General features: G+C 40.1%; 50 protein-coding genes (1 of these 50 running past the window's edge). 26 read left to right on the top strand and 24 right to left on the bottom strand.

Going from position 1 to position 57,671, the window contains the following annotated elements; genetic code table 11:
- On the top strand, positions 1-101 hold the final stretch of the coding sequence (locus B5G52_RS15705) for a hypothetical protein (protein WP_087533591.1). The gene continues 1,393 nt to the left of window position 1, outside the view; 101 of the gene's 1,494 nt are visible here — the last part of the coding sequence; its start codon lies off the left edge, out of view; its stop codon occupies positions 99-101.
- A gap of 645 nt (positions 102-746) precedes the next feature.
- Here the strand turns inward: B5G52_RS15705 and B5G52_RS15700 are convergent.
- The 5 genes from B5G52_RS15700 to B5G52_RS15680 all read right to left on the bottom strand — a co-directional run bounded on the left by B5G52_RS15700 (position 747) and on the right by B5G52_RS15680 (position 7,007).
- Positions 747-1,412, bottom strand: coding sequence for a class I SAM-dependent methyltransferase (locus B5G52_RS15700; RefSeq protein ID WP_087533590.1), 666 nt, complete (start codon positions 1,410-1,412; stop codon positions 747-749).
- Between the two features lie 12 nt (positions 1,413-1,424).
- Positions 1,425-5,075, bottom strand: coding sequence for an AAA family ATPase (locus B5G52_RS15695; RefSeq protein WP_087533589.1), 3,651 nt, complete (start codon positions 5,073-5,075; stop codon positions 1,425-1,427).
- Complete coding sequence (locus B5G52_RS15690) at positions 5,072-6,319, bottom strand: exonuclease SbcCD subunit D C-terminal domain-containing protein (RefSeq protein ID WP_087533588.1); 1,248 nt, start codon at positions 6,317-6,319, stop codon at positions 5,072-5,074. The genes B5G52_RS15695 and B5G52_RS15690 overlap by 4 nt, the downstream gene beginning before the upstream one ends.
- Before the next feature lie 75 nt (positions 6,320-6,394).
- On the bottom strand, positions 6,395-6,634 hold the full coding sequence (locus tag B5G52_RS15685) for a hypothetical protein (protein WP_087533587.1): 240 nt from the start codon (positions 6,632-6,634) through the stop codon (positions 6,395-6,397).
- Positions 6,635-6,764: 130 nt separating this feature from the next.
- Positions 6,765-7,007, bottom strand: coding sequence for a hypothetical protein (locus B5G52_RS15680; protein WP_087533586.1), 243 nt, complete (start codon positions 7,005-7,007; stop codon positions 6,765-6,767).
- 202 nt (positions 7,008-7,209) lie between these two features.
- Between B5G52_RS15680 and B5G52_RS15675 the strand changes: the two genes are divergently transcribed.
- The 4 genes from B5G52_RS15675 to B5G52_RS15660 all read left to right on the top strand — a co-directional run bounded on the left by B5G52_RS15675 (position 7,210) and on the right by B5G52_RS15660 (position 11,822).
- Positions 7,210-9,648 carry a M1 family metallopeptidase gene (locus B5G52_RS15675; RefSeq protein WP_087533585.1) on the top strand — a complete coding sequence of 813 codons (2,439 nt, stop codon included), beginning with the start codon at positions 7,210-7,212 and terminating at the stop codon, positions 9,646-9,648.
- Complete coding sequence (locus B5G52_RS15670; protein ID WP_087533584.1) at positions 9,648-10,160, top strand: DUF6702 family protein; 513 nt, start codon at positions 9,648-9,650, stop codon at positions 10,158-10,160. The genes B5G52_RS15675 and B5G52_RS15670 overlap by 1 nt, the downstream gene beginning before the upstream one ends.
- A gap of 152 nt (positions 10,161-10,312) precedes the next feature.
- Positions 10,313-10,936 (top strand): HAD family hydrolase, encoded by a 624-nt coding sequence (locus tag B5G52_RS15665; protein WP_087533583.1) that lies wholly within the window; start codon positions 10,313-10,315, stop codon positions 10,934-10,936.
- 154 nt (positions 10,937-11,090) lie between these two features.
- Entirely contained in the window at positions 11,091-11,822 is a 732-nt protein-coding gene (locus tag B5G52_RS15660) for a YebC/PmpR family DNA-binding transcriptional regulator (protein ID WP_087533582.1), read from the top strand.
- A 302-nt stretch (positions 11,823-12,124) separates the two neighbouring features.
- On the opposite strand, the gene B5G52_RS15655 is transcribed toward B5G52_RS15660, so the two are convergent.
- Positions 12,125-14,311, bottom strand: a complete 2,187-nt coding sequence (locus tag B5G52_RS15655) for a malate synthase G (RefSeq protein ID WP_087533581.1) — start codon at positions 14,309-14,311, stop codon at positions 12,125-12,127.
- A gap of 240 nt (positions 14,312-14,551) precedes the next feature.
- Between B5G52_RS15655 and B5G52_RS15650 the strand changes: the two genes are divergently transcribed.
- On the top strand, positions 14,552-16,153 hold the full coding sequence (locus B5G52_RS15650; RefSeq protein ID WP_087533580.1) for an isocitrate lyase: 1,602 nt from the start codon (positions 14,552-14,554) through the stop codon (positions 16,151-16,153).
- A 751-nt stretch (positions 16,154-16,904) separates the two neighbouring features.
- Here the strand turns inward: B5G52_RS15650 and B5G52_RS15645 are convergent.
- The gene (locus B5G52_RS15645) at positions 16,905-18,929 is read right to left on the bottom strand and encodes a S9 family peptidase (RefSeq protein WP_087533579.1); all 2,025 of its coding nucleotides are present in this window, start codon (positions 18,927-18,929) and stop codon (positions 16,905-16,907) included.
- 541 nt (positions 18,930-19,470) lie between these two features.
- Positions 19,471-20,160 (bottom strand): 4'-phosphopantetheinyl transferase, encoded by a 690-nt coding sequence (locus B5G52_RS15640; RefSeq protein WP_087533578.1) that lies wholly within the window; start codon positions 20,158-20,160, stop codon positions 19,471-19,473.
- A gap of 446 nt (positions 20,161-20,606) precedes the next feature.
- Here B5G52_RS15640 and B5G52_RS15635 point away from each other — a divergent pair, with 446 nt between their 5' ends.
- On the top strand, positions 20,607-21,518 hold the full coding sequence (locus B5G52_RS15635; RefSeq protein ID WP_087533577.1) for a diguanylate cyclase: 912 nt from the start codon (positions 20,607-20,609) through the stop codon (positions 21,516-21,518).
- Positions 21,519-21,730: 212 nt separating this feature from the next.
- Positions 21,731-22,234, top strand: coding sequence for a hypothetical protein (locus tag B5G52_RS15630; RefSeq protein WP_369679933.1), 504 nt, complete (start codon positions 21,731-21,733; stop codon positions 22,232-22,234).
- A 58-nt stretch (positions 22,235-22,292) separates the two neighbouring features.
- On the opposite strand, the gene B5G52_RS15625 is transcribed toward B5G52_RS15630, so the two are convergent.
- From B5G52_RS15625 to B5G52_RS15605, 5 genes are read right to left on the bottom strand one after another with little or no spacing between them, the layout of a single operon-like run.
- Positions 22,293-23,150: an aminotransferase class IV gene (locus tag B5G52_RS15625; protein WP_087533575.1), complete on the bottom strand. Its 858-nt coding sequence runs from the start codon at positions 23,148-23,150 to the stop codon at positions 22,293-22,295.
- Entirely contained in the window at positions 23,147-24,013 is an 867-nt protein-coding gene (locus B5G52_RS15620) for a glutamate cyclase domain-containing protein (protein WP_087533574.1), read from the bottom strand. Before B5G52_RS15620 ends, B5G52_RS15625 begins: the two co-directional genes overlap by 4 nt.
- Complete coding sequence (locus tag B5G52_RS15615) at positions 23,998-24,729, bottom strand: 5-oxoprolinase subunit PxpA (protein WP_087533573.1); 732 nt, start codon at positions 24,727-24,729, stop codon at positions 23,998-24,000. The genes B5G52_RS15620 and B5G52_RS15615 overlap by 16 nt, the downstream gene beginning before the upstream one ends.
- Before the next feature lie 14 nt (positions 24,730-24,743).
- Positions 24,744-25,541, bottom strand: a complete 798-nt coding sequence (locus B5G52_RS15610; protein WP_087533627.1) for a putative hydro-lyase — start codon at positions 25,539-25,541, stop codon at positions 24,744-24,746.
- Between the two features lie 10 nt (positions 25,542-25,551).
- Positions 25,552-27,357: a glycoside hydrolase family 3 protein gene (locus B5G52_RS15605; protein WP_087533626.1), complete on the bottom strand. Its 1,806-nt coding sequence runs from the start codon at positions 27,355-27,357 to the stop codon at positions 25,552-25,554.
- Positions 27,358-27,924: 567 nt separating this feature from the next.
- Here B5G52_RS15605 and B5G52_RS15600 point away from each other — a divergent pair.
- Positions 27,925-29,472 carry a sensor domain-containing diguanylate cyclase gene (locus B5G52_RS15600; protein ID WP_254911228.1) on the top strand — a complete coding sequence of 516 codons (1,548 nt, stop codon included), beginning with the start codon at positions 27,925-27,927 and terminating at the stop codon, positions 29,470-29,472.
- Between the two features lie 56 nt (positions 29,473-29,528).
- Here the strand turns inward: B5G52_RS15600 and B5G52_RS15595 are convergent, their stop codons facing one another.
- The 3 genes from B5G52_RS15595 to B5G52_RS15585 are packed head-to-tail and all read right to left on the bottom strand — an operon-like array spanning position 29,529 to position 32,306.
- Positions 29,529-30,323 (bottom strand): heme ABC transporter ATP-binding protein, encoded by a 795-nt coding sequence (locus B5G52_RS15595; RefSeq protein WP_087533572.1) that lies wholly within the window; start codon positions 30,321-30,323, stop codon positions 29,529-29,531.
- Between the two features lies 1 nt (position 30,324).
- Positions 30,325-31,377, bottom strand: coding sequence for an iron ABC transporter permease (locus B5G52_RS15590; protein WP_087533571.1), 1,053 nt, complete (start codon positions 31,375-31,377; stop codon positions 30,325-30,327).
- Between the two features lie 2 nt (positions 31,378-31,379).
- Entirely contained in the window at positions 31,380-32,306 is a 927-nt protein-coding gene (locus B5G52_RS15585; protein ID WP_087533570.1) for a hemin ABC transporter substrate-binding protein, read from the bottom strand.
- 64 nt (positions 32,307-32,370) lie between these two features.
- On the opposite strand from B5G52_RS15585, the gene B5G52_RS15580 reads away from it, so the two are divergent.
- The 6 genes from B5G52_RS15580 (at position 32,371) to B5G52_RS15555 (ending at position 37,726) form a co-directional block, all read left to right on the top strand.
- A complete protein-coding gene (locus B5G52_RS15580; protein ID WP_140394338.1) occupies positions 32,371-33,102 on the top strand; it encodes an energy transducer TonB in 732 nt (243 codons plus the stop codon).
- A 24-nt stretch (positions 33,103-33,126) separates the two neighbouring features.
- Positions 33,127-33,672: a MotA/TolQ/ExbB proton channel family protein gene (locus tag B5G52_RS15575; RefSeq protein ID WP_087533568.1), complete on the top strand. Its 546-nt coding sequence runs from the start codon at positions 33,127-33,129 to the stop codon at positions 33,670-33,672.
- Positions 33,665-34,081: a biopolymer transporter ExbD gene (locus B5G52_RS15570; protein WP_087533567.1), complete on the top strand. Its 417-nt coding sequence runs from the start codon at positions 33,665-33,667 to the stop codon at positions 34,079-34,081. The genes B5G52_RS15575 and B5G52_RS15570 overlap by 8 nt, the downstream gene beginning before the upstream one ends.
- Before the next feature lie 123 nt (positions 34,082-34,204).
- Complete coding sequence (locus B5G52_RS15565; RefSeq protein ID WP_087533566.1) at positions 34,205-36,304, top strand: TonB-dependent receptor; 2,100 nt, start codon at positions 34,205-34,207, stop codon at positions 36,302-36,304.
- A gap of 287 nt (positions 36,305-36,591) precedes the next feature.
- Positions 36,592-37,290, top strand: coding sequence for a M15 family metallopeptidase (locus B5G52_RS15560; protein ID WP_087533565.1), 699 nt, complete (start codon positions 36,592-36,594; stop codon positions 37,288-37,290).
- 226 nt (positions 37,291-37,516) lie between these two features.
- Entirely contained in the window at positions 37,517-37,726 is a 210-nt protein-coding gene (locus B5G52_RS15555) for a cold-shock protein (protein ID WP_004587186.1), read from the top strand.
- Positions 37,727-37,833: 107 nt separating this feature from the next.
- Here B5G52_RS15555 and B5G52_RS15550 read toward each other — a convergent pair whose 3' ends face one another.
- Positions 37,834-39,990, bottom strand: coding sequence for a M3 family metallopeptidase (locus B5G52_RS15550; protein WP_087533564.1), 2,157 nt, complete (start codon positions 39,988-39,990; stop codon positions 37,834-37,836).
- A gap of 12 nt (positions 39,991-40,002) precedes the next feature.
- On the bottom strand, positions 40,003-40,908 hold the full coding sequence (locus tag B5G52_RS15545; protein WP_087533563.1) for an endonuclease/exonuclease/phosphatase family protein: 906 nt from the start codon (positions 40,906-40,908) through the stop codon (positions 40,003-40,005).
- Between the two features lie 204 nt (positions 40,909-41,112).
- On the opposite strand from B5G52_RS15545, the gene B5G52_RS15540 reads away from it, so the two are divergent.
- Positions 41,113-41,826 carry an ABC transporter substrate-binding protein gene (locus B5G52_RS15540; RefSeq protein ID WP_087533562.1) on the top strand — a complete coding sequence of 238 codons (714 nt, stop codon included), beginning with the start codon at positions 41,113-41,115 and terminating at the stop codon, positions 41,824-41,826.
- A 10-nt stretch (positions 41,827-41,836) separates the two neighbouring features.
- On the opposite strand, the gene B5G52_RS15535 is transcribed toward B5G52_RS15540, so the two are convergent.
- The 3 genes from B5G52_RS15535 to udk all read right to left on the bottom strand — a co-directional run bounded on the left by B5G52_RS15535 (position 41,837) and on the right by udk (position 44,614).
- Entirely contained in the window at positions 41,837-42,556 is a 720-nt protein-coding gene (locus B5G52_RS15535) for an ABC transporter substrate-binding protein (protein ID WP_087533561.1), read from the bottom strand.
- 185 nt (positions 42,557-42,741) lie between these two features.
- Positions 42,742-43,965 carry a NupC/NupG family nucleoside CNT transporter gene (locus tag B5G52_RS15530; RefSeq protein WP_087533560.1) on the bottom strand — a complete coding sequence of 408 codons (1,224 nt, stop codon included), beginning with the start codon at positions 43,963-43,965 and terminating at the stop codon, positions 42,742-42,744.
- A 19-nt stretch (positions 43,966-43,984) separates the two neighbouring features.
- Positions 43,985-44,614, bottom strand: a complete 630-nt coding sequence (udk, locus tag B5G52_RS15525; protein ID WP_087533559.1) for a uridine kinase — start codon at positions 44,612-44,614, stop codon at positions 43,985-43,987.
- A gap of 192 nt (positions 44,615-44,806) precedes the next feature.
- On the opposite strand from udk, the gene B5G52_RS15520 reads away from it, so the two are divergent.
- The 5 genes from B5G52_RS15520 to B5G52_RS15500 all read left to right on the top strand — a co-directional run bounded on the left by B5G52_RS15520 (position 44,807) and on the right by B5G52_RS15500 (position 49,014).
- Complete coding sequence (locus tag B5G52_RS15520) at positions 44,807-46,039, top strand: phosphopentomutase (protein WP_087533558.1); 1,233 nt, start codon at positions 44,807-44,809, stop codon at positions 46,037-46,039.
- A complete protein-coding gene (gene deoD / locus B5G52_RS15515) occupies positions 46,039-46,740 on the top strand; it encodes a purine-nucleoside phosphorylase (protein WP_087533557.1) in 702 nt (233 codons plus the stop codon). Before B5G52_RS15520 ends, deoD begins: the two co-directional genes overlap by 1 nt.
- Positions 46,741-47,099: 359 nt before the next feature.
- A complete protein-coding gene (locus B5G52_RS15510; RefSeq protein WP_087533624.1) occupies positions 47,100-47,840 on the top strand; it encodes a ferredoxin--NADP reductase in 741 nt (246 codons plus the stop codon).
- 80 nt (positions 47,841-47,920) lie between these two features.
- Positions 47,921-48,676, top strand: coding sequence for a nuclear transport factor 2 family protein (locus B5G52_RS15505; protein WP_140394337.1), 756 nt, complete (start codon positions 47,921-47,923; stop codon positions 48,674-48,676).
- A gap of 17 nt (positions 48,677-48,693) precedes the next feature.
- Entirely contained in the window at positions 48,694-49,014 is a 321-nt protein-coding gene (locus B5G52_RS15500; RefSeq protein WP_087533556.1) for a hypothetical protein, read from the top strand.
- Here B5G52_RS15500 and B5G52_RS15495 read toward each other — a convergent pair.
- Positions 49,011-49,898 carry a tetratricopeptide repeat protein gene (locus tag B5G52_RS15495; RefSeq protein WP_087533555.1) on the bottom strand — a complete coding sequence of 296 codons (888 nt, stop codon included), beginning with the start codon at positions 49,896-49,898 and terminating at the stop codon, positions 49,011-49,013. The genes B5G52_RS15500 and B5G52_RS15495 overlap by 4 nt on opposite strands.
- 594 nt (positions 49,899-50,492) lie before the next feature.
- On the opposite strand from B5G52_RS15495, the gene B5G52_RS15490 reads away from it, so the two are divergent.
- The 3 genes from B5G52_RS15490 to B5G52_RS15480 all read left to right on the top strand — a co-directional run bounded on the left by B5G52_RS15490 (position 50,493) and on the right by B5G52_RS15480 (position 54,281).
- Positions 50,493-51,941 carry an NYN domain-containing protein gene (locus B5G52_RS15490; protein ID WP_176372563.1) on the top strand — a complete coding sequence of 483 codons (1,449 nt, stop codon included), beginning with the start codon at positions 50,493-50,495 and terminating at the stop codon, positions 51,939-51,941.
- A gap of 264 nt (positions 51,942-52,205) precedes the next feature.
- A complete protein-coding gene (locus tag B5G52_RS15485) occupies positions 52,206-52,868 on the top strand; it encodes a hypothetical protein (RefSeq protein ID WP_087533553.1) in 663 nt (220 codons plus the stop codon).
- 132 nt (positions 52,869-53,000) lie between these two features.
- Positions 53,001-54,281, top strand: a complete 1,281-nt coding sequence (locus tag B5G52_RS15480; RefSeq protein ID WP_087533552.1) for a lipopolysaccharide assembly protein LapB — start codon at positions 53,001-53,003, stop codon at positions 54,279-54,281.
- An 83-nt stretch (positions 54,282-54,364) separates the two neighbouring features.
- Here B5G52_RS15480 and B5G52_RS15475 read toward each other — a convergent pair whose 3' ends face one another.
- Together B5G52_RS15475 and B5G52_RS15470 are read right to left on the bottom strand one after the other, a co-directional pair.
- Positions 54,365-55,255: a nucleotidyl transferase AbiEii/AbiGii toxin family protein gene (locus tag B5G52_RS15475; RefSeq protein ID WP_087533551.1), complete on the bottom strand. Its 891-nt coding sequence runs from the start codon at positions 55,253-55,255 to the stop codon at positions 54,365-54,367.
- On the bottom strand, positions 55,256-55,780 hold the full coding sequence (locus tag B5G52_RS15470; protein WP_087533550.1) for a type IV toxin-antitoxin system AbiEi family antitoxin: 525 nt from the start codon (positions 55,778-55,780) through the stop codon (positions 55,256-55,258).
- Positions 55,781-56,430: 650 nt separating this feature from the next.
- On the opposite strand from B5G52_RS15470, the gene B5G52_RS15465 reads away from it, so the two are divergent.
- Entirely contained in the window at positions 56,431-56,820 is a 390-nt protein-coding gene (locus tag B5G52_RS15465; protein WP_087533549.1) for a nucleotidyltransferase domain-containing protein, read from the top strand.
- The gene (locus B5G52_RS15460; RefSeq protein ID WP_087533548.1) at positions 56,813-57,232 is read left to right on the top strand and encodes a DUF86 domain-containing protein; all 420 of its coding nucleotides are present in this window, start codon (positions 56,813-56,815) and stop codon (positions 57,230-57,232) included. Before B5G52_RS15465 ends, B5G52_RS15460 begins: the two co-directional genes overlap by 8 nt.
- The last annotated feature ends 439 nt before the right edge of the window (positions 57,233-57,671 follow it).

Genomic DNA, 57,671 nt, shown 5'->3' with positions numbered 1-57,671 from the left:
CAGAAAAACCAAAGATAGAACCCAAAAAGAAAGCACCAAAATCAGCACAGTTAATAGCCGCAGAAGAGCGGGCTAAACAATTAAAAACGGATGATCAGTAATCAAAGTAGATACGCTGGTTAGGCTGTTAGTTTGGCTGAACCAGCAAGGCTTCATCGTTTTAACCTCAATTCTCAATATATTTCATTTGTGTAAACTTGGTTTGTTGCCAGCAAAAGTACACTTGCAATAAGGCAATCAATAATGCCCCCTACAGCTATTATTATAATGGCTCTTTTACTAAGTAATGGATTTGTTTGAGCTCGTAACATTGCTCCATTTAGTACCAGTTGTATAGTGATCTCAAAGACAGAAGATTGCTGTTGGGTTGTTTAGTGAGCTGTAAACAATGAAGGAACGGTGGGTTAGGCTTTGCCTTAACATTTTAAACATAATTATCAATTAGTGACACCACCCGATGAAAAGACCTTAATTGTCGAAGTCGTTATCACGGATATTTGTTTATCGGCACCTGTTGCAAGTAGCCGGTGTAGTTTTCAAGCCAGTGGATTAAGCTGGTAAAGGTATCAGCGAAGGCTGCAGGTAGTGGACAAACGAAGGACAAATGGAATGAAAAACTAAAATCTTTAATGTTTGTGAGGGATGTTAAAACCATCGCCCTCTAGTTGGGTAAATGGTTTTAAAAATGCTTTAATGCAGACTTAATAAGAGTAATTGATAATGCAATAAGCGACTTTCTATATTGATTAACGCTTATGTGTTACATAACCACTAAACCCAAGTGCTTTAAAATACAGCTTCCCAACACTAAAGCGAGTTTCATCGAGCAAATCAGCCAAGCGGATTCTATCAAGCGGATAAAACTCGTGTTCAAAGTTATGCTTGATACGCTCTACCCCGATGTCTGTTAAGCCCAGTTGTTGACATAAGCTAAATTGTGCATCACGCTCAAAACTGGTTTCTGGGCGCATTAAGTCAGCTAAATATAGGCTACTTTGCGGCTTTAATTGTTTAGCTATCGCCTTGAACATGTCTTTTTTATCGCCATTATCTGGTAAGAAATGCATTACAAACAGGCACAATGCAGCATCCACAGCCTCATTTAACTCAGTAATATCCCCAGCGTGTACATTTACTCTTTCACTAATACCTAAATCAGAAAACCGCTGTTGACCAATATTCAGCATATCGGTTGAAATATCTTGCGCAGTAAAACGCCATGTTGAATTGATTTTAGCAAGCTCAGCAATCTCTTTACCTGTGCCTGAACCTACCACTAAAATATGTGCGTTATCGCCCAAAGTTGCACTTAACTGCGCGGCTGTTGTGCTGTGCAGTAAATCATAACCAGGAATTAACCGAGTGATACGAGAATCGTATTCACTGGCTTCTTCTTGTGTAAATGTTGGCATAGTCTAGTTCCTTTAAATTATAGAAATAGTTGAATACCCGCCAGGTTTTTTTGCTACATGAACCTGGTTTGCAACGCGTTCAGTCATTTGCGATACATGGGATATTACGCCCACTTTTCGCCCTTGTGCTTGTAATGAATCTAGTGCATCCATCGCAATACTGAGTGTTTCACTGTCTAACGTACCAAACCCTTCATCAATAAACAAAGAGTTAATACTAACTTTGTTTGATGACAATGATGCTAGGCCTAATGCTAAAGCAAGCGATACTAAAAATGACTCTCCTCCAGAGAGCGTATTAACAGAGCGTTGTTCATCGGCCATATCACGGTCGATAATTGCAATATCAAGTGTCTGAGATATCGATATTAGTTCGTAGCGTTTATTGAGCGTGGTTAAGTGGCTATTAGCGTAATGCAGCAGTATTTTTAAGGTTTGTATTTGCGCTAAGTTGCGCATTTTTTTACCTTCTTTATCTCCGATTACCTTATTCAATAGATGCCATTGTTCGAGTTGTTTTTGTAACGTATTAAGCTCGTTTTGTTTAGTGTGCAATGCTTTAGCGTTTTGATGGTGTTGCTCAAGCACGGTATTTGTTTCAAGCTGGGTTTTATGCAGTGCAGTTTGTGCTTGTGTGAGGTCAGTTAATTGCGTTAATAGTGCCTGCTCTGTTTGTGCTGGTTTATTGCTATTTTGATGTTGTGTGTTGGTATTTTGTTGCTGTTTTAGCACAGCATTTGCATCTACTAAGGCTTGGGTTAATTGTTCATGTTGTTTTAACTGAGCTTTGATTTCATCGTTACTTATAGTTAGTAAAAATGTGATCTGTTCTTCAGTTGCCTCATTATATTGACGTTTAAAATCAGCAAACCACAGCTTATACCGCTCATCTAGTTTCGTTTGCTCTTGGTTATTCTCAAGTAGGCGTTGCTGGTAATTTTTAACTGTTATTGCTTGTTCATCACGTTGCTTAACGGCGTTATCATGAGCTTGCTGGCTTTGGGTAAGGTGTGCTTGGCATTGTTCGAGTTGCGCGGTCAGGTTTGCTTGGTATTGATCTGCGCTTATTTGTTGATTATTAAATAGTTCAAGGCGCTCTGATTGCACGCTATTGTGTTGTTGTTCTAGTTTAGTTAACTCATCATTTAAGGCTGCTAACGTGCTTTGAGAATGACTAATAAGCGGCGTAAGGTGTTGTATTTTTTGTTCTGTGCTCTCAAGGTGTTTCTGATTTTGCTCAAGCTGCTGTTGGGTTTGTTGGTAATGCTCAACCTGCTGATTTAAATCAGTGAGATCGAGGGATTGGTTTTGCAGTTGTTGCCAAAATTCAGTGTCAGCAAATTGCGTGTTTAAGCTTGCTGTCAGCTCAGTTAATTGTTCACTTAGCTCACTGTGTTTGTGACCAAGCTGACCATGTTGATAGGTTAAATCAGCATGTTTGCTGCGTATCTGTTGTTCGGTTTCTTGCTCTGTTTGAAGTATATTTTGCAACTGCTTTAGCTTTTCTTGCATAGTGCGCTGTTGTTTTTGCAGCTCAAAACTTTGGGCTTTTTGCTCACTTAATTGCTGGTAACGAGTGTCTAATTGCTCACTCGTTAAGTCATTAAGCTCACTGCGCATACCTTGCATGGTGTTTTTTATTTCTTGCTGTTTAGCTTTGGCATTGTCTATAGCTTGCCCCAGCTGCGCGTGCTTAGAGGCTAAAACAGCGTGCTGGGTTTGCTGTTCATGAAGTTGTGTTTGTATTAATTCATAATGTTGTTTTGCATTTGTATAATCGCTTTCAAAGTCGGCTATTAAACTAGTGAACTGAGGATTTTGATCAGCAGCAAAAGGGTGCTCTGTGGCGCCACAAACAAGACAGGGCTCGTTGGGTGCAAGTTGGCTACGTAAGTGCTCTACACTTTCACTTGCGCGAAGTCGTGCTTTATTAAGGGCATCTTCAGTGTGTTTTAATGTTTGCTGTGAATTGAGCAATTGCTGCTTTAGAGCCGCTTCGCTCTGCTCGCTTTCTTTGAGCTTTATTGCGGTATCGCTTTGCTGCTGAGCACTGTGTTTGATTTCAATATTAAATTGCTTGTAGTGCCCACGTTGTTCTCTTAAATAATCAATATTTTTAATTTGCGCGTCACAGTGTGCCTCATTCAATTGGTCTTGCTGCGTATTGAGTTGAGTTAATGTGGAGTGCTCATTTTGCAGTAACTGCTGGCTATCTGCTACTTTGGCCGTTTGTACTGCGAGTTGCTCAGTATAATTTGCCAGTTCTGCAGCTATTTTTCTCTGTTGCTCTTTGCCAGTATTTAATTGCTGGGTAATGCTTATAAACTGTTTAAAATTGTGTTGGTAATATGTCCAGTCACTGGCTAGTGGTTTTAGCTGGTGATGCTGAGTTAACCAGCTCTGCAGTTCTTTTTTAAGCTTTTCAGCATCATTATAACTGGTTTGGCTCTGTTTTAGCTGCTGCTGTGTATCAGTTAATTGGCTTTGTTCTTTGGTTATTTGTTGGCTGGTACTCGTTTTACTTTGGCTAAACATAGCTATTTGATTATCGAGCTCGCGGGCTTTAGCAATGACTGGCTCAGCTGTTTGCTTGTTTTGCTTAGCGTTGTGTAGAGCGTCACTATGTTTTTGTAGCGCCTGGTTTAGGTCAATTATAATCGCAGTGTGATCGGTACTGTTTAAATCACGAATTTTATTTTCCAAGTCATCATTTTGGCTGGTTATATTAGCAACTCGGGTGCGGTTGTCTTTGATCTCTAACGCGCTTTGCGCTTGTTTTGCTTGTTCGCTCTGCTGTGCAATGGCGCTAACTGCATCTCTGGCCTGTTTTTGTTGTTGCACTGCTTGCTGTAAGTTTTGCGCTAAGGTATTCGCCTGTTTAAACCAATTAACGCCTTGCTCAACTAAAGTAAGGTCTTTTTTATTTTGCTCTATTTGTTGATGTATCTCTGCCAATTGCGTGGTTTTATCCGCCAACGCTTCGTCACTGAGCAATGTATAGCTGGCAAGGCTGGCTTTTAATAACTCTAGTTTATCTTTTTGTTCTTTATGGCGCTCAAATATACGCTTACCGATAAGGCTAAATTTATCAGTCCCTGTCAAGCACTCTAGTAGCTGGGCACGTTCATCGCCGGTGGCTTTTAAAAAGGCGGCAAACTCATGTTGAGCTAATAATACGGCACGCGAGAACTGCTCAAAGCTCAGCCCTATTTTTCTTTCTACTTCTTTTATTGCTTGGCTTTTATCTGCAATTAAAGCTTCATCCGGTAAAGTGTATAAACTGTGTTCAGCGGTTTTTAATTTACCTGTTATTTTTTTATGTGCTCGCTGAATGGCATATCGTGCGCGATAAGCCTGTTTATCTTGGCCAATAAAGTCAACTTCAGCAAAACCTTGCCATTTACCTCTGCGCAATAAATTACGTGGGTCATTTAGTTTTATACTGTCGCCATTAAAATCGATTAAATTTCCTTTGTCGCCTCTCAACCTAGCTGTTTTAGTGTAAAGCGCTAAACAAATTGCATCTAAAATTGTACTCTTGCCGGCGCCTGTGTCGCCCGTTATGGCAAACAAGCCTGCGTCTTTTAAAGGTGCTTTTGTAAAGTCTATTTCAGCATCAACAATTGAGGCTAAGTTATTTATGCGTACTGCGGTTATTTTCATAGTTGTTCTTGCTCCGTCAGCTCGCTTATTACTTCGTTTAATAAACTTTTTAGCTCTTCAGGTACGTTTTGACCCGCCATGTCTTTATCGTTTGCAAATGCTTGCTCTAATAAATTAATAGGGTTGAGCATTTCTACTTGATTTAAATCGTCAAAGACTCTCTCATTTGAGTGAGTAGGACTGTTCTCACGCACCCGCTCAATGCCGCAAAAGCGTATATTTTTACCTTCTAGTGCTTGTTCAATTTGTTCTCTAAAGGTGGTATCAGTGTCACTTGATTTAAGCTTTACCCTTAAATAAGGAGCAACGGTATGAGTTGTGGTGTCTAAATCTTTAATTTGCTCACATAGTTGAGCTAATGGTACGCATTCTCCTTTTGGCAAAACGATGACCTCAGCAGAACGTGGAATGTAAAGGGGCTTTACAGTCGTTGAGATAGGTTGCTTTTGTGTATGCGCAAATTCAATGATATTTACTTGGTGAGTGTAATTACGCTCTGAGAAAGACATTGGCATTGGCGTACCACTGTAGCGTATTGCATCAGATTTAGCGACTATTTGTGCTTTGTGCAAATGACCAAGTGCCACGTAATCAGCCTGTTCGCTAAATACCTTTGCTGTAATGGCTTCTTCATCACCTATCACTAAGTTGCGTTCAGAGTCACTTGAAATATCGCCGCCCTTGGCATGCAAGTGCCCCATTACAATCAGAGGCGTGGTATCAGGTTTATCAATTAAGGCAAGCTCAGTGCTAAGTTTATATGCCTGTGCGACGCCTTGAGCGTAACTAGCGCCATCATTTGTGCCACTTAGCGTGCTAACGTCACTGGTGCGTAAAAATGGCATAGCGACAATATGGGCGCAGGTATCTTGATGGTTAATCTTAATCACCACATTTTCAGGTTGCTGCGCATCGAAGCGCCCTACTACATGGGTATCAAATTGTGCCAGCAGTGGCTGCGCCGCTAAAATACGATTAGCTGAGTCATGATTGCCCGCAATCAGCACGACTTGTAATGTTGGGCAGCGTTTTTTTACATCTTTGATGAACTGATAAAGTTGGTTCTCAGCGCTTGCTGCGGGTGTGGCGGTATGATAAATATCACCAGCAACGAGCAATAAATCGATTTTTTCAGTAACGAGCGTGTCAATCAGCCAAGCAAAAAATGCTTGATGTTCGCTGAACCTAGAATGTTCGTAGAATTGTTGGCCAAGGTGCCAATCTGAAGTATGTAAGACTTTCATGTCACGCTCTTAAAAAAGGTTAAGAGCGCCAATATACCCAAGCTAAAACAAGATGCAAGAGCTGGGCTTAAATCTTTATGAGCTTAAACTGTACCAAGCAAAAATAACAATTGGCAGAGCAAGCAAAGCCATCGTTAAAGGCACTTTTAAAGCACGAGTTTGTTTTGCATGAAGTGCTTTTAATGCGTTAGTTTCATTACACGCAGCTACCTTATCAATATAAAAGTAGCCTGAATCTAGGTACTGCTTACAACTTTGTTCGTTCGCTGGTATAGCAATTAGTTCTTGTTGTTTTTTTAGGATATAAAAATCCATACGCCCACCGTGTTTTTTTGCTTCGATTTAGAACACTTTTGAGAGAAATGCAGCGCGTTTGCTGTCTCTCAAATCAAAAAAGTGGGCGATTTTAAATACAAATGACAGTAAAGATCAACTAAAAAATTCACTATTTATCAATTAAAGAGTAAATACTTAAAATTATCGCTAAAAGTAGTAAACTTGTGCATAAAGCACGCCACTTTTTGCTGTTTTTCTGCTTTGTTGGGTGACGATTTAATGCGTCATTTTCGTCTCGCGCAGCAATCACTTCGACAAATTTGAAACCTTTATTTTTATACTCATTCAGGAGTGATTCTTTTGCTGGGATCGCAGCAATGCATTGATCTTTTTTTACGATGTAAAACTTCATGCTCGACTCCTTTTATAAAGCTAACTTTACTTTAGAATATGTTGATGAATTAAGCCTGAACTAGGTTGTAAACCCCCTTTACATTAAGAGCTGACGAATAACATATTCTTTACCTTATAAAATCGGTGCTTGGTCGCTATTTTATTGAATTTAGTCATCTGTTTTGCCAAAGTATTATCACGTAAATCTAACAGGATTAATTATGAAAAAGGCAGTTGTTACTTTAGGTGCTTTATTAGTGCCTTTGGCAATGTCGAGCGCGGTACTTGCTTCTTCGGTAGAGCAAACAAAAGGGTCATTCGTCGATAAGTTTCGCCAACTTGATGAAGCCTTACCAACACCAAATGTGTATCGAAGCGCGGCTGGTGAGCCCGGTGAAAAATATTGGCAGCAGCAAGTAAATTATGAAATTGATGCCAAACTCGATGAAAAAAACCGTCGTCTTAGCGCTAGTCAAATAATTGAATATAAAAATAATTCACCTCACACGTTGAAGTATTTATGGTTACAACTGGATCAAAATATTTTTAAAAGTGATTCAATAGCTGAGCGTACAGCAACATTTAATGCTGGTAAATTACAAGGTCGCCCTGATGCTAAGCCAACCAAGCTTAGTTTAGGACAATTGCGCCGCCAACAATTTATGAGTGATAACGAACTAGGTTTCACTATTGCTAATGTCAAAGACGACAGTGGCGATGAACTCAAAGTTACAATTGTAGATACCTTAATGCGTATCGACTTAAATGACCCTCTTAAACCTGGTCAAGACGTTGAGTTCAGTATGGACTTTGCCTTTAATATTGTTGAAGAAGATGCTGTAGGCGCTCGCTCTGGTTATGAGCATTTTGAAGAAGATGGAAACGATATCTTTTTGCTTGCACAGTGGTTTCCTCGTTTAGCGGCGTATACTGATTATGAAGCATGGACAAATAAAGCCTTTTTAGGCAGTGGTGAGTTTACACTCGAATTTGGTGATTACGATGTTGAATTAACAGTGCCTGCCGATCATATCGTATCGGCGACCGGCAAGCTTGATAACCCACGCTCTGTTCTAACTAGCACTCAGCGCAGTCGTTTAAAGGACGCTGAAAATGCTAAGCGCCCAGTTTTCATTGTGACTGAAGAAGAAGCGCTCGAGAACGAAAAAGAAGGCACGGATAAAACCAAAACATGGCACTTTAAAGCAGAAAATGTGCGTGATTTTGCATGGGCATCATCGCGTAAGTTTATGTGGGATGCAAAAGGTTATAACCAAGGTGGTGATGAGCAGCCATTAGTAATGGCTATGTCATTCTTCCCTAAAGAAGGTGGCGACTTATGGAAAAAATATTCAACTGAATCTGTGGTTCATACCATGGAAGTGTATTCACGTTTTTCATTTGATTACCCATATCCGGTAGCGCAATCAGTTAATGGCCCTGTCGGTGGCATGGAGTACCCGATGATCACGTTTAACGGCCCACGTACTGAGCTACAAGATGACGGAACTCGCACTTACTCGCAAGCTGAAAAGCGCTTTTTGATCGGTGTAGTAATCCATGAAGTAGGGCATATCTACTTCCCTATGATTGTTAACTCTGATGAACGTCAATGGACGTGGATGGATGAAGGTTTAAATAGCTTTTTAGATGGTGTTGCAGGACGCGAATGGGATCACACAATCCCATGGGGCGTTGAGCCACGTGACATTGTCGCTTATATGAAATCAGAAAACCAAGTGCCAGTAATGACCCAATCAGACAGCGTATTACGCTTAGGTCCTAATGCCTACACTAAGCCTGCAGCTGCACTTAATATTCTACGTGAAGTGATTTTAGGGCGTGATTTATTTGATTTTGCATTTAAAGAGTATGCCCAGCGTTGGAAGTATAAACGCCCTACTCCAGCAGACTTTTTCCGTACTATGGAAGAAGCATCAGGTGTTGATTTAGACTGGTTTTGGCGCGGGTGGTTCTACACGACAGACCATGTAGATATCTCATTAGATAAAGTTTATCAATTACAGCTAGATACTAAAAACCCTGATATCGACTTTAACCGTTTACGTGACATTGAAGCGGATAAACCAATGCCACTATTTGTTGAGCGCAACAGAGCTGAAGGTAAAAAGTTATGGGTTGAAGAAAACCCTGACGTCACAGACTTTTATGATGCGAATGATCGCTTTACAGTAACGAACAAAGAGCGTAACTCCTATAATAAGTTCTTAAAAGGCTTAGAGCCATGGGAACGAAAAGTGTTGGATCGTGCTTTAGAAGAAGATAAAAATTACTACGTGCTTGAGTTTTCAAACGTGGGCGGCTTAGTAATGCCTATTTTACTTGAACTGACTTACGAAGATGGCAGCAAAGAAGAGCAATATATTCCTGCTGAAATTTGGCGTCGTAATCATAAGCATGTGCAAAAGCTGATTATTACCGATAAAAATAAGCCTGTTGTGTCTGTATCTGTGGATCCTCGTTGGGAAACAGCAGACGTAGACGTTGAAAATAACAACTACCCTCGTCGTATTATTCCTTCACGTATTGAAGTTTACAAGCGTGAGAAGAGTAAAGCGAAAGTAAGTCGCGATATCATGCAAGATATTAAAACTGAGCTTAAAACAGACGATGATAAAGACGCTAAGGAGCAAAATTAATGCGCTTTTTGCTCATTTTTTTAGCTCTAATAATTGCTGCGCCTACTATGGCGCATCAATTAAAAGCATCGGTTACAACGGTTTTATTTAATAAGCGCACAAATAATATTGAGCTAATGCATAGGTTTTATTTGCACGACACAGAGCATGCGGTTGAGCATTTATTTCCTGGTGGCGCAGATATTATTAGTAATAAACAAGACCAACAACGGTTTGCGAATTACATAGAATCACATGTGGCATTGCAAACCTTAACTGGCGAGCCGCTTACGCTAAGTGAGGTTGGCGCGCAGGTTGATGGTAAGTTTTTTTGGGTTTACCAAGAAGCCCCTATTCCTAAAGGTATACAAGGAATAAGAATGAGTCATGGTGCACTTCGTGATCTTTGGCCTGCACAAGTCAATATGGTGAACGTTGAAGGTAAAGGCAAAGTTAAAACTTTGCACTTTACTCAAGATGACACCTGGCTAGAAGCACGCTTCGAACCAAAACAAGGGCAGGGCGCTCAGTAAGTATTTCTGTTCCCAACCAACGCGTACTGTAATTTTGTGCGCGTTTTTTTACAAAAAAAACATTCGCTGATCCTTTGCATATTTAGGCACGTAAACTATCTTAAAGTAAAGCGGGTGTAGCTATGAAAAAACAATCATATACAAGGAATGGTATGAACAGTCATCATGATAGCATAAAAGGTGTGATCTTTGATTTAGACGGTACTTTAGTTTCGTCTGAATTAGACTTTACCTTGATTAAAGCCCAGTTAGGTTGTCCTGACGAGCAGGATTTACTGAGCCATATTGCAGGATTACCCTCGCCGTACATGCGCGAGGAAGCAATGAATATAGTGCATCAGCATGAGCTAATAGATGCTCAACATGCAAGCTTACTACCTGGTGTAGCTAACACCGTTGCCCATTTAAAAAAGATAGGCATTCCAATGGCAATAGTGACCCGAAATTATGACCGTGCAGCTGCACTTAAGCTTAAAAATAATCCGTTACCCATTCAAACCGTTTTAACTCGCAGCGATGCACCACCAAAACCCGATCCAAGTGCTTTAAATGCAATTGCCACTTTATGGCAGTTAGAGCAGAGCAATTTGCTGTATGTAGGTGATTATCTTTATGATATTCAAGCGGCCCAAAATGCTAACATGCGTTCTTGTTTATATGCGCCGGATAAAGTTCCTGAATATGCAGAGCAAGCTGACTATATTTTGCATCATTTTAATGAACTTGCATTACTCGTTGACGAACTTGTCGACCAGAATACAGTGATACATAATTAGATATAATTATATTATGTTAAATTGGTTGTTTTTTTGTTTTCCACTAATCCTTATCTTATTTACAGTCGTTTTATTATTCTAAGCTAGCTACTAGCTCAACTGTGTTGGAATTGGTAAAATATCACCTATACCGATTTTACAATAGAGGCACAAGATGGGCAGAGCATTTGAAGTCCGCAAAAGTTCTATGGCAAAAACTGCCAATGCGAAAACAAAAGTTAATTCTAAATACGGTAAAGAAATTTACGTTGTTGCTAAAAATGGTGAACCCGACCCAGAGGTTAACCAAGCTCTAAAGCGCATTATTGAGCGCGCTAAACGCGATCAAGTTCCAGCCCACGTTATTGACAACGCGATTAAAAAAGCCGCCGGTGGCGCAGGGGAAGACTATTCACCGGCTCGTTATGAAGGTTATGGCCCTGGTAACTGTATGGTTATTGTTGACTGTTTAACAGATAACCCAAATCGTACTATCAAAGATGTCCGCTTACCGTTTACTAAAACTGATTCAAAAATTGGTACTCCAGGTTGTGTAGCTCATATGTTTGATCACCTAGCTGTTCTTGGTTTTAGTGGTGATGATGACGAAGTGGTACTTGAAGCGCTGATGATGGCTGACGTGGATGTAACCGATGTAGAGGTTGAAGATGGAAAAGTATCTGTTTTTGCACCGCATACAGAGTATTACAAAGCTAAAACGGCACTAGAAGAAGCTTTTGAAGGCATTAATTTTGAAGTTGATGAAATTACCTTTGTACCGCAAGTACATGTAGATATAACTGATGAAGATGATATCGCTAATTTTGATAAGTTTATCAATATGCTAGAAGACTGCGATGATGTACAAAACGTTTATCACAACGCAACGGTTGTTAGTGTAGGGTAGCAGCGAGTTTACCTCGCGACAATGAGCTGTAGCTATTTATCCAACAAGTCTATTTTACCACCGAGGGCAGGAGGCGCTGCGCGCTACACAGAGAAAGCTTAAGTAAAAAGTCATTAATTTCTTCTCTATGAACTCTGTATTCTCGGTGGTGAATACATCACTGAAAGCGCATTATTTTTAATGCACTTTTTTGGTTGCTGAATGTTAACCATTCATTGTAGTTATGAATAGGTAATAAAAAAGCCAGCCCTAAGGCTGGCTATGACACAAACAATCTTTATTATCGCTAACTCGCTAACTCGCTAACTCGCTAACTCGCTTTTATATTTAATACGAAACGCGTGAAGTAGTGGCTCTGTGTAGCCACTTGGTTGTGTAGTCCCTTCTAATACGAGTGCCAATGCTGCTTGATATGCAACACTATTTGCTAAGCTCTGCGGGGAATCGGCCATGTTTTTATAAGCCGGATCGTGGGCATTTTGACCATCAACCACCTTGGCCATTTTTGCCATTGTATTTTCAATTTGGGCTTGTGTACATACTCCGTGATGTAACCAGTTGGCCATATGTTGGCTCGATATCCGTAGTGTTGCCCGGTCTTCCATCAGACCTATGTGGTTAATATCAGGCACTTTTGAACACCCAATACCTTGGTCTATCCAGCGAACAACGTAGCCTAGAATCCCTTGTGCATTATTATCAAGCTCTGCTTGAATGTCTTCTTTAGTTAGTGTGCTAGGATTTGCCATTAATGGCGGTGTAAGTAAATCACTTAAACTTGCCTGCATTCTTTCTGCAATAGCCTTTTGGCAGGCAAACACATCAATATCATGATAATGCATAGCATGTAAGGTTGCAGCGGTAGGGGAGGGCACCCAAGCAGTATTTGCACCTGATTGTGGATGTGCGATTTTTTGTTCCATCATTAATGCCATTTTGTCTGGCATCGGCCACATACCTTTACCTATTTGTGCGCGGCCACTTAACCCCGTTTGTAACCCAATATCTACGTTTCTATCTTCATAGGCACTGATCCAAGGCTGTTGTTTGATTGCAGCTTTAGGCAGTACAACGCCAGCTTGCATTGATGTATGTATTTCATCACCAGTACGGTCTAAAAAGCCTGTATTAATAAATACTACGCGCTCTTTAGCTGCTTCAATACATGCTTTTAAGTTTACTGAGGTACGGCGCTCTTCATCCATAATCCCCATTTTTATGGTGTTTTTAGGTAGATTTAATACTTCTTCAACACGTGTAAATAATGTATTTGTAAAAGTAACTTCTTCAGGACCATGCATTTTGGGTTTAACGATATTGATACTCGCCGCAGATGAATTTTTGATTGCACTTTTACCATTTAAATCATGTAATGCTGCCGTTGCGGTGATCATCGCATCCATTATACCTTCATAAACGTCCTGGCCATTGCTATCTTGCATTGCTGGGTTTGTCATCAAATGACCCACGTTACGCACAAACATCATACTACGGCCTTTTAAGGTTAGCTGCTCTCCACTGACAGTTGTAAAGCACCTATCAGGGTTAAGCGCACGCTCAACAAGCTTGCCGTCTTTCTCAAAAGACTCTACTAGATTGCCTTTCATCAGGCCTAACCAATTTTGGTAAACCAGCACTTTATCTTCAGCGTCTACAGCAGCAACGGAATCTTCGCAGTCCATAATGGTGGTCAATGCGGCTTCAAGTACGACGTCTTTTAATCCCGCTTTATCAGCCTTACCAATAGGGTGTTGATGATCTATTTGCAGTTCGATATGTAATCCATTATTTTTTAGTAAAATAGCGGTAGGATTTTGTGCTTCTCCAGTAAAACCAACAAGTTGCTCAGGCTGTTTTAGGCAGGTTTGTGAGCTGTCTCTTAGCGTTATAAGTAATTGACCATTAACTATTGAGTAATTGGTGCTTTCGATATGCGAGCCACTTACAAGCGGCAGCGATTTATCTAAAAACTGCCTTGCGAAAGCCATTACTTTAAAGCCACGAACAGGGTTGTACACTGCTCCTTTCTCTGCGCCATCTTCTTGTGATAATACATCGGTGCCATACAAGGCATCATAAAGCGAGCCCCAGCGTGCGTTTGCTGCATTAAGAGCAAAGCGTGCATTACTTACAGGCACAACGAGTTGCGGGCCTGCAGATTGGGCAATTTCGGGCTCAACGTTTTGGGTTTCAATTGTAAAATCATCTGGCGGCGACACTAAGTAACCAATATCTATGAGAAATTCCTGATATTGCTGAGCATTCCACTGCGTTTGAGTTTGATGATAATCATCAATTTTTTGCTGTAATACATCACGTTTGGCCAACAGCGCTTGGTTAGTTGGCGTTAAATCCTCAACGATTTTTGCAAAGCCTTGCCAGAATTGCTGTTCACTAACACCTGTGTCAGGTAGAAGCTGTTGATTAATAAAGTTGGCTAACTGCGCATCGACAGTTAAGCCAAATAAGCTGTGAGAAGAAGTTGTCATAGTTGCTATCCTTTAAACGGTCACGGTGCATAAAATTCTTATGTGTTAACCATAACGTAAAAAAACAAAGATGGATGCCTTTTACTCATTCATAAAATATATACCCAGCATAACAACTATAAATTTACTAAATCATAAAAATCCGCCTAATGTTGAATTAAGCGCTACGGAGCATAAGCCCCATAGTCTCTCTCACAACAAAATAAATATTTGCTTTAACCGTTCAAAGGATTTTTTATTATGAGTACTTATCAACATCACACAGACACATTAGCAACACTTTGCCAAACTCAAGGTAAAACGTGGCAAGCAATTAATCCTGAATATGCAAGCCGTATGCGTTTGCAAAATCGCTTTCGTACAGGGTTAGATATTGCCCAGTTTACTGCCGACACAATGCGTGAAGACATGGCCGCTTATGATGCAGATACGAGCCAATACACTCAATCACTTGGTTGTTGGCATGGTTTTACTGCACAACAAATGATGATGGCTATTAAGCGTCATCAAAAAACTACAAAGCGCAGTTATGTTTATTTAAGTGGTTGGATGGTGGCAGCACTTCGCTCTGAGTTCGGCCCATTACCTGACCAAAGTATGCACGAAAAAACCTCAGTACCAGCCTTAATTGAAGAAATTTATACTTTCTTAAAACAAGCCGATGCCCGTGAACTTGACCATTTATTTAAAGACTTAGATGCAGCTAAAGCAACTGGCGGTGATGTACAAGCGGTACTTGATAAAATAGATAATTTTGAAAGTCATGTGGTGCCGATCATCGCAGATATAGATGCTGGTTTTGGTAATGAAGAAGCAACATATTTACTGGCTAAAAAGATGATTGAAGCGGGTGCTTGTGCTATTCAAATCGAAAACCAGGTATCTGATGCTAAGCAGTGTGGTCACCAAGCAGGTAAGGTGACTGTGCCGCATGAAGATTTCTTAGCAAAAATAAATGCGGTGCGTTACGCGTTTTTAGAGTTGGGCATTGATAACGGGATTATTGTAGCGCGTACAGACTCCCTAGGCGCGAGCTTGACACAAAAAGTGCCTGTATCACAAACGCCTGGTGATTTGGCAAGTCAGTACAATGCATTTTTAGAAACTACGCCTATCAATGGTGTAGAGGACTTAAATGAAGGCGACACAGCTATGAAGCTGAACGGCCAATTATGTAAACCAACTCGTTTAGAAAATGGTCTTTACCAATTCCGTGAAGGCACTGAGAAAGACCGTGTAGTACTCGATTGTATTACCAGCTTGCAGTCGGGCGCTGACTTGCTATGGATAGAAACTGAAAAACCACATGTTAAACAAATTGCAGAGCTGGTAAATCGTGTTAAAGAGCAAGTACCAGACGCTAAGTTGGTTTATAACAACTCACCTTCATTTAACTGGACACTGAAGTTCCGTGAGCAAGTGTATCAAGAATGGCAAGAAGCAGGACGTGACCTATCAGCGTACCCGAGCCTTGACGATAATAAAGCTCTAATGGCACCTGAAATGGATGGTACTGAACTTGCTAAAGCAGCTGATCTTCTGGTGCAGAATTTCCAACGAGATGGCGCAAGAGAAGCGGGTATTTTCCATCACTTAATTACATTACCAACGTACCATACAGCTGCATTAAGCACGGATATCTTATCTGAGGGTTACTTTGGTGATTTAGGCATGCTGGCTTATGTACGAGACGTTCAACGTCAAGAAATTCGTCGCGAGCAGGCCTCGGTTAAGCACCAAGATCTAGCAGGGTCAAATATTGGTGATACGCACAAAGAATACTTCTCTGGTGAGAACGCTCTTAAAGCCGGTGGTGAAGCAAACACCATGAATCAATTTTAATATGATGTAGCAGCGATTAGATTCCTATCAACAATGTTACCAGGGCCGTAAGGCCCTTTTTTAATATGTCCGGATCAGTATTTAACTAAGTAACCTGAACTCTGGATAATAAATCTATCTCCAGCGGCTACTTTCAACGCTAACTGCGTTGAATTTACTTGCAATAGGCTAGCTATTGACGCGTAAATTCGCCTTGTTATCGCTAAAGGTCTCCGGCTGGAGACTAATAAGTATATTTGTGATTTAATATCAATACATTAGTACATCTCTTAACCAGAGTTCAGGTTAAGTGCAGATCAGTATTTAACTAGCCGCTACTTTTTAGCATTATTATAGATCAGAGTTTTATCAACTAAAGGCAGAAAGCCTATTTACACGTAAAATAGGGTTGTTATTTGATGTTATAGGTACGAAAAGTGATATTTAGTAGCGCTTTTAAGCATTGAGACAAAAATATAAACCGATTTTTTACTAACTCAAAGTTGTTACAAACCATTTTTTTACTAACTGAAACGCCATAAACACTGACTCAAACCGATTTTTTACTAACTCAACTAGCTGAAATTGCTATAAACCGAAATTTTACTAACTCAGCTTACCTACTAAGTCCGATATAAATATTGCTCAATGTGAATAAGCACTCACTTTTGTAAAGGGGGTTTACAGTATATTGGCTACGAGCTACGAGCTACGAGCTACGAGCTACGAGTATCAGCAGAGTGCCTGTAGCCCGAAACTCGTAGCTTAAGCGTTATTTACTATGCTTATCAAACCACCACTGAATATAAGCAACTTTAGTCATTAAGTTTGAAGGGCGTTTGGTTATGCCATGTGATGCACCAGGGATACGAACCATTGCAGTATCGACACCTTGTAGTTTCAAAGCTTGATAGTATTGTTCAGTCTCTGAAATTGGCGTACGGTAATCGGCTTCACCTGTTAATAGCATGGTCGGGGTTTTTACGTTACCCACATAGCTTATTGGAGAACGTTTCATATAATGCTCAATGTGATCCCATGGTTTGCCAGGGAACCAGTAATCAGCAAAAAATGGGTAGTAATCAGCAGTTAGTACAAAACTGATCCAATTGATAACTGGTTTTGCCACAACCGCAGCAGCAAAGCGGTCAGTATGACCTACAACCCAAGCTGTTAATGTGCCACCGCCAGAGCCACCGGTAACAAATAACTTAGACTCGTCAATAAAGCCTTTTGCTATTAATGCATCTACACCAGTCATTAAATCATCAAAGTCATTGCTTGGGTAATTGTGATGAATTGTTTGTGCAAACTCCTTTCCATATGAGTCACTCCCGCGAGGGTTCATATAAAGCACTACATTGCCCTTGGCAGCAAACAATTGGATTTCAGGGCTAAAATGAGGACCGTAATTGGCCACCGGTCCACCATGGATTTCAAGCACTAGTGGGTATTTTTTGGACTTATCAAAACCTGGTGGATAGGCAACCCAACCTTGTACAGCTAAACCATCATGACTTGATTTAACCCAAATTTCTTCAACCTTGGCTAGGCTTTTGTTAGCTAGTGCATCTTCATTTAATTGAGTTAATGACTGAGTTTTACCGCGCTTTAAAAATGCAACATCGGCAGGACGCTGAGTATTTGCTAAGGTAAATGCAACTTCGCCATCTTCGCTAACATCAAAATCACCACCCGAATATGGCCGACCAAAGGCAACACTTCCTATGTTTTGCGTTAGAATTTTACGTTTACCGTTTCGTGGTTGATAGGCAAGCGTGGCTTGCCCCTCACTATCAAAAGCAAAGTAAAGCCCTTTAGAATCATCAGCCCATTTGATTTGTGAAACACTACGGTCTAAGTCGGCTGTAAGGCTTTGTGTTTTATCTGTTTTTAAATCACGAACATATAATTGTGTATTTTCGTAGTTGGTTTTTTTATCATCATACCCGGTATACGCCAAATAACGACCGTTGGGTGACACCATAGGTTGGCCATCTGGGCCTAGCCTATCGGTTACTTGAGTGATCTCAGTAGATTGTAAATCTAGCTTGTAGATTTCAGAGTTGGTTGGCTTAAATAAGTAATCTGCATGGCGATTGGCAGAAAAGTATAAACTGTCACCGTTTTTACTAAAACTTACAGGGCCACCATGATCAAAGTCGCCAGAGCTCAGCTGATTTGCATTGCCGCCAGTGGCACTAATTTCAAATAGGTGGCGAAAGCCCTTTTGTGTATAACCACCACCATCAGCGCGGTAATAAACATCATCAATATACTTAGCAGGCTCAGCCCAATTAGCACCTTTTGGCTTGCCAGGTAAAGACACTGGGCTTGCGCTGGCAGCAGGGACAAACTGACTAAATACAAGTTTTTTACTATTCGGTGACCAAGTTAAATTACCAGGGCTTTGGGTTAAATTACTTATCTTAGCAACAGCGCCGGTATTCAACCATTTTACATAAATTTGGCTGCTACCGTCGCGAGTAGATATAAACGCTAAGCGAGTTTCATCGGGTGAAAGCACTGGCGAGTAATCCATGTGCACACCAGAGGTAAGCGGTTGCAGTTGTTTTGAACTGCTATTTACCGACCAAATATTACTTACTTTACGGTCGCTTTTAATATCCATACGGTTACGAACAAAATACACGGTTTTACCGTCATTAGTCATTTCAATTTGATTGGCATATTCAAGGTCAAATACATTTTCTAATTTTAAGGTATTGTCAGCTTGAGCCGCGACGCCACAAAAACTCATCGTAGCCAACAGTGCAAGAGGGGAGAGTAATTTCATTTTTATTCCTTGTATTAAACAGTATTAATACTGTTATAAAGTAACAAAGATTAAAAATACACCAGATTGCGATGAGCGGAGGTTTATCTTTTTAATAGGAGCAGGTTATACAACCTTTTATCAAGAATTTAGCATGAATTTGTGGGTAAAAAGTAAAAGCTCCTTGAGGTCTCACGCAAAGCACCTCATAGAAAGGATAGACAATAACCACCTTAAAGCGATATGCCCTGAAGGCGGGGCAGCACAAAAATGTGGAGTAACCTCAATCATAAGGGCAGAGGATGAGTAATCTAGTTAACAATGAAAATGTCCCAACAACGGATGCTCCATTTAGCCTGAAACCGCTAATGTTCGAAACCTTTGTTTGTACTATAGCGCTTGTTTGCAGCGCGTAAAGCTATTTTAGATTAGATATTTGGTATCTAGAGTTAACAGCCTATATTGTCATAGACTTATTGACTAACTATTCAGATGACGAATTACTTGTAGGAAAACTTAATATTTAATTGTTGAGGTAGAAAAAAGAGCAGGATGGCTGAGTTCACAAGGGCGTTTTAAATTCGCATTCAGTGAGGACTTGCTCGTTGTTACATTGATAAAACACGGTTACACAAGTGTCTTGTGGCACTTGCTCTGAGAGTGTTTGGGTTATTTTAAATTGCAGTTGTTGTTTATTAAAAGCAATAAGCTGGGCGGCTTCAAAACCAAAAAATTGTTTAACACTAGAGTATAACGCTTTAAAAATACTTTCTTTGGCAGAAAAAATCACAGTTAATGGGTGTGATAACTGTTTGGCTAACCGTTGAAACTGAACAAGTTCATCAGGGCGCAAAATTTGTTGTTGTAATTCTTGCTCTTGCTGGGCACTCATTAACTGCTCTATATCGATACCGATCCCCGCAATACCACTACTGTGAGATGCCATTGCCATTGCTGTATTTTGGCTATGAGTAATGCTGCCCACTATTTTATTAGGCCAGATGGGAGCACGATCTGCTGCGCTTATTAGTTCAAAATTATAGATATTAAGGGCCGCCAGTACGCGTTTAGCGCACACTCTACCAGCTAAATATTCGGCTTTACGTTTAGCAACGGCTGTTTCTAATTGTTTAGGAAAGGGGATTTGATAGCGATTATAGTCATCATCTAAAAAGTTCTCAGTCTCAAATTTACAGCAATATGATTTATGAGTAAGTAAAGGTGTTAGCTGTGTGCATTGGTTAATAGTCATAAAATAATTAGTGATGTTCAGCTTATTAAAGTATTGATAGTACTATAATTGTGCAATGGGGAATATAATTTTTAATTAACAGACTGACCAGCATACTCTGGCTAAATTTAATCACTTACTTTACACAATGATTGCTATAGCTGCTTCAAGCCCGGCCTAAGTAGATGCTTTTTATGCAAAAGCAATTAACTTGGCGCTACAGACTAAGAGGGGATTGGTCCATATATCGGTTATTTCCGCGATTTAGACGGCAATAAACTCAATGTGTTTTGCTTTACTCATTAGGAATATCTCAACTTGCTGTGAGTGTGAAAAATGAATACTTTAGTAATCTTGCCGATAGTGTATGCTAGAGCAAAGTATAATCAAAAATATCACGACTTAGGTTACTTTACCTGAGTAGGCTTGTGTTAATTAGGCGAGCTAAAGCAGTAAGAGTGCAGTAAATGACAAATGTAGAAAGTGAAATAGCTCAAGGGCTTACAAAGTCGAAAATACTGATTGTTGATGATCAGCAGTTAAATATTTCACTCTTAGAGAAAATACTTTCCTCTTATTACAACACCACAGCCGTTAGCAGTGGTGAACAAGCAATTAAGCATTGTGAAACCGATACTCCAGATTTAATTCTACTCGATATTGCAATGGAGGGAATAAATGGCATTGAAACGTGTAAACGGCTTAAATCCAATTCTGATTTAAAAGACGTGCCGGTTATTTTTATTACTTCGTACGTTGAGCATGAAGATATTTGTTGGCAAGTAGGTGGTGTTGATTTTATTAGTAAGCCTATTAATGCTAAAACTGTTTTTAATCGTGTTAAAGTTCACCTTACACTTAAATTACAACGCGATAAATTGCTTGAAATGGTTTTTTTAGACAGCTTAACGCAGGTCTATAATCGCCGGTATTTTGATTCCCACCTTATACAAACACAGTTAAGTGCAATACGTGAAGGGAGTGACTACGCCCTTATTTTTATCGATATTGATCATTTTAAACAATTTAATGATATTTATGGTCATGTAGTCGGCGATAAAGCCCTACAAAACGTAGCTAATTGTATTAAAGATACTCTTAAAAGGCCGTGTGATTTTGTATCACGTTATGGTGGTGAAGAATTTGCGGTGATTTTACCATTTACTGATTTATCAGGTGCTGTACTGGTTGCACAAAAAATTGTACAAAGTGTTGCTGCGCTAAATATTGAACATGATCATTCAGCATTTGATGTATTAACGGTAAGTGCTGGAGTTGCTACTTTTCGCAGCCTAAGTGGGCAAGATGAAATTATAAAAAAAGCTGATGAAAAGCTCTATGTTTCTAAGCAAACAGGACGTAATAAACTCACTTTTTAGCTGAAATGAATTTATAGTTTTGTGAGATAATCAATTTTAATGTTGTATAAAGCTTCGCATTTTTGGCACGTGATTTTAGCTTTTCACATTCTGCCACCTACATTATTCTACAACCCACCCATATTAGTGAAATGGCAAAGCGCACTTGCTGGTTAAATAAGCTGGCTCAACTTGCGGCTAAGTAGTAGGCTAATATAAAACCGTAACTAAAAATTCACCGCTTAGATATTAACTCTGTGGCTCTGTCTGATGATGGAACAACAGCCTTAACGGGTTCAAGTGATAAATTTGCTTACGTTTGGACAACTAACGACGGTAAAATTACACAGCGTTTTAAATCCACTACACGCATTAATCACGTTGCGATGAATAGCACTGCGAGCATTGGTTTTTCCATCGATTCTGTTGATGATCGGCAATTTATAGATTTAAAAACAGGCGAAGAGCAAGCTGAATTAGACATCATGGCCAATTTTATAGAGTTTAATGATTCGCTATTTATTAATGATGATAAATGGTTTTTAGCTGGGTTACCAAAAAGTACTTTGTATTTATGGCGTGTTGCCGATGGCCAGCAGCTAGCAGAGTATAAGGCTGCAAAGTTACGTTTACGCAGCTCTGTCTTGGCGGTAGCCTATGATAAAAATAGCAAAAGTATTATGACTGAAACCAGTGATGGCGTGCTTGAATTTTGGCCTTATGAACCACCCAAGTAGTGTAAGTAGGCCGTGTTGACTTAACAAACACGGCCTTCATTATTAGAGCTAAATGTGACTAGTAATCAAATTTATGTTTGGTAAATAAACTTTGCACTTGTTGCCATACCTTGCCCGGTTTCCCGTCACCGACAAGTTTACCATTTACTTTTACCACTGCGCCGACTTCTTTGGTTGCGCTCGTGATCCATACTTCATCTGCGTCAAGCAGTTCTGTTTTACTAATAACACGTTGTTGTACTCTAAAATCACTATGACTATGCAGAATATTTAAAATTAACCAACGTGTTATACCCGGTAAAATTTGGTTATCTAGTGGTGGGGTACTAATAACCCCCTCTTTAACTATAAATACATTACTTGAGCTTGCTTCGGTTATTTCATCTAACCGGTTATACAAAATAGTCTCTTTATTGCCTGCGGCTGCACCTTGTTGATAATGAATGACATTGCCAAGTAGCGCAGTTGATTTGATGTGGCAACGCTGCCAACGCTTATCTTGTTCTAACGAAACGGTATAAGTTGTGGCGTGTTCAATATCGCTGACGGGTTGAGGAGGAATTTCAAATACATACGCAAACACTGTTGGTTTTATATCTGTAGGGTAAGCATGAGCGCGTTTAGTATCGGCACCTCGGCTGACGTGCAAGTAAATACCTAAACTATCACCGTGATTTTTTTCACATAACTGTTGGCAAATCTCACGCCATTTATCAGTGCTGTAATCGAGCTTAATTTCAATTTCATTAAGACCGTTATTCATCCGCTCGATATGCGCATTAAAGCCCAGCATTTTACCTTGGTAAGCAGGGATGACTTCATAAATACCATCACCAAATAAAAAACCGCGATCCATTGGTGAAATTTTCGCGTCTGCTGCTGCTAGGTAATCACCATTTAGGTAAACTGTGCTCATGGATAATCCTCATTCTCTATAAAGCCGCCAAGTTGGCGCAGTCGTGTTATTAATTGCTGGCCGTGCATAGCGTGTAAGCCATCTTCGGTTAGCTCGTTCTTGTGGGTAACGCCATCAACGCTACCACGGTCACTTAAATATTGTAAAATTGCTAAGGTATTGATATTGGCAAGTAAGTCTTGGTTATACCAGCGGCTTAAAAAAGCGATAATGCCATATGCAGCCCAGTTAGACACATCAGCAAGTAATAGCTCATCACAGCACGTTAAGCTTGGCCTAATACTCAACTCAGTCATGTATTGAGCAACATTACCCATACCTATTTCGTTACCACCATCGCCGATAGCAATAGTTGGGCAAGTCGCTTGTGAGATAAAAAAGTCAAAGCAGCCACAATCAGCCGATATATCAATTCCGCGCATATTATAATATTTATTACCATGGCATAAACCAGGTCGTTCAATAGATAACACACAATTGGGCTTTAACTCTGCTAATGCTTGTTTGCTAAATTCCATCGCCTCTGTAAGGTTATCTAATGGTAATTCAAAGCAATTAAAATCATTTTTAAGTGCGCTGTAAAGGGGGTTTCCACAAACTAAAATAGGCTGTTTACCAATCGCTTTAAGTGCATTGTATAAGGCAATTGCGCCAACGGGGCCATCGGTTTCGAAGGTTTGATTTACTGCAAAGCCAGTGCCAATTAACACCGTGTTTTTTGCTTTGTACAGCGCATCTGCCGCGCGTAAATAAGTACCGGTTTGCTGATGAGCGTATAAACTTTGCATTCCTCGCAGGTTTTGCTCAATCATCATCGCTTCGATAGCGTGACTTAATTGCTGATCATTTAGCTTTTTTGGCATAGTGCTTTTATCTCACTAATAAGGGCTATACCGTCAGCGTTATCGCCATGTACGCATAAGCTATCAGCGTTTAATGTTAGTTTGTTACCACTTTGCGTTGTCACGCTGCCATCATTTAGTAACTGTTTTACCTGTGCTATAAGGGCTGTTTTTTCATGCACACTGCCTGGTATTTTACGCGATACAAGATGACCTTGATCTGTGTATTGTCTGTCAGCAAAGGCTTCTAAAATCAGAGTTACCTCGTATTTTTTAGCCAGCTCTTGATGTTTATCTGCATTCGCAGTCGCGAGAATCATTAATTTCAAATTTTTAGAGTAGCTAGCTATTGCTGTTATAACAGACTCCAAAATGCGCTCATCGGCCATCATATCGTTATAAAGTGCACCATGGGGCTTTACATAACTCAGTGACAAACCGTGTACTTTAGCCATGCCGTCAATTGCTGCAATTTGATAATGCAAACAGTTATTGAGTTCATCGGCAGAAAGTGCCATTGAGCGACGCCCAAAACCTTGCTTATCAGGGTAGCTAGGATGCGCACCTATCGTCACTTTATGGCGCGCAGCTAAAGCTAAAGTTTGCGCCATAACATCCGCATCACCTGCGTGAAAACCACACGCGATATTTGCCATATCAATATGAGGCATAACTTGGTCGTCGAGGCCCATTTGCCAAGCACCAAAACTCTCACCTAAATCACAATTCAGCTTCATTTAATTTCCAACAGTTAAAACGCAGAAATGTGCGTATTTTGAATATCGGTTATCAGCATATGACCTGGGCTATGAGTAATACAAAAATCAGGAGCCGCGTTTGCAATCGCGATTTGAGGGGTGACACCACAGGCCCAAAATACCGGTACTTCGCCTTCTTTAATACTCACAGATTCACCAAAATTAGGACGATTAATATTACTAATGCCAATCGCAGCTGGATCACCAAAATGAACAGGCGCTCCGTGCACATCCGGAAAGCGGCTACAAATTTGGATTGCACGGATGGCATCTGCAGGCTTCATCGGGCGCATACTGACCACCATGTTAGAATGAAAAATCCCTGCGCTCTCACAAGCAATATTGGTCATATACATAGGGACATTTTTATGTTCTGTAATATTACGAATTTCAATTCCCGCGGCTTGTAGTGATTCTTCAAACGAAAAAGAGCAGCCAATTAAAAAGGTGACGAGATCGTCTCGCCAATGCTCTTTGATATTGGTGACCTCTTCAATTAGCTGACCTTTTTTAAAAATGCGATAACGTGGTAAGTCTGTACGTATATCAAGGTCATGAGCCACATTAGGTATATCAATTGCGCCGGGAGTGCGGCTGCTGGCTACAATTGGGCATGCTTTTTTATTTGCTTGGCAAAATTGTAAAAAATCAAATGCATAACGCTCGGGTAAAATCACTAAATTAGCTTGTACAAACCCCGGTACAAAACCCGATGTATGCCCCGTGTAATCTTCATTGCGGATCATATTTCGAATTGCATAGGGTGTCGTAAGCGAAGCGTTATGTTGCATAAAATCCTCTTTAATTATTATTAATGCCATTAACGGTAACGGGTAACGTACCCGTTGCCGCGGCTTTACCAACTAATACTTTAGCAAGAGCTGTAAAAGCAGGCCCTGCTACTTTAACATTATTATCTATATCTATGTTATACGCATAAGTTGCTAAAATTGCATCACCATATTGGCCAAATTTTGCAATATCATAAGGGGCACGTAAGCTAACAAACACGGTTTTTTTATTAGCACGTTGTGCCTGTTGTAATAAGTTTTCAAGAGCTGCGCCTTGCTCAGATTTAGCGATAGCAAATTGTGGGTCATCGGCTAAATCATCCATCCCGCCAATTTCAACGGCACTTTGATTCGGCGATGCGTTACCCGCAATAATAATATCAGCATCGTTTAATGCTTTTAGAGCCACACTCGGTTCAAAGCCTTGCAAACTTGTGCAGCTATATTGGTAGTCATTATCAGCGTATTCTTTTATTGCTTGTTCAAGCGCCATGCATTTACGAGTATCAGGCATAATAATATGAACTTTAGCGTTATTAGATAATTTTAACGGTAGGGTACTTTGTACATTTTTGACTAAAGTGATAGCTGCAAGGGCAAGCTCAGCCTCGACTTTTCGGTGACTTGAATCACCAAGTATAAGTTGTGCTTTTTGTATAGCAAGCGATTCATCAAGGGCTGTAGTGAGTTTAAACTTACTTTTAAGCTTTAGTATACGTTGTGCAGATTGCGCTATTTCTTCGCCATTGAGTTGACCATTTTTAACCTCTTTTACTAAGCGTGCAATAAGTTGATCAAGTACCAGTAGATCTTTAGGGCTACGAATTTCGATTGGCATGAGCGCAATATCAACGCCGGCGGCAAAAGTATTTATTACGGCTTCAATTGGCTCAAAAAAGTGGCTGATACCGGCCATATCAAGGGCATCGGTGATCACCACGCCTTGATAATTCAATTCACCACGTAGCAGGTCGGTAATAATTTTACGTGACATAGTGGCGGGTTTAATCATGGTTTTACCATCTTTACTAACAAAGGTGGTGTCATCAAGCGCGGGGTATTGGATATGCGCGGTCATGATCATGCCTGGGTTTTGCTTTTTTATAATATCTTTAAAAGGAGGTAAATCTTGCTGCCAAATAGTTTCTTTATCATGCATAACTTTAGGTAAGCCAGTATGGCTGTCTACGTTTGTATCACCATGGCCTGGGAAGTGTTTTAGTGAGGTGATTACGCCATTCCCTTCAAACCCTGCAACTTGAGCGCCCCCTAGTTTGCCAACCAAGCTCGGATCTTCACCGTACGAACGTACATTAATTACAGGGTTGTCAGGGTTCATATTGACATCAACAGTAGGAGCGTAGTTGACGTTCACACCTATGGCTTTAAGCTCATCGGCGATGACTTGTGCAGATTGAGTCGCAAACTGAGTGCCGTGCTGCGCATAGGTTGCACCTATTGACATATTACCAGTAAACGACGTTGCAACATCGCGAGGAATACGAGCAACCCGGCCGCCTTCTTGATCAATAGAAATAAATAACGGGGCACCTAAGCTTGATTGAGCCGCCGCTTGTTGCATTTGATTATTGAGTTTTACAGTTTGATTTATATTCTGAATATTTTCAGCGAATAAAATAACTCCACCAATATCATGTTTAGTGATTATTTTGGCTAAGTCTGCAGGTAGCTCAGTCATTGCAGTACGGCATTTGTTCTCGCTGTCTTGGTCGCAGTAGTAACGAAAATCAAGCATCAGCTTTTGACCTATTTGCTGTTCAAGGGTTAATTTCGTTGCTGCGAAGGTCGATTTCATTGGTAAAAAACACCCTAATCCAAAAATAATTGATGATATGGCAAACTTATTTAACACAGTAGGCTCCAAAGCTGAACGCTTATTTGTTGTTTGAATATTTTATTCTTCATGTTAATGCTGTTTTTGATTGAAATACAGCATTTTTTTGTAACACTAACTGTTTTTATAACTAACTGCAAAGGATTCAATTAAGTCTTATCTTTCTTGTTTAAGCCTTAATATAAAGCTTGGGCCAGATTTTTGTGTGAAAGTAAGAGGCTTATAACTGTATTTTAGTATTTCAGGTTTGAAATAATATATTCCAAGTTCATGTTGCCAAGAACGACTCACTCATTGGCAACATGAATTGATTTCTCAGCGCAGTGTTAATATATGGGCAAAATCTAAAGTTAGAATTAAATAAGACAACAGCAAGAACCTTTTCCTATTTTGGTTAAATATTGTTATCATTCGGACGAAATATAGCCATGGAGTTAAAGGCGCTTTACTTCAAAGTTGAGTACTATTTTGCACCGTTTAAAAAAAACTTTAAATATCAAATTAGATTTAAAAAAATTAGTCCTTTTCTTGGCTTTATCAGCCAGTATTGTCACATTTTTAAATAGCTTCTATTCTAGCTATCAAGTGCAAAAGCAACAACTGCAAGCTGAAACTCTCAAAAGCCAGAGCGCTTACGCGGCCAAGTTAGCCTCTGCAACTGATCTCTTTTTACAATCAGCGCAACAACAACTGGCCTATTCGGCAAAAATTATCGCTAAGAATTTTGATAATAAGGCTATTTTTAACCAAGAAGCAGAGCGATTGAAACGTCAAAGCGATAGCTTTAACTCCACAGTGGTTGTATTAGCTAATGGAGTGGTTAAAGGAATTTCACCAAAAAGCTTACAATTAGCAGGCAAAAAACTGCAAAGTGATGGTGCTTTACAAGCGTTGTCGTCTAAAGAGCCGATGATCAGTGAGCCTTATATTTCTGCCGCAAACAATTTAATTATTTTTATTTCACACCCGTTGTTTGCTACTGATGGACAATACTTAGGCTACGTGGGCGGTTCTATTTATTTAAAACATGCCAATATCTTACATGATTTGCTGCAAGTGCATTTTCATAAAGATGGCTCGTATTTATATGTTGTAGACAAAAGCCGGCGGTTACTGTATCACCCTGATACATCCCGAATTGGTGAGCAAGTTTATAATAATGCTGTAATTGAAGCGGTATTAAAAGATAAAAGTGGTACAAAGCAACTCATAAACAGCCATGACGTGATTATGCTTGCAGGCTACGCATCACTTAAAGCGGCTCCTTGGGGAATTATTACACAGCGAACATTAGAGGCTACGCTTGAGCCCTTAGATGGCCTGATGATCAATGTACTGTACCGAACGCTTCCCATTGGCTTGACTACATTACTCTTTATTTGGCTGCTCGCTAGACTGATTGCACACCCGTTACGAGATTTAGCGCAAACAGCAAATGCACTAGATAACCCAAATGCTTCGCAACGACTAAAAATCATAAAATCATGGTATTTTGAAAGTTCCGAGTTACGTAAAGCTATGCTCAAAGGAGTGGGGGTATTTCAAAATCAAATAGGTGTACTGCGCCAAGAAGCACAAACAGATCCACTTACAGGTTTACACAATAGACGCAGTTTAGATGGTTTTTTAGAGCAGCTAACTACCACAGAAACCTCTTTTGCTGTATTGGCTATCGATATCGATTTCTTTAAACGTGTAAACGACGAATACGGGCATGATATTGGCGATCTTGTTTTACAGTCGTTAGCGAAGATTATTTTAGATGTTACCCGTTCAACTGACTTTGTTACACGTACAGGCGGTGAAGAGTTTAATGTGATATCACCTAATGCGACAGCTAGCAGTGCCTATGTGTTAGCTGAACGCTTACGCATACAGGTATCTGAAACTTACATTGACCCGGTCGGCTATATTAATGTATCGGTCGGTATTGCGGGTTGGCCGCTAAAACAGTTGTCGATTGACGATATCTTTAAGCTTGCCGATCAAGCGCTGTATAAAGCAAAGCGCACTGGGCGTAATAGGTCCATTCTTGATTCTCAATATCAGGATGCTGAAATAAAGAAACCTGACTAAGTTACTTTAATATTGAAAACAGAAACAATGTAGGCTGTGCTACATTGTTTCTGTGTTTAACACGCTTCTTTACTGATCAGAATATGCGGTAGTACATCGCTTAAACCAACCTGCAATTTAGCATTAATTTTATAGACCTCACTCAGCCTCGCTTGGGTTAATACTTCTTTAGGAGAGCCACTGGCAACAACCGAACCTTTGTCCATCATATAGAGACGATCAGCAAAGCTTGCCGCTAATGATAAGTCATGTACCACAGCGACCACACCAGCACCTTGCTTGGCAATGTCTTGTGCTTGAGTCATTACTTCATATTGGTGGTAAAGGTCTAGGCTTGATGTCGGTTCATCAATTAATAAATAGCAGGTACGTTTTTTTGCCAGACTTGGTTGTAGCTGGCAAAGTACGCGGGCAAGCTGCGCACGTTGCTTTTCCCCACCAGATAACTGGGTAAAGCACTGCTGTGCAAGGTGGGTGACACCTAATGCCTGCATCGCACTTTTCGAAAATCGTTTAAGTGCTCCATTACTGAACTGCTCTTGATGTACAACATGCGCCATATCAACTACTTCGTTAACAGTAAACGGAAAGTCCAGTTCATAATTTTGCGTGAGTACCGCTCTTAGTTGTGCCAGTTCAGTAATGCTATAATCGTTTAAATTTTGTTGATTAATACTCACAGCACCATCAGTTAAAGCAATATCACCACAAAGTGCCTTGAGTAAAGACGATTTACCTGCACCATTCGGACCAATGATCACAACGACTTCATGGGGCTTTACCATAAAATCAACGTTATCTAAGAGAGCTTTACTGCCAATCTTAGCGGTTAAGTTAGTACCTAAAAGCATTTTACCCTCGTCGTTGATAAGTTTTTAATAACATGATTAAAAAGAATGGGCCGCCAATTGCACTGGTAATAAGTCCAATAGGAAGTTCAGCTGGTAGCATCACTGTACGGGCGAATAAATCGGCCAGGCTCAGCAATAATGCACCACCTAACATACTTGTGGGCATTAAATAACGATGATCAGGGCCCAGGACTAAACGTACAATATGCGGCACGATAAACCCGACAAAACCAATGATCCCAGTGATTGCAACTGCAGCACCGGTACATAAAGCCGTGTATATAAATACCTGTTTTTTAAGCTTAGTAACATTAATGCCCAAATGTTTTGCTTGTGCTTCACCTAATAAATATAAATTAAGTGGTTTGCCTAAGCGAAGTAACGCTACGCAGCTAAAAATAATCAGTGAAATTGTTGGCAACATCATAGCAAAATGATTACCCGCCAGTGAGCCCATACTCCAAAAGGTTAAATCCCGTAACTGTTGATCGTTACTGATCAAAGTTAATACCCCAATGAGTGAGCCAACAATCGCATTTACTGCAATTCCCGCTAATAGCAAACTAATAATGGTAAATTGTCCACTATGGGCGCTGAGTCGGTAAATAAATACACATACCCCAATGCAACCTAAAAATGCGCCAACAGGCACAGCATAAATACCTAAACTATCGCTAAAATTAGCAAATAAACTGGTGCCTAACACTATCGTTGCAACGGCGCCCAAAGCCGCACCGCTTGATACACCAATTAAACCAGGGTCGGCTAATGGGTTTCTAAATATAGCCTGCATTGCGGCGCCGCATGCTGCTAATCCCGCACCGACAATCATCGCCAGTACTAAGCGAGGTAAGCGTATTTGCCAAATAATGGCATGCTTAAGCTCATCATCGGCAGTTTGATTTATAATCGAAATAATTTCACTAATGCTAATGGCAACACCGCCTTTACTAAGGGCGATAAAAAAAACAATCACGCATGCTATAAACAAAGCGGGGATCGCCATACGGCGGTGCTGATTTTGTGAAATTATTGTACTACCCAGAGCCAGCATGATCAGTACTCACTTAATTGGGCGGTCACATTGTTGGCACTCGGTGCAAAACGATATTGGTAACCTTGTGGTAATTGAGCGCTTGGGTGAAAGGTATGGGCAAGCTCAACCACAGCTTGTGGTGTACGCGGGCCCATACCGAGTAAATAACTGCCATCAAAGCTATGAACTTGGCCACTTTTAACTGCATTTGAAAACTTAAAGTGGGCTAGCTTTTCTAACTTAACGAGTGGATCATCGCCATGGCGGCCCATTGTGATGATCACATCTGGGTTTATGGCGAGTGCGGCTTCGGTTGAAAGTGGCTTCCAATTATTAATTGAACTTGCTGCAACATTAACGCCTCCAGCCGCGTTGATCAGCTCATCAGCAGAAGTGCCAGCGCCGGCTACAATAGGTTGACTATTGCGTACACTGAGAACAAATAGCACCCGAGGTTTAATCGTCGTTTGCTGTAAAATATAACTAAGTGCATCGCGGTCAATTTGCAGAGATTGGGCTAAAGCATCGCCTTTTTGGTCGACATTTAGCAAGTTAGCAATTTTTTTTATTTTGTTTTCAATCCCGCCTAAATTATCATTTTCATCAAGAATGACTAAGTTAATACCGGTTTGTTTTAATTGCTCGACTACTTTTTTTGGCCCAGTGTCTGCTTCACCAATCACTAAATCAGGATTTAACGATAAAATACCTTCTGCACTGATCCTTCTAACATAGCCTATTTGTGGCTTTTCTTTCGCCTGAGCAGGAAAAATACTCGTGCTATCAACCCCAATGATCCGTTGTTGTTCATCAAGCGCGTATATAATTTCTGTAATTGAGCCACCTGACACCACCACCCTGTGTGGAGTTGTTGACTGCTTTGCAAAAACACATTGGCTTGTTACAGCAAGGGTTATAAAAATTAAATACGAGAGTAGGGGTTTCATAACGATTCCATTGTTGATAGTGTTTATTGCAAATGGTAACAGTTTGCATTTGCATTTAAAAGTTATGAAGTTTATTATTTTTCTAATTATTTCTTTAGGGTGCCATTTAGGCTGGCTGTATTCTCAGCCAGCTCAACTAAATTTGGTGCAATTTAGTGATGCCCAACCTGCTGATAAAGTTGCGATTAAAATCATCGTATCAAAGCCTGTTAAGGCAAAAAAAGAACGAGTGGAAAAACCAAAAGTTGTTACTGAACAAGCGCCAAGCACGCTATTTCATTCAAAGGTTAAGCGCCTAGCAAAACACGCAACCGTAAAACAAAGCGCAAAAACAGCTGTATCAAATAAAATAAAACCAGTTATAAAAAAAACTATCGTTGAGCCCGCCACTTCAATTGCAAAGGTGAACCCCGTTACTGAACCTGTTAAAAAGCAGTCAAAACCAAGTCAAGCTGCACCTGCTTCAAGCGCGCCTGTCATAGCAAGACAGCACTCGTTAAAAAATCAAGTTATCGACCTAAACACACTCCCTATTTTTAAAGCGCCTAGACCCACTTTAAATTACCCACTAAAAGCTAAGCGCCGTGGCTATCAGGGGGTAGCGATTTTGCAAATAGAGTTAGCCGAAGATGGCACCATTGCACAGCTTTCTGTATTAAAAAGCAGTGGTTTTAGTGAGCTTGATAAAGCGGCATTAAATAACGTGTCGCAATGGCAGCTTCATCCTGTGATGCGTGATCAACATAAAGTAAAAGCTCGGTTTAGTGTGCCAATAGAGTTTTCCCTACGTTCATAGTGTCCTTAATAAAGAGAAATAATTATGCAAGATGTATTTTCTGCGGTCGGTATTATGGCTTGGCCATTATTTATGGTTTCAATTATTGCCTTAGCTATTGTATTAGAGCGTAGTTTAGCGTTTGCACAAAGTTGGCTGAAAATGCAAAAAATTAAACAGCCAAATAGTGAGTTTATACAGCTATTAAAACAAAAGCCTCAGACAGAGCAACGTCAACAATGGTGCCAATTATATTTGCAGGATTGTGTGAGCAGTTGGCGTCAACGATTAAATATATTATCGCTATGCGGCACGTTAACCCCATTAATGGGGCTGCTGGGTACCGTATGGGGGTTAGTATTGATGTTTAAAAAAATAGCGCAAACACATCAAGCCGTGACTCCCGCGTTACTTGCTGATGGCTTATGGGAGGCGATGTATTCAACTATGGCCGGACTTATTATTGCCATACCTTGTTTGTTATTGAGTGGTGTTTTTAATGCATTATTAGAGCGCTTACAAACAGATTTGACCCGTATTATTAACCACTTAAATTATCAACTCAGTTTTGATGAATTGCCCCATGCTTGAGCTTCCAGAAAAACCGAATAGTAGCAATCTAATGCCTGATTTAACTGCATTGATTGATGTGCTCTTTATTTTACTCGTGTTTTTATTACTCACCGCCGCAGTAAAACTCGACATGCTTGATGTCACCTTGCCTGAGGTTGGTAGTGATAATCAAGCGCCACTTGAGCAACAAAAAGCGATTGTATTAAGTGTAAATTACGTTGATAGAAAGCTTATATATGCTTTGGCTAAGCAGCCTTATCAGTCTTTGGGTGACGTTATTGAGGCTTTACAACAGCATAACGAACAACAACGAGGCGTTTATCTTGCAATTGATCAGCAAGTGCCCAGCGGTGAGTTAGTTAAGCTTTTAGCTGCACTGTCGAAAGAGGATCATAAAATTGCCAATATACTTATTAAAAGAGAATGAAAACAATTCTCATTGAGGTGGTGTTCTAGTATAATACTTATGTTTTAAACCAGTATGAGTTTGGTGATTAGGGGGCTAATCAAGCTCATTGCCTAATAACTACAAACTTTATGGAGCGACAACATGCGCCTTTCAAAACTGGCTTTATGTATTGCCAGTGTTTCACTACCAGTGATTGCACAAACAAACCTATCAGAACAACCAAAACTCACAACAACGCTTGATGCTGTTACGGTTACTGCAACCCGAACAGAAAAGACCGCGTTGAGCTCTTCGCAAGCTGTGAATGTTATCAGCGCAGAAAATATTGAAGATGTGCTCGCAACAACCGTATTTGATAGCTTGATTGCTGTACCCAATGTAACGGCCACCGGGGGGCCGAGAGCCGGAGGGCAAAAGTTTAGTGTGCGTGGCTTTAACGATGCTGAAGATGTGCTTGTAAGTGTTGACGGCGCCATTCAAACTTTTGAAAAGTACCGAATGGGCAGTTTTTTTGGTGATGCAGACTTATACCGCACTGTCAGTATTAAACGTGGTCCAAGTACCGTATTACATGGTGGTGGTGCGCTCGGTGGTGTGGTCGAAATGGAGCTCAAAGATGCCAGTGACTTTTTAGAACCCAATCAAACTGCGGGCGCAAAAATTAAACTAGGGCATCACAGCAATAATAACGAAAACAATGGTAGCGTTTATGCGTATGCTCGGCCCACCGATTCTCTGGATATTTTAGCCGCGTATATTCGACGACAAAGTGATGATTTTGAATTGTCTAATGGCGAAGCACTCGACAACTCTGCAATCGAAGCCGAGTCTTTATTGCTTAAAGGTGAGTATTACTTAACGGATGACTCATTAATTGGACTTTCATATAGCCAAAGTGAAGACAGTCAAAGAACAGAATTTAATACCACAGATCCGGGTGCTTGGGGCACAATTTATCGTAAAGTAAAGCAATCCGTTACTAATCTTAGTTATGAGTTAAACCCGGCTAATAACAAGTACCTTGATTTAGCTGTACGCTTTGGTAACAGCCAAAGTCATGTAACTGAAAGTGATGGTCAAGGCATGTTGGAAGATTATATTGGCGTAGAGTCTCATTATGAATACAACATCAATACGCTCGATATTATGAACACCAGTGTAATGGGTATGCATGCACTTACTTACGGTGTACAGTATTCAGACAAAGAACGTGTAGGTGATAAGCAAAGTTATCCATGCTTAGAGTACAATATGCAAACATTCGCCTGCATCAACTACAGCCCAGAATTAACTTATAGTCTAATGACCTCGCAACCAGGTGGCGAACAAAAACGCATTGGCGTGTATATTCAAGATGAATTTACCTGGCAGGCACTTACATTAACGGCTGGCGTAAGATATGAAGAATACCGCACCAAACCAACCGCATTGTTAGCTAACAACTTCGCAAAGCTAGACACCAAAGTCGAGCATTCAAAGGTGGTTCCTGCTGTCACAGTAAATTATCAGTTCACTGATGAGTTTGCTTTGTTTGCCAGCTACCAAGAAGGCTTTAGAGCACCATTAATTGATGAATTATATGATTTATATGATGGCCGTAACCCTAATTTAGAGCTAAATACTGAAAATAGCCAAAACCAAGAAGTAGGCATGAGCTATCAAACGGATAATGTGTTCTCTTATCGAGACTCATTAACTGGGCGCGTTGTTTATTTTGACACCCAAGTTGATGATGAAATACAGTCAAATACCAGCTCTGCAACCAACCCAGCTCCAGCACCTCGCTACAACAACAGCGGTAATAATGACCGTGATGGCTTTGAGCTTGAAGTGAACTACGCTCACTCAATAGGCTATTTAAACCTTGCTTATAGCAAAATATCAGGTGAAGACCAAGACGGTGCGCCACTATGGTATTTACCCGCAGATAAACTGGCACTCACGGCTGGTTTATTTTTCTTCGACGAAGCGCTACGAACAGGTATCAGCGTTCAGGATGTTGCTGCACGAACTGTTCTAGCCTATGACGGGGTAACCCGATCATATAAAGAAACACAACAAGCCAGTTATACCCTAGTCGGTTTGAATGCTAACTGGGATGTTAATGATTATTGGAGTGTACGTGTCGCGGTAGATAACTTGCTCGATAAAGAATACCAAGTAATGGCCGGTACGGGTGGTGCAATTGGTGATTATGGCGTAGGGCGTAACATTAAAACCCAAGTTAGCTTTAAATTTTAATCTTAATACACCTCAAGGTGGAAATTGCTTTGAGGTGATTTGGAGCTAAAGCTCTGCTTGGGATGCTAAGCAGAGTCTTAGCCAACATGAAGCAGAGAAGATAACTTTATTTGAAGAACCGCAGAAAAGTATTATTAGCAAAGAGAATTCAGTTATGTCAGCACTTACGCCATTTGCAGCGAGCAGCTTAGCGTCTGTAATTCTTAATGTCAGGTAATAAATTATTTGCATAAATGTAAAAATGTGCAATATTATGGTTTTAATATAACAACCTATAAAGTTGCACCATGCTTTTAAATCTCTGTTTTAAATCAATTTCATTATTCACAGCTATTTACTTTATAAGCCCAGCCGTAAATGCTGACGAAGTTGGCACTAAAACCAAGCGTGACGAATTTGTAGATATAGCGACGGTAATACCAACAGCTATATTTGATATTCGTTATTACAGTGCTAACAACTTTGTTGGTCAACCTGTTGATGGTTATAAAGCACCTAAATGTTTATTACATAAAACAGCGGCAAAAGGGTTGCAGCAGGCACATAAACAAGCGCAGCAAGCTGGGTATAATTTAAAAATTTTTGATTGTTATCGACCACAGCGCGCGGTTGACCATTTTGTACGCTGGGTTAATGACGAAAGCGATACCAAAACCAAACCTGAGTATTACCCAAATTTAGGCAAAGATAAGTTATTGGGAGGGTATATAGCTGCCAAGTCTGGCCACAGCCGTGGCTCGACAATTGATTTAACACTTACAAATGCGCAAGGAAAAGAGCTAAATATGGGCTCCTTATTTGATATGTTCGATACCATTTCAAATACCGACGATGAACGTATTAGCGACAGTGAAAAAGCCAATCGTTATTTACTAAAAAATATTATGATGGCCGCAGGGTTTGCTCCATATTCAATGGAGTGGTGGCATTTTACCTATAAGCCACAAGCGTACCCAGATACCTATTTTGATTTTGTAGTGCAGTGACATCGCTGAAAGTTATTATATAAAGAGTAATAAAGTTATTGACATAACACAGTAACTCTATATAGTAGGCCTCAGCTAGAAAGAAAGCATGTAATTTATAAATCTCCATTTCGTTGTTGTATAAGTAATACTTGTAGTACCGTCCTGAAGTTTTTAAGTACCATCTCATTTTTTGCTACACCCGCCCATATGGGCACTATTTTTTATTTTATATCAGGATATTACAATGTCTAACATCGTATCAGGTACAGTTAAGTGGTTCAACGAGTCTAAAGGTTTTGGTTTCATCGAGCAAGAAAACGGTCCAGACGTTTTCGCACATTTCTCAGCAATCAAAAGCGAAGGTTTCAAAACTTTAGCTGAAGGCCAACGTGTAGAGTTCACTCTTTCACAAGGTCAAAAAGGTCCACAAGCGGATAACATTACTCCGTTATAATTTTTACTTTAATTAGTAAAAACAAAAAGCGCTTTTATAGCGCTTTTTTTGTGTCTGAAATTTAGTAAAGAGTAAGCAAGTATTTAAACTTGCTCATTCTTATATAGCTAGTTTACGACTGTTGTGAGTCCTCTACGTTTTAATAACGCACTTGTATTAGGCTCTTGACCTCTGAATGCTTTATACGACTCCATAAGATCACGAGAATTACCTACTTCTAAAATTTCTTTACGGTATTTGTCACCAATTTCACGTTTTAAACCACCTTCATCTTGTACGAAAGCGTAGGCATCTGCGGCTAGAATCTCACTCCACATGTAAGCGTAATAACCTGCAGAGTAGCCGCCACCCATAGAGTGTGAAAAGTAAGCTGATTTATAGCGTGGCGGTACGTATGGTACATTCACATTATGTTTGGTTAGGGCATCTTGCTCAAAATCTACCACATCTTGTAGTGGTGCATCAGCTGGCAGTGAGTGCCATTGCATATCTAAGAGTGCAGCTGCTACATACTCTAGTGTGTCGAAGCCTTGATTGCAGCTACGCGATTGTATTACGTTTTTAAGTAAGTTTGCAGGTATGGGTTCACCTGTTTTGTAGTGTTTTGCATAGTTGGCAATAACTTCCGGGTGCATTGCCCAGTCTTCTTCAAAGGTAGATGGAAACTCTACAAAGTCGCGCGATACAGAGGTACCAGATAAACTAGGGTAGGTAACATTAGACAACATGCCATGTAACCCATGACCTAGCTCATGAAAAATCGTTGTTGCTTCGTCATAGCTAATCAGTGTTGGTTCGCCTTCGGCCGCTTTTTGAATATTCATAACATTAACAACAACCGGTTTTTGCTCTAACAATCCTGATTGTTTTACGAATGAACTCATCCATGCTCCGCCACGTTTGCCTTCTCGAGCAAAATAATCAGCATAAAAAATGGCAAGGCTTTTACCGTCATGATCAAATAGCTCATATGTTTTTACATCAGGGTGATAAACAGGTAAATCAGTGCGCGGTTTAAACGTGACGCCATAAAAACGGTTCATGGTATAGAATACACCGTCTTCCAGTACTCGGTTAAACTCGAAATATTCTTTTACTACTGATTCATCTAAGTTGTATTTTTCTTTACGTACTTGCTCTGCGTAGTAAAACCAATCCCATGGCTGTAACGTAAAATCATTTTCAGATGCTTTTATTTGTTCTTCAATTGCGCTTGCTTCAGCATGTACGTTCTGCAGTAGTTGTGGAACCATGGTTGCGAACATATCGAAAACAGCTGAAGGTTGCTTTGCCATTTGCGCATCTAAGCCATATTCAGCATAACTGTTATAACCTAATAAGGCTGCTTTTTGTGCTCTTAACTTTGCCAGCTTAGGGACTATCTCGCTGTTGTTATGCTCTCCTGATAAAGCTCGCTTGCTAGAAGCTCGCCAAATTTTTTCACGTAATGGCCTGTTTTCTAATGATGCAAGAATGGGTTGGCGTGTGGTATTGGTTATTTTAATTAAGTATTTACCTTTATGCCCAGCTTCAGTTGCTGCATTGGCATATTGCTGAATTTGGTTCTCAGTCAAACCGGCTAAATCACTTTTACTATCAACGATGACTACATTGCTTTTTGAAAGTGCTAATAAGTTTTGCCCAAACTGAGTTGTTAAGCTCGATAAAGCGCTATTAATGTCGCGAATTTTTTGTTGCTGTTGTTCATCAAGCTTAGCGCCCGCGCGAATAAAACGTTTATAGTAAACGTCGAGCAACCGAGCTTGTTCAGCAGTCAAGTCAAGGTTTGCTGATTGTTGATGAAGCGTTTCAACCTTTGCAAACAATGCTTTATTTAGAAATATGTCATCACGGTGAGCGGCAAGTTTAGGAGCCAGCTCTTGTTGAAGGGCTCGCCTAGCAGGGTTTGAGTCTGTGCCAGACAGATTAAAAAAAATACTGCTAACTCGCCCTAATAACTGTCCACTTTTTTCTAATGCAACAATAGTGTTATTAAAATTAGTCGGTGTTGTATCGTCAATAATACGTGTTACTTCTGCTATTTGTTGTGACATTCCTTGGCTGAATGCCGGTGAGAAATGCTCATCTTTTATTACTGAAAAGTCAGGTGCATCATATTGCAAAGGACTTTGTTCCATCAGAGGGTTGGCATTTTCTGCTGTTGTTACTTGCTCTGCAGCGGGCGTACTTTTGATATTTTCGGGCTCTGAGCAGGCTGTTAAAAATAATGCCGAGCTAATGGCTGTTGCTAAAATTTTTTTCATTTTTTTCTCTTGTTAGTGAATGTTAAAAGTTGCACTTAATGCACAGTGATCGCTCAACATAGTCTTGGACGGTTGTGCGTATTTGTGAAACATGACAGGGGATATAGAAAGCATATCAGTCATTGCTGATGATGAAATGATATGGTCGATAGGAGCAGGGTATTTAGGGTGACAACTTATCTGGCCATCGCTGAGTACTGTTAGAGTATTGTTTGTAGATGCCGTTACAGCGTCAAGCAAAACGTTGCGAAATTTATTGTTTTTATCTGCTAAGTGATGATTAAAGTCGCCCAGTATCAGCCATTTATCATCATTACCTAGCTGACTAACAACATGTTGCTTAAGAATATCGGCTTGTTTTGCGAATACCTGGCAGCTTGTACTATCGCTTTGGCTATAATCTTGGGTAAAGCAGCCGCTTTTAAGATGTAAATTTAATAGATTAACCGTTTGATTATTATATTTAAGCGAGAGCTGTAGGCCCTCTCTAACCCCTAACTTAACCGCTGAAAGTGATATTAAGTGTTGTGAGTTGGTTACCTGAATTGATTTTTTTACTGCAAACGCGACTTTCTGTTGTGTTGATAGGTTGCCATTACCACGGCAGGTGTAACTAGGTGAGTCAGCACGCGATGACATAATTATTTGCCATTGTTCAGGCTTAAATATGCGTGCAACAGCAGCCTCTGAAGCTACTTCTTGTAGTGCAAACACATCCGCATCGATAGTCTTTACGTACTGGCTTAATTGCTTATAGTCACTTTCTGTGCGGACCTTACAACCCAAGTTACCGTCGCTTGCGAGGTGCTCTAAATTCCAGGTTGCGACAGTTAGCTTACTTGATGAATACGGGACGCCTGCGCTGCAACCGAATAAACCTAAGCTTGAAGCTAAAAGTAAAATGTTAATTTTTTTCATTAAATATAAATTGTAAAAGGTATTTTAAGTAATGTTATATTATATCTAATCTGTTTTGCAAGTAGCTTGCGATAGACGTCTATCAAATAAAGAGTGCCGTTTTTATAGAGTTATTTGACGAGGTGTCTTATGATTAAGTATCTTTAATTCTGAGATGGGAATGGCGCTATATTTATTCGACATAGTTTTGCGTGCTTATTATTAATGTGCAGCCACATTGCATACGCTAAGCCAGTACTCACAATCTATACCGAGCAATTTCCTCCTTATAACTTCTCTAATAAGGGGCAATTACAGGGAATAAACCTCGATATAACTCAGGCACTTTGCCAGCGAGTGAAGGTAGAATGCAAATTTGAGCTATTGCCTTGGACGCGTGCATATAATTTAGCACAAAGTAACCCAACTGCAGGGGTTGTGTCTACAGCCCGTACAGAGCAACGTGAAGACCTATTTCAATGGGTTGGACCACTTGTATCATCACGTACATTTTTTTACCGTTTAGCGACGAATAAACATATTAATCCAACAGACTTAAACCAAGTTAGTGCGTATTCGCTAGGCTTAGTAAGCGGCAATATTTATGAGCAGCTGGTCTATGAAGTGGGATTTGAAACAGATAAAAACCTATTACAATTTGCTCATCATTACGAATATATTAATCTGTTTTTTAAAAATAAAATAGATTTGATTTTAGGCTCTGAATTAGTTTTAGATTATCAACTGCAGCAATTTGGTCACGGCGGCAAAGAAGTAGTCAAACTAGTTGAGCTGCCAGTTGAAAAGCTTGGTGGAAATTACTTGGCTTTTAATAAAGCGGTCCCCAAGGAAATCGTAGAGCAATTTAATCTACAATTAAAAGCGATGAAAAAAGAAGGAAAAGTGGAGTCGTTTAAAAGCCTTTATATACATAATTAAAGCGAAAAAACTATTTACTACTAAGTAATGCATGATATTGAGCTGTTATTTTTACTTCTTCAAAGGCGCTTTTTAATTTATTGACCATGGCGGAATCCATATTAATATTAGCCGCTAGGTATCCCGCCACTGCTAGCTCATCAATTGCGTAAACAAAACTAATTTTATCTGTATCAATAGCAAGTTGTTCACTCATTACACTCAGGTAATTTTCATCATCAATAATTAAATCTACCTTTTTGGCCAATAACAAGTGATACGACTTTTGAATATCACTAGTTAGTACGACTGAGAAGCCATATTTAGTTAGCACGTTATACGCTAAGTCATTGCGCTGTACAGCAACGTTGTACTGCCTTGCCTGTGATAAGTTATTGATGACAATATCATGGCGCTTTGTGAGCTTAACAAAGCCTAATTTAAATTTCGCTACGGGGCCAATCCAATGAAATAGAGGCTCACGATTTACTGTTCGTGCAAGGCTGTAGATAAGTGTATTTGGATGAGTGCGGGCCATTTTATAGGCGCGTGCCCATGGGTAAATCTCAATGGCAGCATTAATACTTGCCTTATTTAAAATGAGTTTAACTATATCAGTACTGTAGCCGGTAACGCTATCGTTTATGCGAGTTTGATTAGGTGGGGATAACTCAGTAACAACCTTAACAGAGGGTTGAGCGAGACTAACTGGTATAAATAATAATAGCAGTAAATACACTAAAGACCGCATGAAGTCTCCTCAAAATTAGGTTGTATTTTGAGTATAGTAATAAAGTGAGAGTAATGAAAAGTGAAGGGCCTAAAACGATAAAAGGGCCTTGCGGCCCTTGGTGAAGTATCGTTCAAGTCAGATAGCTCTTTAACCCCTTAAAGGGCTATCCTATTGTTTTGCAACTAAGGCTCATCTCAAAGTTTCTAAGCTAGCGAGAGGAAAAAACCTGCAATTGCGGCGCTCATCAGGTTAGCCATAGATCCTGCTAACACTGCTCTGAGCCCTAAGCGTGCGATATCCTTTCGCCGACTAGGCGCCATACCGCCTAATCCACCTAGTAAAATGGCTATCGATGATAAGTTAGCAAACCCACATAACGCGAATGTGACAATCGCTTGTGTGTGCGCACTTAACGTATCGCGATAATTTATAAAGTCTAAGTAAGCAACAAATTCATTTACTACTAACTTTTGACCAATAAAACTGCCGGCTATAATTGCTTCACTCCACGGTACGCCAAGCAACCAGGCTACCGGGGCAAATATATAACCCAAAATTTCTTGTAGTGTTAGTGCCGGGTAATCGAACCAACCACCAATACCACCTAATAAACCGTTCAACAGCGCGATTAAAGCAACGAATGCTAGTAACATCGCACCCACATTGAGTGCCAAATGCATGCCGTTGGCAGCGCCTGATGCTGCTGCATCAATCACATTTACAGGCTTATCTTCATTATCTTCAAGATCAGCCAATGTGTCTTTTGGGGTTTCGGTCTCTGGCACGATCATCTTCGCCATTAAGAAACCACCCGGTGCAGCCATAAAGCTGGCAGCAATTAAATACTTAAGTTCTACACCAATAATAACGTAACCGGCCATTACTGAGCCTGCCACAGTAGCTAGGCCACCAACCATAACTGCAAACAACTCAGACTTGGTCATGGTTGCGATAAATGGTTTTACTATCAACGGTGCTTCAGTTTGACCAACAAAGATATTGGCGGTCGCTGAAAGCGATTCTGTACGCGATGTTTTTAACAGTTTTTGTAAACCACCGCCGAGGATTTTTATAATCCAATCCATAATGCCAATGTGGTAAAGCACTGCAACAAGGGCAGAGAAAAACACAATAACCGGCAAAACTTGTACCGCAAAAATAAACCCTAAGGTATCTTGGCTCGCAAGGGGACCGAATAAAAACGATATTCCGTCATTTGCAAAACCAATTACCGATGATACGGCTTTTGACATGCTCACTAAGGCGTTTTTTCCTGCTTCAAAAAACAGTACAAACCCGCCAATAATAAATTGCATGGCAAACGCAATACCAACCGTTCTTAAACTAATTGCTTTGCGGTTGGTTGAGGCCGCAAAAGCAATGCCTAGCAGCACACACATGCCGACTAAGCTCATAAATGTTGTCATGTTTGGTTATTTCCCGTTGTTATTTTTGCAGTAAATATTTTATTTTACTTTTAATTATATCAATCGCAACACGATTCATGCCGCCACGTGTGACCACTAAATCAGCATTGTGCTTTGAGGGCTCAATAAACTGATAAAACATTGGTCTCACTGTCGCTTGATACTGTTCAACAACGGACTGTAATGTTCTGCCTCGTTGCTCCATATCACGTTGCATACGGCGCATTAGGCAAATATCAAGCGGTGTATCTATAAACACTTTGATATCAAATTCTTTATTTAGCGCTTTGTCGCTGAGCAGTAAAATACCTTCTACAATAATTATTTCAGCTGGCATAACAGGCCGTGTTTTATCACTGCGTGTATGCTGCGCATAATCATATGTTGGAACTTCGACTGCTTCTCCATTGCGTAATTTTGTTAGATGCTCACACATCAATTCATGTTCAAACGCATCTGGGTGGTCGTAGTTTGTTTGCGTACGATGGGCAAACGGTAGATGCGATTGGTCTTTGTAATACGCATCTTCTTCGATCACGGCGATAGCGCCTGGTTCAAGCTCATTAACCAATTCATTATAAATAGTTTGGCTAAAAAGAGATTTGCCCGACGCAGATGCGCCAGCAATGGCTATTATTGTTCGTGTCACTAAAGTTCTCATCCACACAGAAGGTATATATTGTTGGTAGATCACAATAGCAAAAAAGACACGAATAATCTCTCTTGCTTCGCTTTAAGATGTGAAATTTATAATGTTTAGGTTTTATGAAACAGGACTTATGTCCTGTACGGTAAAAAGCAACAACAGATAAAGTAGCTCTATTGGATAAACGAGGTGAGTATGGCAAGAGCAATTATATTGATGGCAGACAGCTTAGGCATAGGCGCAGCCCCCGACGCTGATAAGTTTGGCGATACCGGAGCGAATACATTTGCCCATCTGCTAAAAGCTTACTCAGAAAAAACTGGCGAAAAACTTTCTCTGCCTAACTTATCGTTACTAGGTTTAGTGGATGCATGTGAAGCGGCAGGTAATGAACCTTGCCTAGTTAGCGACCGTCAAACACCGATTGCGGCTTGGGGCTACGCTAAAGAGCTTTCAAGTGGCAAAGATACACCATCAGGTCATTGGGAAATGGCTGGTGTGCCAGTGTTATTCGACTGGGGTTATTTCCCAAATACACAACCTTGTTTTCCGCAAGAATTTATTGACGAGCTAATTGCTCGTACGGGAATTCCTGGCATTTTAGGCAACTGCCATGCATCAGGAACCACCATTTTAGAACAGCTAGGTGAAGAGCATGTAAAAACAGGTAAACCAATCTGTTACACCTCAGCTGATAGCGTGTTTCAAATAGCCGCGCATGAACAAACTTTCGGTCTAGAAAAGCTTTATCAGGTCTGCGAAATCACACGGGCGCTGCTTGATGAAATGAACATAGGACGAGTGATTGCGCGGCCATTTTTGGGTTCGACTAATCAAGACTTTGCCAGAACAGGTAATCGTCGTGATTATTCAGTGTTACCGCCAGCGCCAACCTTGCTAGATAAGCTAGCAGAAGATGGCGGCGAAGTAATAAGCATTGGTAAAATTGCAGATATTTATGCACACCAAGGTATTACGCAAAAGCACAAAGCCCCAGGATTACAAAACTTACTAGAAAAAACATCACAGGTGATGGCGTCAGCGCCAGATCATAGTTTGATATTTACAAACCTTGTTGATTTTGATGAAAAGTTTGGCCATCGTCGCAACCCTGTAGGGTATGCAAAAGCACTTAAAGAGTTTGATGATTATTTACCAACAATACTTAAGCAGCTTAAGCCAGACGACGTACTAATTATTACAGCGGATCACGGTTGTGATCCCACATTCCCGGGCAGTGAGCACACCCGCGAATATGTACCTGTACTTGCTTATCGAGCTGGGCTTGAAAATACCCCGCTTGGTGAACGTGCTAGCTTTGCAGACATAGGTCAAACCCTTGCCCAGTGGTTTAACTTACCTGCACTTGACTATGGTGAAGGCTTTATAACAAAGCTAAAAGCACCAATTGTAAAAGGAAACGAATAATGAGTACTCCGCATATCGAAGCGAACAACGGTGATTTTGCCCAAACGGTATTGATGCCAGGTGATCCACTACGTGCGCAATATATTGCAGAAAACTTTCTTGATGACGCAGTAAAAGTAACTGGCGTTCGTAATATGTATGGCTTTACTGGAACCTACAAAGGTAAGCCTGTCAGCATTATGGGTTCTGGGATGGGTATTCCATCTATGTCAATTTATGCCCGTGAATTGATAGTGAGCTACGGCGTTAAAAATCTTATTCGTATCGGCACCTGTGGCGGTATTGGCAGCGACATAAAAATTCGTGACGTTATATTCGCACAAGGTGCCAGCACTGATTCTAACGTAAACCGTGCTCGCGTACGTGGTTATGACTTCTCTGCTATTGCTGATTTTGACCTACTATTAAATGGCGTTAATGCGGCTAAAGAGCTCGGTATTAAAGCAAAAGTAGGTAACGTTTTTACCACCGACACCTTCTATCAAGCCGACAACACCTTTTATCAAGAGCTTGATAAATTAGGTATGTTAGCCGTTGATATGGAAACTGCTGGCTTATATGGTGTTGCTGCTGAGTATGGCGCAAAAGCAATGGCCTTATTTACCGTAAGTGACCACGTGATCACTGGCGAAGCCACGCCAAGTGAAGAGCGTCAAAGCACATTCAATGAAATGGTTAAAATTGCACTAGAGTCTGTGTAATAAAACAATGTAAAAAGTTCCTTGGTAACGTATTCGCTTTGTTTGGAGACACGCCCAAATACAGTGAGACTAACCTCCCAAAGCCGCCTAGTAACTCTAGGCGGCTTTTTTTATGAAAACAAGCCGTAAGCTATCAGCTTTCAGCCATCAGTTTTTAAACGATCATTAAACCATTTGCAGATTCTAGCTCATTAATCTATTGACAGTAATTAATGAGCTTTTATTGTGATCTGACCGCTGACCGCTGACCGCTGACCGCTGACCGCTGACCGCTGACCGCTGACCGCTGACCGCAAACATTGACACCTCTCATTACCTTTGCCACTGTTATATAAAGCAATAACTAAAGGAGAATGGTTGTGTCGAACTGGGTTGAAGCAAAGGTTAAAGATAGTGTTTGGTGGACAGATAGCCTATTTAGTTTAATTGTAAATGCTGATGTGGAGCCATTTAAAGCTGGGCAGTTTACTAAGTTGTCGGTGATGATGGATGACAAGCGTATTGCCCGTGCTTACTCGTATGTAAACGCACCAAGCTCTCTCGATTTAGAGTTTTATCTTATTAACGTGGCAGATGGTTTATTATCACAACAATTAGCCAAGCTTAAATCTGGCGATACGGTGATGATAGAGTGTCGTGCCAGTGGCTTTTTTACACTTGATGAAATACCTGCCAGTAAGCAACTGTGGATGCTGAGCACGGGGACTGCAATTGGCCCCTATTTATCCATACTTGAGCAAGGCGATGTATGGCAGCAGTTTGAAAAGGTCGTATTAGTACATGGCGTACGGTTAAATGCGGACCTCAGTTACCAAACAAAAATTACGCGATTACAACAACAGTACCCACAATTACAGTATGTAAGTGTTGTGAGCCGTGAGCAGCCTATACAAGGGTTGCACGGACGAATAACAGAGCATATTGCTAATGAAACCTTATTTAACCATTGCCAGTTAGTGCCAACACCAGACACAGCGCAATTTATGATTTGTGGTAACCCTGAAATGGTCAAAGACACCAGCGCTATTTTAATTGATAAAGGTTACAGCCGTAACCGGCGTAGAGATCCTGGACAAATAACGGTAGAACAATATTGGTAAATACGTAAATCGGAGGATAAAACTATCCCCTAGGCATAATTTTTGCTATTTTAGCGGTTCTTAAATCACTCGGAAACAGTATGAAATCGTTACTTTTTGCAGTTAGTTTACTTTTATCTTGGCAGCTAGTCTCGGCCGAGGCAGAGCAGAAAAAAGAAGCTGATAAAAAACAGCAAAGCAAGCAAACGCAAACGACATCGCCTGCGTCACAAGACAGTGTGGCGGTGATCACCTTAACGCCTGAAAAAGCTGAGCAATCAGAGCCCACTGATATCGAGCCTACACAGCCTATTGTTGTTGATCCTAATAAAGATAATTTGATTGAAGTGGTTGATACCAGCAAGGTATTAGGTAACGAAGCAGCAAAACCAGCAGAGTTACCAAAAACACAGCAAGAGAAAGCGCAAGCTATAGCACAAGCTGATCAAGCGGTAGCGCAAGCCAAACAAGCATTAACGTTAAAACAGCAAGCTAAAGCTAAACAATCTCGCGAGTCACTGGCAGTAATCGAGCAATTAATTAAAGCGTATAATGCCCGTAATATTGAAGCATTCGTGAAAATGTACGATGAAAACGTTGAGTTTTATGCTTTTCCTAACGAGTTATTATTTAAAGGAAAAGAAAAACTAATTGCTCGCTACGGCATTATGTTTAAAAAGCTAAAATGTATTAAATCATCGCCAATTAAACGCATCGTATATGGCAATATTGTGATTGATCATGAGCTATCAGAAACTTGTTCAACGGATGCAAAGGTGGTTGATAAACGTGCTGAGTTTGTATCGAGCTATGAAATCGAAAATGGCAAAATAACCAAAGTACTGTTTTTTAGATAAGATTATGAGGTGAAGCAATGCAGCTAAGTGACGATAAAAAACTTTATTTACTTTATCGTGTAGAGCCCGGCTGCCTTGGCCCTACAGGTGCGCAGATGATAGAAGCATTCTGTGAATATGCTAATCAACAGCTTAGCGCACCGAGCTTCGCACAATATCACTTCACACCACGATTTGATAAGTCAAAAGCTGAGCGCCAGTACAGTGTTAATTCAAAATTACTGTCAGAGCAACATGCACATGCTTATCTTGCTCACTTCAATACGAATAAAGATGATTTCGAAGAGCTGCTCGACGAACAGCTCACCCAAGCCATTGACAGCTTTTTACAATGTTAACTTTCACCAGCTAAGATAATATTAAAGCTGGTGTTGTCGTGTAAGCTGGCAAATGCACTTTCGTGTAACAGTTCATTGCGCAGGTTTGGTGAGTATTCGAGCGCCATTTTAATATCAGCAAGCGCATCAGCATGTTCATGTGTTAATGCATATGCACAAGCACGCTGCCAATAAGCATAGCCATAGTCACTATCGATATCTAAAGCTTGGTTACACAGCTCAATTGCTTGTTCTGTTTCATTCAACTCAAGTAAAGCGTCGGCTTTATAAGCAATTGCCTCTACATCTTCTGGTTTGCGGTTTAATATTTCATCAAAAATCTCAATTTTATTTGATACATCACTTTCTAAATTTGCCCGCATCCATAATGAATGAACTTCATTAGTGACAGAGATCTTCTCTTGGTTTTTTAGGATCTCCTCAGATCGTTCCCGCAGTTTCTCTTCAAAAGTGTTTAAACGCGCTTCATATTCGTTGGTGATCACGCTGACACGGGTATTAACAATGTCTTCAACCTTATTTTTTACATCACGCAATGAGTTCCAACCAACTAATACTAAAATCGATGCTGTGGCTGTGATGATAAAAAACACATTATTTATTGTGTCTGTAGTGTAGGTTAATGCTCTATCTGCGGTATCTAATTGGGCATGGGTCACTTGCTTTGTGACATCTTCACGGAGTTTTTGCTGATCTTGACGAACGGCTTTTAGCTCATCGAGTATATAACGCTCCATAAGCGGTTTAAACATGGGCTCCTGCACTTGCGCTAACGCTTGCTCTTGTTGTTGCTCAGTAGGGGTTGGGCGCGACTCTTGAGCACTCGCATGCATTGAGCCTAACAGAACAAAAAAGAGTGTAACCAGTAAAAAATTTTGACGCATAGTGCTGCCTAGTAATTAGATTTTATTCAACATTAAATACAAAGTTGTATTCAACTAGTAGTGGAACTTTAACATGACTACAGGCGAGTAACTAGGCAAATAAAAGGCAAAAAAAACCAGCTCGGGGGAGAGCTGGTAAAACTGCTTAAACAACAAAAATGTCGTCAGGGGTATCAACAGGAGTAAGTGTGCACAATACCTAAGTTTAACTGAACAATGTCTTAATATTTAAAGTGTTATAAAAAGTGTTTGTTAAAAAGGAGCCAGATAGTTTTGACTAACCTAACTCGGCTTACAAACATCTACCTTTTGTTCCATGACTAGGGCGTGTTGACCTTTCGTGATTAAATCGCCCCTAGATTGAAAAAATTTCAATCCACAACGGTCAACACGCGCTAACCACGTAAAATGTAAAAAAGTTGCGAATTATACCGATGAGATAACGTTTTGGGTAGCGAATCAGAGGCTTTCAGCTATATAAATAGAAATAAAATTACAAGAGAAGAAAAACAATCTGATCGGATCAGTTAAAACTAAAAAAAACCAAGTAACTAGCGTATGTTGACACAAAGGTTTATGTTTTTGAGGTGGCAAATGCAAAGTAATACTGCGGTTTATTTAGATTTCGACAATGCATATTTATGTATAAAAAAACAATATAGCAAAGACCTCGCCGATCGCTTTATAAAGCAGCTCAGTCACTTTTTGTGTCGATTTCAAGGTACCAGAGAATACAGCTCAAAAAGAGCATATATTAATGATAATGCATTTTCAGACTATATAGAGCCCCTTATTTGCGCTGGATTTTCAATTACATCATGCCGGCCAATAACACTGCAGGGTAAAACCGTGGCTGATACTGAAATAACGGTTGATATGACAACGGCAATATTTACAAATCCTAACCTCAACGAAATAATGATCATGAGCGATGATGCCGATTTTATACCTGCGCTCAGACTCGCTAAATCGAAAGGTAAAAAAGTAACCATTGTTAACTTTAGCCACGCAACAAAAAGGTACTTAGAATACGCAGATGAAGTTATAAGCATTGAGCAGGTTTTAGAAGGTAACAAGCTTACTACTATGCCACCTAAAGCCCTCAAATCAAAAATACACAAAAATGTACCAGCACAAACAAATCAAGAACTTGAAATCATTATTCAAGCTTATATGGCAAAAGGACTTCCATTACTGATCACCGATTTTTTGATGTGCAAAATAATTCCCGAGCATTTACTAGAAGACATAAGTCCAAAAGAACTAATAGCATCACTCAACATAGCACCTTATGTTTTATATAAAGGAATTATCTACGACCCTTCTGTGTATCAAATCATTTCTAAGGTTGTAACAATGAAAGCCTACAGCCCAAGGTTGATAAAACATACGCAACCAGATTGTATAGACTATCTAAATAAGCTTGAGAGCACTCACCCCACCCACTATAAACACCTCAAAGCTTGGCTACTAACTAAAGTTGCTCCAGAGCGAGCTGTAAAAATAACTAATTTGTTAAGTAAAGCAAACGCACCAATCTTTTTAAGAAGTTTAAGGTGGTTAGAGGACCCATTTGCAAAGCTACTTTGGCAAAGGCTACTACCTTCAGGATACACGGTTAACAGTGGCTTTATTTACTGCCCCGAGAGATTTTATGTTAATGAAAATAAATGCTTACCTCGAGTAGATTTATTGCCCGGCGCACTTTCGAAGTTAACAGCGCTACCAAGCTACCCCAAACGAGTTTACATACATATGTTTAATTTTTTAGCTGAGGGGGTTCAACGCTTTATAGTGTGTATTAATGCATTAAGTAATTTTGTAAAACAACGATTAAAAATGAAAGGGGCAAATTTCACCATGGCGCAAGTAAAGCATGTGGTTAATTTACTACAAAATTTAGGACACTACTTTTCAAATAATGATACACCAGATGTTTTTACAAAGATTATAGCGTCACACTGTAAAAACCAATACAGAGCTAAAAAATTAGTTTTAACAGCTCAAGAAAAAGATCAAGTAAAGCAGTGGCTACGAGTATAAAGTACAACAAAGGGAGTGTTATTGTTTTAAACTAAATCCTTGATATTAAGCCTGTTTATAACGCTGAATAGTACAAAATAGATGCAAGCGCAGGGCCGGGAATTAGCCTTAGCGCCTGGTCACCTCCCTAAAATCAAATGCCTTGATCGTATCTATAGAACGTCATCTATGACAGCAATCAGCCTTATCAGTGCAGTGCCCCATAACCTACTTTGAGTATTTAATAAATAACGGCTGTCGTTAACGCTTATTACTGAATAAAAAATGCAACGGGTATTCACCCATGAAGAGCTAATAAGCACCCCACAAGGTGGTGAGTTTACTAGCTACCCAAGCGATGGCGCCTGTGAAAATACCCGAGGTCAAGTATTTACTAAACCAGGAACATACACATTCCGATATTCAGCAACCGATTTAATTGACGATGCGCCACAGTATGATTTTGTAGTAAAAGTAGATCCGATTGCTGAAGCTACAGGCGTTCGTTTACGCAGCTTAAATGATGACAACGAAAGTTTATGGCAGCCATTACCATATGAAAATATTCCGCCATTTGCGAATGACTTTTATGCCAGTGGTAAGCCTTTCCTTGAAGAAGGCTTTGTTAGATGGTCAATCACAGCAGTCGATGCAGATTACACCATTGAAAACTTACAGGTACGTCATATCAATGGCGATTTAGATAGCTTAACACCGCGTTTTGAAAACTTAAAAGATAAGCAAGTGATAGCACAAGGCGGATCTGTTGAATTTAAAACAATACTGCCGGCTGTACCTTGTATTCGTAACGAAGAAGCGTCTGAAGGCTTTCATTTTTCTTTCAATATTAAAGAAATACCTGAAATCACCTTTGTTTATGAAACATGGCGCACAGCAAATAAATCGAGTCTACTTAATGAATGGACTGAATGCGAAGTTCAAGAGTGATCACGCTTAAATTTAAACGATAAAACCCAGAGTAAGTACTCTGGGTTTTGATTAAAAATTTCGAGTTCTAACCTTGTAACCTTTAAGCCAATAGGTACACTAGAGCCAATTTACAAAAAAATAAGTCAAATTATGTCGCCCGCCAAAATTCGTAATGATGTTATTAAATTAAGTGCATTAAGTGAGAAAAAGCCTGATTACTATTTTATTCAAGGTTATTTTTTAGGGTTAGGCTTACTGCCCGACTTAATAATGCCCAGCCAATGGCAGTCAGACCTATTAGGTGACATTAATTTTACAACAGACGCTGAGTTAAAGTACCTCGAAAGCCTGATGGAAAATTACAATAACAGCATGCATAAAGTGATGACCGAAGACCTTAAAATGCCCACTAAATGCAGCTTATCGAAAACCGACTACCGCGATTCACTCAAAGCTAATATGCCACTGCCTAATTACTGTAAAGGGGCATTACAGGCACTTAAATTTATCGATAAACGCAGCCTAAATAAACACCAAAAAGACCTGCTAATGAGTTTAAACGAAGTACTGAGTGCATTTAGCTCTGAACAAGCTGCAGTTAAAAAATTTGCTGACAACCAAGGCCTAGCGCAAGCCTATAAAAAGAACTACAGCTATTTTGTAGCCGATGTGCTTTATAGTGTTCGTTTTATTGAAGATCCCAGCTGGACAGATGAAGACGAAGCCGCGTTTAACGAACAATTTGCGGAAGAGTTTGCAGGTGAACACCACAACGATGACTTTGCTGGTAAAGTGCTCGACGACGAAGTAATTGATCAATTAATGGAAGCAATCCTTAGCGATTTTACTCCAAGCGCATTTGAACCTATAGCAGCGTTACTGGAACTGTTTGAAGGTATTATTACAGAGCAATACATAGCACAGAACCAAGGCCACTTTTGGCTGATCCACGAAACACGCCCTTATATGATGTTACGAGCGCATCGTGCACAAATTAACGCATTACAAGGTAACATACAATACGCTATTGACGAATTTGAAGCGCTTTGGCAACTAAACCCCATGGATAATCAAGCTAATCGCCACTGGCTAATGAATTGCTACATTATTAAAGGCCAGTGGCCAAAGCTGGATGCGTTTTTAGCCGACTTCGACAGCGAAGAGATCCATGCCACAGCAAGCCGCGCCTTGAGTGAGTTTCATAAACATGGTGACTCTAGCAAAGCTAAGCAATACAAAAAGCAACTTAAACAGCTTAATAAGCATTTTATAAAAATACTCACCGGACAAGAAAAACTAAAATCTGAGGAGTTTCATTTTTACAGTCCAGGCAGTAAAGAAGAAGTGGGTATATACCTAAATTCACTTGGCAAACAAGCTTGGATCTCCGTGCCGGGTAGTTTGTTTTGGTTACGAAAAAAAGAGCAATGAGAAGGCAAAAAGCTACGAGCGACAGGTTGTGGATACTGGTCTACAAAAAATTACCCATTAAGTGCTTTTTTGTAAACTTGAAGTTAGCTCCCCATATCAAACTCATTTTTTTTAATATCATTGTTAAGCAAAGGGAATGACATATTTTTGATTTCTGACTGTACATATGGCCAATAATCAGGGTTATCGATTGTTCTTTCTTTGATTTGATTTGGAATGAAACGGCTCATTTCAATATTGAAGTCTTTACGAACTTCATCGTCATGCTGTAGCTTGTCTAATTGAATAGTCAGTGCCTCAATAAAGTCTTCGTTGGTTTTACCCCTAGCCGCAAGCTTTTTATTGATCAGTTGCTTAGATACCGCAACACCTCTTTGTTTTATCCATACTATATCCCATACATCGCGCGGTTTAATGCGCCTAGCACGGTAGGCTAATGTAATAAACTTGTCTGCAAGCGTTTCCGTTAATGATTGTACAGGGATCAGCAAACCTTCTGTTGGCGCGACAATATTATAGTGATTTATTAATGGTCTTTTTTCGATATCAAATGACGGGATAGCGCAAACATCTATATGCATTTTTTGGCGGGGAAGATCAGGACGATTACTTTCTTTTTCGATACTTATTTTCCAAGATGAAGTATTAGCTTGATTATCTTCAGCTGGTTTATTTACCCATACCTGTACTTCATATTTATTTTGTATGTATTTTTGGATTTCAACTTCTAAGCCATTGAAGTCGCTCGGCTTGAAGTCATGCCCACCATTAAAATCTAAATCCTCAGATAATCTAGAACTGTTATGGCACAAACGAAGTGAGGTGCCACCAATAAAAGTAAGCGAAGGCATAACACCTTGTTTTACCATTGCAGCCATAATGTCGTGATGAAGAATTTCTTTTTCAATCACAGGCGTGACGCCAGCGTACTCTGGATTTGCAGCTATAATTTGGCGTATATATTCTGTTAACATTTAGTTCTCCAGCATGTGTACGTTGCGATTACAGGCTTTTAGATCTGCAATCGCTTGCAGCGTATTTGCTCGGTACATCTTGATGCTTTTATCGAAATATAGGTTTTTCGCAAATTTATCAATTGGTTTTTTTGTATGGGTCAGCTCAATAACACCATACGGAGTTGAAAATGTACCACTACGGCCTTTCGTTATTACTGTTAGCCTATCCATTAATATTTGCGAAATATCGCCCGTGTAACTGAGCTGGCTTTCTAGGCTTATGTAATTTAAAACATCGCCACGTAGCTTTTTAACTATTTTATAAATAGCGGTGGTTGGATCAGGTGGCGTGAGCGTGCTTTCAAAAATACCATTGCAGACCCTTCTTAATAGCCCTTTATTAACATTATCAGTCAGAAACTTAGTGAACGCAGGCGTGGGTTTTTCAGACATCATAAAAGCCAATTCAGCACTGGTATGAATACCGCCACCTGCTTTAACAGAGCTAGCTAGTGTTGCTAATAATCTTTCTGTTTTATTCATTAGGTCTACAATTTCACACTTGGAATGTTATTAATTGTAGACCTCGAACTTAATTGAAGCAAACTAGAATTTAGATTAACTCTAGTTTGACTTGTATTTTCATCTAGCCCTCGTACTTATATCACCCTATAAACCGACTTCGGGCAATGAGCAACGAGCTGCGCGCATACCTAGCTCCTTTGCTAGAGCCTAGCCATTTTTTTGCACAAAGAGAAGACAATGAGAGTAAATGAGCAGACAAAAGACCGAGGGCAACGGGCTGCGAACATCGGGCTTCGAGCGACGAGTAACGAATACAGCCTAGCCGCTAGTCACTTTCTTAGAACCTAGTGCCTGTCACTTCCTTAGAGCCTAGCAGCTTTTTCGATCTGTGATTCCTTAAAAACCTTTTTACCACCGAGGCGCTTCGCTACACTGAGAATGGAAACCATGATTTTGGGCGACGGGCTGCGAGCATACCTAGCTCCTAGTCACTTTCCTAAAACCTAGGGCCTTTGTGTTCCCTCTAAAGCGCAGCGCCTCATAACCTCTTTGTGAATAAATCACTTAAAAATCATTTTGCACAAATAAAAGTGTATTATCAGTTTTTGTGTTCACTGTAAAACTGATAGGTTATGATTATCCCTGTGTTTTATTAATGGTTTTGTATTGTGGGAAATAATATTTTTCAAAAAATAATTAAATACTTGCAACAAAATAGCGATGTTGAGGTTGTTTGGTTATACGGCTCCCACGCCAAAGGCACGGCGCAACCCCATAGCGATATAGATCTTGCCATCGCTTTTAAAAACTTTGAGTTAAGCTCATTCGATAAACGACTTAGACCAAAAGAGCTCGAGCTTGAAATCAGCAATGCACTTAGCTTGAACGAACAGCTAATTTCAATTGTTGATATAAACTTAATCCCAAGTTACCTTGCATTCAATGTAGTAGAATACGGGCAGGCCATTTTAGGCAAAAATAGCTTGAGAGCTATGAAAGAGCAGCAGCGTATTTATAGCCAATTTGAGTTTGAGACGATAGCGAGTAAGCATGACTGATACAGGAATATCACTTTATATTAGTGAAGTAACACGGCATATCGACGAATATATGCAAGAGCTGAACGAATTAAGCCAAGTCGAACAGCTTAATAGTCGAGATTACCGTGCCGCAGAGCGTTTGTTACAGTTGATGACAGAAGTCTGCATTGGTTTGGCAAAACATTGGCTTAAAAAACATAAAAGCAGTACCAGCAGTAACGCCTACCAAACATTTAGTGAATTAACACAGCTTGGAATTTTAACCGATGCAGAGTTGCTGTCATGGCGTAAAATAATTGGTTTACGCAACGCCCTTGTGCATGATTATTTGAATATAGATCAAGAAATAGTAAAAACGATTATCAAAAAACAACATTATGTAACTATGCATGCGTTTAGCTTAAAAGCGATAACTGAGTTAGCCAACTGACATTATAAAATGCAGCGGGGTTCGCGCGGCGAGCTACGGGCTACGAACACATCTAGCTCCTAGTACCTTTTACTACCGTAGGAACAAGCTTTAGCTGTGATTGTTTTAAAATCAATTTCACCACCGAGCTCACCGAGGCGCCGCGCTTCACTGAGAATGGAAACCATTGCTTCGGGCGACGGGCTGCTAGCTTCGAACACGTCTAGCTCCTAGTCACTTCCCTAGAACCTAGTTTTCATATTTTTCCTCTTTAGCGAAGCGCCTCATAACCTCTGTGGTGAATAAATCACTAAAAGATCTATTTGCACAAAGAGAAGTGAATGAGAGTAAATGAGAAGACAAAAGCTACGGGTTTTGAGCTACGAGCGACGAGCTACGTGATAATCCTAGAATCTAGCGCCTTTATTTTGTAGGAGAGCGCTTTAGCGCCGATTGGCTT

The organism is Pseudoalteromonas sp. A601, from assembly GCF_002165575.1.
Lineage (GTDB): Bacteria > Pseudomonadota > Gammaproteobacteria > Enterobacterales > Alteromonadaceae > Pseudoalteromonas.
This window is presented reverse-complemented; position numbering and strand designations above follow the sequence as displayed.

Coding starts and splice junctions, on each gene's coding strand:
- B5G52_RS15540 (WP_087533562.1), top strand. CDS start 41,113: ATGTGCAGCCACATTGCATACGCTAAGCCAGTACTCACAATCTATACC.
- B5G52_RS15505 (WP_140394337.1), top strand. CDS start 47,921: ATGAAATCGTTACTTTTTGCAGTTAGTTTACTTTTATCTTGGCAGCTA.
- B5G52_RS15550 (WP_087533564.1), bottom strand. CDS start 39,990: ATGAAAAAAATTTTAGCAACAGCCATTAGCTCGGCATTATTTTTAACA.
- B5G52_RS15640 (WP_087533578.1), bottom strand. CDS start 20,160: ATGACTATTAACCAATGCACACAGCTAACACCTTTACTTACTCATAAA.
- B5G52_RS15460 (WP_087533548.1), top strand. CDS start 56,813: ATGACTGATACAGGAATATCACTTTATATTAGTGAAGTAACACGGCAT.
- B5G52_RS15615 (WP_087533573.1), bottom strand. CDS start 24,729: ATGAAGCTGAATTGTGATTTAGGTGAGAGTTTTGGTGCTTGGCAAATG.
- B5G52_RS15500 (WP_087533556.1), top strand. CDS start 48,694: ATGCAGCTAAGTGACGATAAAAAACTTTATTTACTTTATCGTGTAGAG.
- B5G52_RS15490 (WP_176372563.1), top strand. CDS start 50,493: ATGCAAAGTAATACTGCGGTTTATTTAGATTTCGACAATGCATATTTA.
- B5G52_RS15485 (WP_087533553.1), top strand. CDS start 52,206: ATGCAACGGGTATTCACCCATGAAGAGCTAATAAGCACCCCACAAGGT.
- B5G52_RS15565 (WP_087533566.1), top strand. CDS start 34,205: ATGCGCCTTTCAAAACTGGCTTTATGTATTGCCAGTGTTTCACTACCA.
- B5G52_RS15665 (WP_087533583.1), top strand. CDS start 10,313: ATGAACAGTCATCATGATAGCATAAAAGGTGTGATCTTTGATTTAGAC.
- B5G52_RS15605 (WP_087533626.1), bottom strand. CDS start 27,357: ATGAAATCGACCTTCGCAGCAACGAAATTAACCCTTGAACAGCAAATA.
- B5G52_RS15555 (WP_004587186.1), top strand. CDS start 37,517: ATGTCTAACATCGTATCAGGTACAGTTAAGTGGTTCAACGAGTCTAAA.
- B5G52_RS15700 (WP_087533590.1), bottom strand. CDS start 1,412: ATGCCAACATTTACACAAGAAGAAGCCAGTGAATACGATTCTCGTATC.
- B5G52_RS15680 (WP_087533586.1), bottom strand. CDS start 7,007: ATGAAGTTTTACATCGTAAAAAAAGATCAATGCATTGCTGCGATCCCA.
- B5G52_RS15650 (WP_087533580.1), top strand. CDS start 14,552: ATGAGTACTTATCAACATCACACAGACACATTAGCAACACTTTGCCAA.
- B5G52_RS15675 (WP_087533585.1), top strand. CDS start 7,210: ATGAAAAAGGCAGTTGTTACTTTAGGTGCTTTATTAGTGCCTTTGGCA.
- B5G52_RS15570 (WP_087533567.1), top strand. CDS start 33,665: ATGCTTGAGCTTCCAGAAAAACCGAATAGTAGCAATCTAATGCCTGAT.
- B5G52_RS15645 (WP_087533579.1), bottom strand. CDS start 18,929: ATGAAATTACTCTCCCCTCTTGCACTGTTGGCTACGATGAGTTTTTGT.
- B5G52_RS15535 (WP_087533561.1), bottom strand. CDS start 42,556: ATGCGGTCTTTAGTGTATTTACTGCTATTATTATTTATACCAGTTAGT.
- B5G52_RS15610 (WP_087533627.1), bottom strand. CDS start 25,541: ATGCAACATAACGCTTCGCTTACGACACCCTATGCAATTCGAAATATG.
- B5G52_RS15585 (WP_087533570.1), bottom strand. CDS start 32,306: ATGAAACCCCTACTCTCGTATTTAATTTTTATAACCCTTGCTGTAACA.
- B5G52_RS15475 (WP_087533551.1), bottom strand. CDS start 55,255: ATGTTAACAGAATATATACGCCAAATTATAGCTGCAAATCCAGAGTAC.
- B5G52_RS15560 (WP_087533565.1), top strand. CDS start 36,592: ATGCTTTTAAATCTCTGTTTTAAATCAATTTCATTATTCACAGCTATT.
- B5G52_RS15470 (WP_087533550.1), bottom strand. CDS start 55,780: ATGAATAAAACAGAAAGATTATTAGCAACACTAGCTAGCTCTGTTAAA.
- deoD (WP_087533557.1), top strand. CDS start 46,039: ATGAGTACTCCGCATATCGAAGCGAACAACGGTGATTTTGCCCAAACG.
- B5G52_RS15625 (WP_087533575.1), bottom strand. CDS start 23,150: ATGAGCACAGTTTACCTAAATGGTGATTACCTAGCAGCAGCAGACGCG.
- B5G52_RS15695 (WP_087533589.1), bottom strand. CDS start 5,075: ATGAAAATAACCGCAGTACGCATAAATAACTTAGCCTCAATTGTTGAT.
- B5G52_RS15595 (WP_087533572.1), bottom strand. CDS start 30,323: ATGCTTTTAGGTACTAACTTAACCGCTAAGATTGGCAGTAAAGCTCTC.
- B5G52_RS15520 (WP_087533558.1), top strand. CDS start 44,807: ATGGCAAGAGCAATTATATTGATGGCAGACAGCTTAGGCATAGGCGCA.
- B5G52_RS15655 (WP_087533581.1), bottom strand. CDS start 14,311: ATGACAACTTCTTCTCACAGCTTATTTGGCTTAACTGTCGATGCGCAG.
- B5G52_RS15545 (WP_087533563.1), bottom strand. CDS start 40,908: ATGAAAAAAATTAACATTTTACTTTTAGCTTCAAGCTTAGGTTTATTC.
- B5G52_RS15685 (WP_087533587.1), bottom strand. CDS start 6,634: ATGGATTTTTATATCCTAAAAAAACAACAAGAACTAATTGCTATACCA.
- B5G52_RS15530 (WP_087533560.1), bottom strand. CDS start 43,965: ATGACAACATTTATGAGCTTAGTCGGCATGTGTGTGCTGCTAGGCATT.
- B5G52_RS15495 (WP_087533555.1), bottom strand. CDS start 49,898: ATGCGTCAAAATTTTTTACTGGTTACACTCTTTTTTGTTCTGTTAGGC.
- B5G52_RS15590 (WP_087533571.1), bottom strand. CDS start 31,377: ATGCTGGCTCTGGGTAGTACAATAATTTCACAAAATCAGCACCGCCGT.
- B5G52_RS15670 (WP_087533584.1), top strand. CDS start 9,648: ATGCGCTTTTTGCTCATTTTTTTAGCTCTAATAATTGCTGCGCCTACT.
- B5G52_RS15660 (WP_087533582.1), top strand. CDS start 11,091: ATGGGCAGAGCATTTGAAGTCCGCAAAAGTTCTATGGCAAAAACTGCC.
- B5G52_RS15620 (WP_087533574.1), bottom strand. CDS start 24,013: ATGCCAAAAAAGCTAAATGATCAGCAATTAAGTCACGCTATCGAAGCG.
- B5G52_RS15480 (WP_087533552.1), top strand. CDS start 53,001: ATGTCGCCCGCCAAAATTCGTAATGATGTTATTAAATTAAGTGCATTA.
- B5G52_RS15580 (WP_140394338.1), top strand. CDS start 32,371: ATGAAGTTTATTATTTTTCTAATTATTTCTTTAGGGTGCCATTTAGGC.
- B5G52_RS15575 (WP_087533568.1), top strand. CDS start 33,127: ATGCAAGATGTATTTTCTGCGGTCGGTATTATGGCTTGGCCATTATTT.
- B5G52_RS15690 (WP_087533588.1), bottom strand. CDS start 6,319: ATGAAAGTCTTACATACTTCAGATTGGCACCTTGGCCAACAATTCTAC.
- B5G52_RS15635 (WP_087533577.1), top strand. CDS start 20,607: ATGACAAATGTAGAAAGTGAAATAGCTCAAGGGCTTACAAAGTCGAAA.